Source organism: Desulfosporosinus hippei DSM 8344, assembly GCF_900100785.1.
Taxonomy (GTDB): Bacteria; Bacillota; Desulfitobacteriia; order Desulfitobacteriales; family Desulfitobacteriaceae; genus Desulfosporosinus; species Desulfosporosinus hippei.
Window position 1 is genome coordinate 1 of sequence record NZ_FNCP01000020.1, and the last position, 57089, is coordinate 57089.

64 protein-coding genes and 6 pseudogenes (1 of these 70 running past the window's edge) are annotated in these 57089 nt (G+C 40.3%); 19 read left to right on the top strand and 51 right to left on the bottom strand.

The window, feature by feature from the left end:
- The coding region (locus BLS16_RS15755) for a pyridoxamine 5'-phosphate oxidase family protein (RefSeq protein ID WP_242876314.1) at positions 1–415 on the top strand (415 nt) is incomplete at its 5' end.
- 131 nt (positions 416–546) lie between these two features.
- Positions 547–1233 (top strand): Crp/Fnr family transcriptional regulator, encoded by a 687-nt coding sequence (locus BLS16_RS15760; RefSeq protein ID WP_092334639.1) that lies wholly within the window; start codon positions 547–549, stop codon positions 1231–1233.
- 108 nt (positions 1234–1341) lie between these two features.
- On the opposite strand, the gene BLS16_RS24055 is transcribed toward BLS16_RS15760, so the two are convergent.
- The 7 genes from BLS16_RS24055 to BLS16_RS23730 form a co-directional block, all read right to left on the bottom strand.
- The gene (locus tag BLS16_RS24055; protein WP_207649765.1) at positions 1342–1500 is read right to left on the bottom strand and encodes a hypothetical protein; all 159 of its coding nucleotides are present in this window, start codon (positions 1498–1500) and stop codon (positions 1342–1344) included.
- Positions 1501–1515: 15 nt separating this feature from the next.
- A complete protein-coding gene (locus BLS16_RS15765) occupies positions 1516–1758 on the bottom strand; it encodes a 4Fe-4S dicluster domain-containing protein (RefSeq protein WP_092334640.1) in 243 nt (80 codons plus the stop codon).
- Positions 1759–1840: 82 nt separating this feature from the next.
- On the bottom strand, positions 1841–2527 hold the full coding sequence (locus BLS16_RS15770) for a response regulator transcription factor (protein ID WP_014902315.1): 687 nt from the start codon (positions 2525–2527) through the stop codon (positions 1841–1843).
- 25 nt (positions 2528–2552) lie between these two features.
- Entirely contained in the window at positions 2553–3710 is a 1158-nt protein-coding gene (locus BLS16_RS15775; RefSeq protein WP_092334641.1) for a HAMP domain-containing sensor histidine kinase, read from the bottom strand.
- 182 nt (positions 3711–3892) lie between these two features.
- Entirely contained in the window at positions 3893–4102 is a 210-nt protein-coding gene (locus BLS16_RS15780; protein ID WP_092334642.1) for a hypothetical protein, read from the bottom strand.
- A 208-nt stretch (positions 4103–4310) separates the two neighbouring features.
- On the bottom strand, positions 4311–4607 hold the full coding sequence (locus BLS16_RS15785; RefSeq protein WP_242876315.1) for a hypothetical protein: 297 nt from the start codon (positions 4605–4607) through the stop codon (positions 4311–4313).
- A 57-nt stretch (positions 4608–4664) separates the two neighbouring features.
- Complete coding sequence (locus BLS16_RS23730; protein ID WP_176786194.1) at positions 4665–4832, bottom strand: hypothetical protein; 168 nt, start codon at positions 4830–4832, stop codon at positions 4665–4667.
- A 725-nt stretch (positions 4833–5557) separates the two neighbouring features.
- Here BLS16_RS23730 and BLS16_RS15795 point away from each other — a divergent pair.
- The 4 genes from BLS16_RS15795 (at position 5558) to BLS16_RS15805 (ending at position 9339) form a co-directional block, all read left to right on the top strand.
- Complete coding sequence (locus tag BLS16_RS15795; protein ID WP_092334644.1) at positions 5558–6694, top strand: DNA cytosine methyltransferase; 1137 nt, start codon at positions 5558–5560, stop codon at positions 6692–6694.
- Positions 6645–7583, top strand: coding sequence for a DUF4928 family protein (locus BLS16_RS15800; protein WP_242876316.1), 939 nt, complete (start codon positions 6645–6647; stop codon positions 7581–7583). Before BLS16_RS15795 ends, BLS16_RS15800 begins: the two co-directional genes overlap by 50 nt.
- Positions 7584–7606: 23 nt before the next feature.
- Positions 7607–7732: a hypothetical protein gene (locus tag BLS16_RS24655; protein ID WP_282433758.1), complete on the top strand. Its 126-nt coding sequence runs from the start codon at positions 7607–7609 to the stop codon at positions 7730–7732.
- A 98-nt stretch (positions 7733–7830) separates the two neighbouring features.
- Complete coding sequence (locus BLS16_RS15805; RefSeq protein ID WP_092334646.1) at positions 7831–9339, top strand: AIPR family protein; 1509 nt, start codon at positions 7831–7833, stop codon at positions 9337–9339.
- 507 nt (positions 9340–9846) lie between these two features.
- Here BLS16_RS15805 and BLS16_RS15810 read toward each other — a convergent pair.
- From BLS16_RS15810 to BLS16_RS15890, 19 genes are all read right to left on the bottom strand, one after another.
- Complete coding sequence (locus BLS16_RS15810) at positions 9847–10737, bottom strand: hypothetical protein (protein ID WP_092334647.1); 891 nt, start codon at positions 10735–10737, stop codon at positions 9847–9849.
- Positions 10730–11263, bottom strand: a complete 534-nt coding sequence (locus tag BLS16_RS15815; protein ID WP_092334648.1) for a hypothetical protein — start codon at positions 11261–11263, stop codon at positions 10730–10732. Before BLS16_RS15815 ends, BLS16_RS15810 begins: the two co-directional genes overlap by 8 nt.
- A 511-nt stretch (positions 11264–11774) precedes the next feature.
- Complete coding sequence (locus tag BLS16_RS15820) at positions 11775–12518, bottom strand: M48 family metalloprotease (protein WP_092334649.1); 744 nt, start codon at positions 12516–12518, stop codon at positions 11775–11777.
- Positions 12519–13233: 715 nt separating this feature from the next.
- On the bottom strand, positions 13234–14127 hold the full coding sequence (locus BLS16_RS15825; RefSeq protein WP_092334650.1) for a GIY-YIG nuclease family protein: 894 nt from the start codon (positions 14125–14127) through the stop codon (positions 13234–13236).
- A 395-nt stretch (positions 14128–14522) separates the two neighbouring features.
- Positions 14523–16124 (bottom strand): protein NO VEIN domain-containing protein, encoded by a 1602-nt coding sequence (locus tag BLS16_RS15830; protein ID WP_092334651.1) that lies wholly within the window; start codon positions 16122–16124, stop codon positions 14523–14525.
- Positions 16125–16635: 511 nt separating this feature from the next.
- Positions 16636–16833 (bottom strand): hypothetical protein, encoded by a 198-nt coding sequence (locus tag BLS16_RS15835; protein ID WP_092334652.1) that lies wholly within the window; start codon positions 16831–16833, stop codon positions 16636–16638.
- A 448-nt stretch (positions 16834–17281) separates the two neighbouring features.
- Positions 17282–17554 carry a hypothetical protein gene (locus BLS16_RS15840; RefSeq protein WP_092334653.1) on the bottom strand — a complete coding sequence of 91 codons (273 nt, stop codon included), beginning with the start codon at positions 17552–17554 and terminating at the stop codon, positions 17282–17284.
- 103 nt (positions 17555–17657) lie between these two features.
- Positions 17658–17807: a hypothetical protein gene (locus BLS16_RS23735; protein WP_176786195.1), complete on the bottom strand. Its 150-nt coding sequence runs from the start codon at positions 17805–17807 to the stop codon at positions 17658–17660.
- Positions 17808–17854: 47 nt separating this feature from the next.
- The gene (locus tag BLS16_RS15845) at positions 17855–18061 is read right to left on the bottom strand and encodes a hypothetical protein (protein ID WP_092334654.1); all 207 of its coding nucleotides are present in this window, start codon (positions 18059–18061) and stop codon (positions 17855–17857) included.
- A 16-nt stretch (positions 18062–18077) separates the two neighbouring features.
- A complete protein-coding gene (locus BLS16_RS15850; RefSeq protein WP_092334655.1) occupies positions 18078–18716 on the bottom strand; it encodes a hypothetical protein in 639 nt (212 codons plus the stop codon).
- A gap of 198 nt (positions 18717–18914) precedes the next feature.
- Positions 18915–19067: a hypothetical protein gene (locus BLS16_RS23740; RefSeq protein WP_176786196.1), complete on the bottom strand. Its 153-nt coding sequence runs from the start codon at positions 19065–19067 to the stop codon at positions 18915–18917.
- Positions 19068–19286: 219 nt separating this feature from the next.
- On the bottom strand, positions 19287–19520 hold the full coding sequence (locus BLS16_RS15855; protein WP_143015543.1) for a type II toxin-antitoxin system RelE/ParE family toxin: 234 nt from the start codon (positions 19518–19520) through the stop codon (positions 19287–19289).
- Positions 19521–19536: 16 nt separating this feature from the next.
- Positions 19537–20784 carry an efflux RND transporter periplasmic adaptor subunit gene (locus tag BLS16_RS15860; RefSeq protein WP_092334656.1) on the bottom strand — a complete coding sequence of 416 codons (1248 nt, stop codon included), beginning with the start codon at positions 20782–20784 and terminating at the stop codon, positions 19537–19539.
- On the bottom strand, positions 20771–23878 hold the full coding sequence (locus BLS16_RS15865) for an efflux RND transporter permease subunit (protein WP_092334657.1): 3108 nt from the start codon (positions 23876–23878) through the stop codon (positions 20771–20773). The genes BLS16_RS15860 and BLS16_RS15865 overlap by 14 nt, the downstream gene beginning before the upstream one ends.
- Positions 23879–23998: 120 nt before the next feature.
- The gene (locus BLS16_RS15870) at positions 23999–25045 is read right to left on the bottom strand and encodes a sensor histidine kinase (RefSeq protein ID WP_092334658.1); all 1047 of its coding nucleotides are present in this window, start codon (positions 25043–25045) and stop codon (positions 23999–24001) included.
- Positions 25046–25053: 8 nt separating this feature from the next.
- Positions 25054–25755 (bottom strand): response regulator transcription factor, encoded by a 702-nt coding sequence (locus tag BLS16_RS15875; RefSeq protein WP_092334659.1) that lies wholly within the window; start codon positions 25753–25755, stop codon positions 25054–25056.
- Positions 25756–25996: 241 nt separating this feature from the next.
- Positions 25997–26401, bottom strand: coding sequence for an aspartyl protease family protein (locus BLS16_RS15880; RefSeq protein ID WP_092334660.1), 405 nt, complete (start codon positions 26399–26401; stop codon positions 25997–25999).
- Positions 26401–26646 (bottom strand): hypothetical protein, encoded by a 246-nt coding sequence (locus BLS16_RS15885; RefSeq protein WP_092334661.1) that lies wholly within the window; start codon positions 26644–26646, stop codon positions 26401–26403. Before BLS16_RS15885 ends, BLS16_RS15880 begins: the two co-directional genes overlap by 1 nt.
- A gap of 56 nt (positions 26647–26702) precedes the next feature.
- Complete coding sequence (locus tag BLS16_RS15890; RefSeq protein ID WP_242876318.1) at positions 26703–27560, bottom strand: aminotransferase-like domain-containing protein; 858 nt, start codon at positions 27558–27560, stop codon at positions 26703–26705.
- A gap of 316 nt (positions 27561–27876) precedes the next feature.
- Here BLS16_RS15890 and BLS16_RS15895 point away from each other — a divergent pair, with 316 nt between their 5' ends.
- The gene (locus tag BLS16_RS15895; protein WP_092334662.1) at positions 27877–28254 is read left to right on the top strand and encodes an FMN-binding protein; all 378 of its coding nucleotides are present in this window, start codon (positions 27877–27879) and stop codon (positions 28252–28254) included.
- 550 nt (positions 28255–28804) lie between these two features.
- Here the strand turns inward: BLS16_RS15895 and BLS16_RS24905 are convergent.
- Together BLS16_RS24905 and BLS16_RS15900 are read right to left on the bottom strand one after the other, a co-directional pair.
- Positions 28805–28903 (bottom strand): DUF6431 domain-containing protein, encoded by a 99-nt coding sequence (locus BLS16_RS24905; RefSeq protein WP_427846381.1) that lies wholly within the window; start codon positions 28901–28903, stop codon positions 28805–28807.
- A gap of 99 nt (positions 28904–29002) precedes the next feature.
- Positions 29003–29875, bottom strand: a complete 873-nt coding sequence (locus tag BLS16_RS15900; RefSeq protein WP_242876319.1) for a helix-turn-helix domain-containing protein — start codon at positions 29873–29875, stop codon at positions 29003–29005.
- Positions 29876–30026: 151 nt separating this feature from the next.
- Here BLS16_RS15900 and BLS16_RS24660 point away from each other — a divergent pair, with 151 nt between their 5' ends.
- From BLS16_RS24660 to BLS16_RS15930, 7 genes and pseudogenes are all read left to right on the top strand, one after another.
- Complete coding sequence (locus BLS16_RS24660) at positions 30027–30824, top strand: MFS transporter (protein ID WP_092334663.1); 798 nt, start codon at positions 30027–30029, stop codon at positions 30822–30824.
- Complete coding sequence (locus tag BLS16_RS24665; RefSeq protein WP_092334664.1) at positions 30821–31462, top strand: MFS transporter; 642 nt, start codon at positions 30821–30823, stop codon at positions 31460–31462. The genes BLS16_RS24660 and BLS16_RS24665 overlap by 4 nt, the downstream gene beginning before the upstream one ends.
- 232 nt (positions 31463–31694) lie before the next feature.
- Positions 31695–31931, top strand: a complete 237-nt coding sequence (locus tag BLS16_RS15915; protein ID WP_092334665.1) for a hypothetical protein — start codon at positions 31695–31697, stop codon at positions 31929–31931.
- A gap of 599 nt (positions 31932–32530) precedes the next feature.
- Positions 32531–32636, top strand: a pseudogene (locus tag BLS16_RS23240) (MerR family transcriptional regulator); the annotation flags it as partial.
- 27 nt (positions 32637–32663) lie between these two features.
- Positions 32664–33781, top strand: a pseudogene (locus BLS16_RS15920) (RNA-guided endonuclease InsQ/TnpB family protein).
- A 194-nt stretch (positions 33782–33975) separates the two neighbouring features.
- On the top strand, positions 33976–34920 hold the full coding sequence (locus BLS16_RS15925) for an MBL fold metallo-hydrolase (protein WP_242876320.1): 945 nt from the start codon (positions 33976–33978) through the stop codon (positions 34918–34920).
- 94 nt (positions 34921–35014) lie between these two features.
- A complete protein-coding gene (locus BLS16_RS15930; RefSeq protein WP_092334667.1) occupies positions 35015–35392 on the top strand; it encodes an FAS1-like dehydratase domain-containing protein in 378 nt (125 codons plus the stop codon).
- Positions 35393–35619: 227 nt separating this feature from the next.
- On the opposite strand, the gene BLS16_RS15935 is transcribed toward BLS16_RS15930, so the two are convergent.
- From BLS16_RS15935 to BLS16_RS15960, 6 genes and pseudogenes are all read right to left on the bottom strand, one after another.
- Positions 35620–35802, bottom strand: a complete 183-nt coding sequence (locus BLS16_RS15935) for a type II toxin-antitoxin system RelE/ParE family toxin (protein ID WP_092334668.1) — start codon at positions 35800–35802, stop codon at positions 35620–35622.
- Positions 35801–35932: pseudogene (locus BLS16_RS15940) on the bottom strand (NYN domain-containing protein); the annotation flags it as partial. The gene BLS16_RS15935 and the pseudogene BLS16_RS15940, both read right to left, overlap by 2 nt.
- A gap of 441 nt (positions 35933–36373) precedes the next feature.
- Positions 36374–36688 (bottom strand): RpnC/YadD family protein, encoded by a 315-nt coding sequence (locus BLS16_RS15945; RefSeq protein ID WP_242876321.1) that lies wholly within the window; start codon positions 36686–36688, stop codon positions 36374–36376.
- A gap of 199 nt (positions 36689–36887) precedes the next feature.
- Entirely contained in the window at positions 36888–37433 is a 546-nt protein-coding gene (locus BLS16_RS15950; protein ID WP_092334669.1) for a dihydrofolate reductase family protein, read from the bottom strand.
- Between the two features lie 152 nt (positions 37434–37585).
- On the bottom strand, positions 37586–38047 hold the full coding sequence (locus BLS16_RS15955) for a radical SAM protein (protein WP_242876322.1): 462 nt from the start codon (positions 38045–38047) through the stop codon (positions 37586–37588).
- 131 nt (positions 38048–38178) lie between these two features.
- Entirely contained in the window at positions 38179–39168 is a 990-nt protein-coding gene (locus BLS16_RS15960) for a nucleotidyltransferase family protein (RefSeq protein WP_092334712.1), read from the bottom strand.
- Positions 39169–39278: 110 nt separating this feature from the next.
- Here BLS16_RS15960 and BLS16_RS24670 point away from each other — a divergent pair, with 110 nt between their 5' ends.
- On the top strand, positions 39279–39404 hold the full coding sequence (locus BLS16_RS24670) for a hypothetical protein (protein WP_282433761.1): 126 nt from the start codon (positions 39279–39281) through the stop codon (positions 39402–39404).
- A gap of 327 nt (positions 39405–39731) precedes the next feature.
- Here the strand turns inward: BLS16_RS24670 and BLS16_RS15965 are convergent, their stop codons facing one another.
- The 7 genes and pseudogenes from BLS16_RS15965 to alr form a co-directional block, all read right to left on the bottom strand.
- The gene (locus BLS16_RS15965; protein ID WP_092334670.1) at positions 39732–40637 is read right to left on the bottom strand and encodes an Mph(B) family macrolide 2'-phosphotransferase; all 906 of its coding nucleotides are present in this window, start codon (positions 40635–40637) and stop codon (positions 39732–39734) included.
- A gap of 23 nt (positions 40638–40660) precedes the next feature.
- Positions 40661–41284 carry a TetR/AcrR family transcriptional regulator gene (locus tag BLS16_RS15970; RefSeq protein ID WP_092334671.1) on the bottom strand — a complete coding sequence of 208 codons (624 nt, stop codon included), beginning with the start codon at positions 41282–41284 and terminating at the stop codon, positions 40661–40663.
- 384 nt (positions 41285–41668) lie between these two features.
- On the bottom strand, positions 41669–42706 hold the full coding sequence (locus tag BLS16_RS15975; RefSeq protein WP_092334672.1) for a virulence RhuM family protein: 1038 nt from the start codon (positions 42704–42706) through the stop codon (positions 41669–41671).
- Positions 42707–43021: 315 nt separating this feature from the next.
- Positions 43022–43141 (bottom strand): DUF3102 domain-containing protein, encoded by a 120-nt coding sequence (locus tag BLS16_RS24675; protein WP_345788538.1) that lies wholly within the window; start codon positions 43139–43141, stop codon positions 43022–43024.
- A gap of 105 nt (positions 43142–43246) precedes the next feature.
- Positions 43247–43411 (bottom strand): annotated as a pseudogene (locus BLS16_RS15985) (hypothetical protein); the annotation flags it as partial.
- A gap of 315 nt (positions 43412–43726) precedes the next feature.
- Entirely contained in the window at positions 43727–44320 is a 594-nt protein-coding gene (locus BLS16_RS15990) for a DUF4829 domain-containing protein (protein ID WP_207649766.1), read from the bottom strand.
- A gap of 37 nt (positions 44321–44357) precedes the next feature.
- Positions 44358–45548 (bottom strand): alanine racemase, encoded by a 1191-nt coding sequence (alr, locus tag BLS16_RS15995; protein WP_092334674.1) that lies wholly within the window; start codon positions 45546–45548, stop codon positions 44358–44360.
- 240 nt (positions 45549–45788) lie between these two features.
- Between alr and BLS16_RS16000 the strand changes: the two genes are divergently transcribed.
- Positions 45789–46568, top strand: coding sequence for a methyltransferase domain-containing protein (locus tag BLS16_RS16000; protein WP_092334675.1), 780 nt, complete (start codon positions 45789–45791; stop codon positions 46566–46568).
- Between the two features lie 167 nt (positions 46569–46735).
- Positions 46736–46996, top strand: coding sequence for a hypothetical protein (locus BLS16_RS23745; protein ID WP_176786198.1), 261 nt, complete (start codon positions 46736–46738; stop codon positions 46994–46996).
- Here BLS16_RS23745 and BLS16_RS16005 read toward each other — a convergent pair.
- From BLS16_RS16005 to BLS16_RS16045, 9 genes and pseudogenes are all read right to left on the bottom strand, one after another.
- A complete protein-coding gene (locus tag BLS16_RS16005; RefSeq protein WP_092334713.1) occupies positions 46986–47630 on the bottom strand; it encodes a GNAT family N-acetyltransferase in 645 nt (214 codons plus the stop codon). The two genes, BLS16_RS23745 and BLS16_RS16005, sit on opposite strands and share 11 nt — an antisense overlap.
- 95 nt (positions 47631–47725) lie before the next feature.
- Positions 47726–50395, bottom strand: a complete 2670-nt coding sequence (locus BLS16_RS16010; RefSeq protein ID WP_092334676.1) for a winged helix-turn-helix domain-containing protein — start codon at positions 50393–50395, stop codon at positions 47726–47728.
- A 275-nt stretch (positions 50396–50670) separates the two neighbouring features.
- Positions 50671–50847 (bottom strand): annotated as a pseudogene (locus BLS16_RS16015) (hypothetical protein); the annotation flags it as partial.
- 386 nt (positions 50848–51233) lie between these two features.
- On the bottom strand, positions 51234–51440 hold the full coding sequence (locus BLS16_RS16020) for a hypothetical protein (protein ID WP_092334677.1): 207 nt from the start codon (positions 51438–51440) through the stop codon (positions 51234–51236).
- A gap of 31 nt (positions 51441–51471) precedes the next feature.
- A complete protein-coding gene (locus BLS16_RS16025) occupies positions 51472–51672 on the bottom strand; it encodes a hypothetical protein (protein ID WP_092334678.1) in 201 nt (66 codons plus the stop codon).
- An 89-nt stretch (positions 51673–51761) separates the two neighbouring features.
- Positions 51762–52670 (bottom strand): hypothetical protein, encoded by a 909-nt coding sequence (locus tag BLS16_RS16030; protein ID WP_143015544.1) that lies wholly within the window; start codon positions 52668–52670, stop codon positions 51762–51764.
- A 250-nt stretch (positions 52671–52920) separates the two neighbouring features.
- On the bottom strand, positions 52921–53622 hold the full coding sequence (locus BLS16_RS16035; protein ID WP_242876324.1) for a hypothetical protein: 702 nt from the start codon (positions 53620–53622) through the stop codon (positions 52921–52923).
- Positions 53623–53675: 53 nt separating this feature from the next.
- Positions 53676–54365 carry a hypothetical protein gene (locus tag BLS16_RS16040; RefSeq protein ID WP_092334680.1) on the bottom strand — a complete coding sequence of 230 codons (690 nt, stop codon included), beginning with the start codon at positions 54363–54365 and terminating at the stop codon, positions 53676–53678.
- A 277-nt stretch (positions 54366–54642) separates the two neighbouring features.
- On the bottom strand, positions 54643–55098 hold the full coding sequence (locus BLS16_RS16045; RefSeq protein ID WP_092334681.1) for a Uma2 family endonuclease: 456 nt from the start codon (positions 55096–55098) through the stop codon (positions 54643–54645).
- Between the two features lie 167 nt (positions 55099–55265).
- On the opposite strand from BLS16_RS16045, the gene BLS16_RS16050 reads away from it, so the two are divergent.
- Entirely contained in the window at positions 55266–55505 is a 240-nt protein-coding gene (locus BLS16_RS16050; protein ID WP_092334682.1) for a hypothetical protein, read from the top strand.
- Positions 55506–55520: 15 nt separating this feature from the next.
- Positions 55521–56408, top strand: a pseudogene (locus BLS16_RS16055) (acyltransferase family protein); the annotation flags it as partial.
- A gap of 115 nt (positions 56409–56523) precedes the next feature.
- Here the strand turns inward: BLS16_RS16055 and BLS16_RS16060 are convergent.
- Positions 56524–57089 carry the 3' portion of a uroporphyrinogen decarboxylase family protein gene (locus BLS16_RS16060; protein WP_092334684.1) on the bottom strand. 412 nt of this gene lie beyond the right edge of the window, so 566 of the gene's 978 nt are visible here — the last part of the coding sequence; its start codon lies beyond the right edge, outside the window — the gene reads right to left on this strand; its stop codon occupies positions 56524–56526.

The window sequence follows — 57089 nt, forward strand, 5'->3', positions numbered from 1 at the left end:
GTGTCAACTAATTCATCTGAACAATTTGGAGTCAATTATCAAGGAACGTTCGGGTTCGTTTTGTAACCTGAACCCTATATTTATCTTACAAGGAGTGAGTTTAATGGTTATAACTCAAGAAATTAAAGATGTAATATCAAAGGCTCCGTTTATTCCCATCACTACTGTTTCTGTCCATGGAGAACCGCACATGATCGTAGTAGGAAAAGTAGCAGAAATAAGAGAAGCTGATATACTAGGGTTTGGTATCTACAAGATGGAGGTCACTCAACAAAACATCAAAGATAACGGAATGATGCAGGTTGTAATAGCAACGATGGAAGGTGGCCCCAAAGGCTACAGGCTCACAGGCAAAGCATGTATAGAAGAGAAACTGGTTTTATTTAAGGCAGAAAAGGTAGAGGTGCTTCTGTAGAATCTCCTGAATGCACAATAATCCCGCTTATGACAGGCGGGATTATTGTGCATTTCAGGTTTTAGTATTGTTGGACATTTCTCTGATACACTCTATTTTAGCAACCCTTATTATGCATGAGGAGGAAAAGCATGAAGCATTGCATTATCTGTCTGCAGCAATTGGACCTATTTCAGGGACTAGAACGAGATCAATTTACTAACTTGTGTCAATGTACGAATAGAAAGAGATTGTCCAGAGGACACTACCTTTTTCGTCAAGGAGAGGCAACAAGTACCATATACCTAATAAAATCGGGTAAGCTGAAACTCGTACAAACTGCCGAGGATGGCCATGAAACAATACTGGATGTATGCGGCCCCGGTGAAGTCTTAGGTGAATTGTCCTTATATCAAGAACAAAATGCACACTCAAGCGCCATAGCTATGGAAGAGGTTTGCATATGCTGTTTCAGTAAACTCCAATTTGAAGGGTTAATCAAACAAGATCCTTCGTTTGCCCTGAGGATTATTGGCTACTTAGGGCAAAAACGTTATGAAACCATGTTGAAATTAAGAAAAGAATCTGGATTACCCGTTAAAGAGAGATTGTTGCAACTTTTTTATCGTTTAGCTGAACAATATGGACAAGAAAGGCCGACCTCGACTTTGATAGATCTAAAAATCACCCAGCAAGAATTAGCTGATATGATCGGTTCTTCGCGTATTATGGTTATTCAGGCACTTAAAGAGTTTAAAGCTGCTAATATAATTGACCGGGAAAAAAGATATTTCGTCTTGAAAAACGACCCTTGCATCAGTATTCATACCTTCGAATAATGTAACTACTCTTTAACTCAGGTATGTTACTGCAATTGCGAATCATTAAATCGAAAAAGAGCACCCTTATTTGAGCGCTCTTCGGTCTAAACTGTCAATGGATTGGTGTCATCTTAAATTCTCTATCTCCTCTTCAGACATACCTGTAATGTCGGAGATTGACTTAAAATCCATACCCTTCTTAAGCAGTTTTTTTGTAACTTTCTTTTTTTCTTCTGAGCATGTCACCAAACGTTTAAAACGTAGGAGCACATGCTCCTTTGACATTAGGGGTTAGGAGATTCACCCTATTTTAATCGCCCGCTCATGGCAGTTAATCTGACATTTTCTACACTGGGTGCAGGCCGATGCCTTAATGACATAAGCTCTTGAATTACCCTTGACTTTGATTTTCAATCTTCCAAACATACCAAGCCGGTCATAGTCCTCCTGCTTGATTTCTTTTAAGGCCAGTACCTTAGCCGGACATTTGCTGACACAGACACCGCAGCCATCGCAGCGATTCAAATTAACGTTTACACTCATAAATCAACACTCCTCTGACTACTTTGCACTTTTTCTTTTAATGCTCATTAGATGCACGATTGATAACTGAACTTATAAGTCTTCAGGAATTAAAGCGGTAACCGGTTCCCCAGAGGGTCTCTATATATTCCGGATTGGCCGGATCTTTTTCAATCTTCTTCCTGATCTTTTGGATATGAACGGCCACAGTTGCCAGATCACCATAGTATTCCGCACTCCAAAGCTTATCGAAAAGGTGCTCCTTACTGAACACCAGGTTGGGATTGGAGGCGAAAAAGAGCAAGAGTTCGTATTCCTTGGCCGTGAGCTGCACTTCTTTGCCGTTGACATAGACTTTATGGGCGGCTGTATTGATTTCCAGCCCGCGGTAATTGATGATTTCCAGAGCTGAATTCCTGCCCGTCAAGCGTTCATAGCGGTTTAAATGGGATTTGATGCGGGCCATCAGCTCCGCTGGACTGAAAGGCTTGGTCAGATAATCATCGGCCCCATAATCCAGTCCCCTGATTTTATCAATATCCTCACTCCTGGCCGACAGAACGATAATCGGAATCTCCAGCTTCCGCCGGACTTCTTTGATAATCGTAAAACCATCTTTTTGCGGCAGCATCAAATCCACAATCAGAATGTCATAGACCCCGGTGAGAGCTTTCTGTAGCCCTGCCTCCCCATCCATAACGATGTCCACCTTATAGCCGTTTAGCTGCAGGTAATCCCGCTCCATCTCCGCAATATTTAAATCATCCTCAACGATCAGGACACTTTTCATGATCTCCCACCCACTTTCATGACCTCTATTTCTGAACAGGCAGCTTGATTGTAAAACGGGACCCTTCCCCGCTGATACTGACAACCGTTATTTTTCCTCCCTGGGCCTCAATCAGCTCTTTGGCAATCGCCAGCCCCAGCCCTGTACTCACAAAATCCTTGGAACGTTCAAGGTCAATCCGGTAAAATCGGTCAAAGATGTGCGGGAGCCGGTCGGCCGGAATTCCCGGACCATTGTCTGCGATATTGATGCAAACATACTCCTCCTGCTCAGATAACTCCATGACCACTTTTAAATCCTGCTCCGGACCATATTTCACAGCATTGTCCACGATATTCCTGATTGCCTGATAGACCCGTTTCCCGTCAATCCTGACCGGATAATCCTGGTCTGTCTGATCCCGGTAGGAAAACTCAAGTTGCTTTTCTTCAAATTCAAACTTCAGTTCAATTGCCAAATCTTCTAGGTAGGCTTGGATGTTCAGGATTTCATAATTCATGTTTAATTTGTCCATATCCAGTTTAGAGAATAAAAACAGGTCATCAATCAGCTTGTTCATATACACGGTATTACTGTAAATGGTCTTCAGGTACGGATTCAGTTGCTCCGGCTGGGTAACATATCCCTCCATGATCATTTCCAGGTAGCCCTGAATCGACGTGATCGGCGTTTTTAAATCATGAGAAATGTTCGCGACCAAATTCTTTCTGTTTTCCTCATACTCCTGATTGATTCGTTCGCTTTCCTGGAGTTTAAGGGCCATCTCATTAAATGAATGAATTAACTGCGCAAACTCATTTTGAACCTCTGGCTGAATCGACACATTATAATTGCCTTGGCCGATTTCGGTGAATCCATTCTTCAGCTGTTCGATCGGCTTAAAGACCTTCTTTTCCAAGCGCTGGTAAAAGATAAAGTGGACCATTTCCTTGGTAATAAGAATAAGTGCAAAAATTACACCGATGGCCTTCAGTCCCATCCAATAGTACAGCAGGAATAAAAGAAACAGAGTTAAAAGGAAACCGATGGGGCGGAAAAACTTCATGGATCTGCGCATGCTGCGGAATTCCTCGTAATTCCAGTCCGGGAATTCCCCGTGCTTCAAATGACGATATTTCTCATGATGCAACTTTTCTTGATGAAGCCGATGATAAAACTTACGAAAATCATGGTTTGATCTCAACTTTGTTCACCTTCTTCCTTGATAATTTTTAACATTGTTTTTCCCTTTATCATAAACCGCTCTTGCTGTTCTCATGTGTTTATTTTAATTCATAGTTTTAAATATACTATAAAGCAATTTTAAAAACTTTATAAAAAATTTATGTTGGATAGGAATTTTATTTTCCTCCACACATATACGATTTAATCTATTTGATGGTCTATATCAAGGTATTTTTGAGGAACATTGAGCTGTTGGTTAACAGCTTCCCACCACTTAAAGCTTCTGTGCGGTTGAACTTGAAGCATAATGCTGCCAGGTGGAGGGTCATGGTTGTCCGACAGCCAGAGATTAAGATGAATCAATATCTTTTTTATGGCAACTTCATCCTCAATAAACGATATTATCCTCATTTAGCCGTTGCACTTCGGACATAATAGAGGATTAACATGGTAGATTTTCTGAATAAGCCGTGCCCTGTTTTTACGGAATTTCTTCCTTCCAATATTAGAGGAACCTGCGCGGAACGACAATATATGACAGCATGTTAGACGTTCCGCCGAGTAGAAAAAGAGCACCCTTAATTGAGCGCTCTTCGGTCTAAACTGTCATGGATTGGTGTCATCTTAAATTCTTTATCTCCTCTTCGGACATACCTGTAATGTCGGAGATTGCCTTAAAATCCATACCCTTCTCAAGAAGTCTTTTTGTTACTTTCTTTTTTACCTCTTCTCTGCCTTCTTTTTTGCCTTCTTCTCTGCCTTCTTCTCTACCTTCTTTTTTACTTTGCCTTATTGCCTCTCGTAACCTCAGTTCAGCTTCTCTAACCGCAGCCATTTCATCAAGAACTGCCTTGCGTCTATCATAATATTCTTCGCGTATCTTTGGATCATCGCTTGACTTTTCCCATTCGTCCATCGCTTGATTCAACACTGAGTCTTGCATCGCAATCTCCTCCAATATCTTTGAATTTCCCTATTCAGAATCACGGTTTTCATCTTTAATGGCAATGACTTTGAGCCCAGGAGACGGCTCTTCATCCATAAATTCTCCTTCTCCCTCCTGCTGTGCTTTTAAAAGGATATCCAGGGCATCTGCGACTCTAGCCGCAAGCTGAAAATACATGATTTTAAAATCCGGCATCCTAATTTATCCCCCCTATTTCAAGCAGCGCAAAGCTCCAGGTCATGACCCGAACCTGCCGTCTTGCTTTTTATAGGGGAAATTAAAAAGCGCATGCGAGGTTTTTTTCACCCTACACATGCGCTAAGCTTCGTTATTTGCTGAATCCTAAACACCCAACCCACATCAACCGGAAGCAAACCGACTGTGAACAGAAAAGCAGTCCGCATAACCGATACGCGAACAGTTCCTTGCTGCCTGGGTCAGGAATAGGCTGAATCTCCTGCTGCGTGAAGCCGCACAGTCTGCTCCCTGCCGACGTCCCATTACACTCGCTTCACCTGCAGCTCAAGCAGCTTGCTTGTGCATAAACGGGCAGCATTGTATAATGAAAATGTCGTCGTGGACAGTCTGTTACGTGTAGGTGCCAACTCACCTGCTCGTGCCTGGAAGTGCTGCAACACTTTCAGGTCACGGCGACTTTTCAATTTCCACCTATTTCTAATTATAGCTTTTTTGGCGGGGATTGCAAGGTATGGGAGAGGGGCAGAGGGAAAAAACCGTCGTGTCCACTTCGGATCTTTATGAGAAAACAGACAAATTAGCAAGAAAAAAATATTGTACCAAGAACATATGTTTGATACTATATGATTAACAAGTTGACATCTCCACCTTTGTGAAAATAAACAAATCACTTTGGTTGGTTATTATAATTATTTTACTTCAAATGAACGGAGGTAGACGTTATGCAATCAGGGAAAAAGGATCATAAAGTCAATTTAGCGTCTGCTCCATGGACAATGCATGAGTTTTTTGCAGGAAGCGGCTTAGTTGCTTATGGTTTAAAAGGTATGTTCCGCCCTGTTTGGGCAAATGATATTTGCTCTAAGAAAGCTGCCGTCTACAAGGAAAATTTCACAAGCAAGCACTTTGTACTGAATGACATCAAAAACATATCCGGGACTGGTTTGCCTTACGCTCATTTATCTTGGGCAAGTTTTCCTTGCCAGGATTTGTCCTTGGCAGGCTCCCTGGGTGGGATTGACGGGGAACGCAGCGGTCTGGTTTGGGAATGGCTGCGCATATTAGAGGAAATGCCGGAAAAACCGGCGCTTTTATTAATTGAGAACGTTACAGGCTTATTATCTTCAAATACCGGCGCAAACTACATAAAACTTCATTATGCCTTATTGCGATTGGGCTATAAGAGCGGTGCCATCTTGATTAACGCAGCGCTTTTCGTTCCGCAGTCCAGACCGAGGGTTTTTGTGATTGCGATCAGGCAGGACATGCCCATTCCCTCTGAATTATGTGACTCCGGGCCTAACTGGTTACATAATCAAGCTGCCGTTACTCTTGGCCGTACTTTGCCCCACTGGATATGGTGGCGCACCGACAAGCCGCCCAAGCGAAAAAAAAGCCTTGTTGACATGATTGACTTCAATCTGCCCTATGACAAAGACGATGCCTTGAAGCTTATACCACCCCATCATCAGAAAAAGCTGGAGGAGTTTGACGAGATTGTGGCAACGGGTTATCGTCGCACAAGGCACGGAAAACAGTGTTTAGAACTCCGTTTTGACGGAATAGCTGGTTGCCTGAGGACGCCGGAAGGCGGCAGCAGTAAACAGTTTTTGATTGTCAAAAAAGATGGAGATCTGCACGCGAGACTACTGTCCCCACGCGAGGCCGCCCGTCTGATGGGCGCACCGGATAGTTACATCCTTCCCGGTACTAACAACGACGGTTATAAAGCTATGGGAGACGCTGTCGCGCTTCCTGTCGCTTCATTTATCGGTAAATCTTTTTTGACAAAACTGGCGGAGGTTATCTATGATGAACAGCGCAACCAACCGATTGAAAGAATTTCAAGCGGAGCATAACGCTTACACAAAGGGGCCGCTTTCCTTATTAGTTCAGTTAACTCGAATGGTTCGGGCGAAGAATTTACCCCTTGACCCCAATGACTTTTTAACAGAAAACAAAGGCCAGGTCGCGGGCCTTGGCGGGGCAAACTTAAAGAAGATACTTGAAGAATATGGCATTAATCGTACTTTAGCTTCTGAAGGGGGTCGCACCAGCCGCGGAAATATGGGACTTATGATCAAGTACCTAGAGTTTCTTAATGCTTGGCATGCAGCCGAAGTCATCAATTTTGACGATGCAGAAAGTTTTTGGGCCGAGCAGGTCCGCGATTATTTTAACAACCTTCCCTTTACCTTGACTGCCGATCCATCTCGGACGATTGGAGCAAGTTTGGACGAACTGTTCGAACAAGCCAAAAAGCGCCAGAAAGAAAACCCAGGCACACAATACTTAGGCACGATGCTTCAACATCTTGTCGCTGCCAGGCTATCTCTGTTACTTCCGCCAGGCAAATTTGAAATTCATGGCGCTTCAGTTGCTGATTCCACGACTGACCGCAGCGGCGATTTTGTAATCAGCAATACAATTTTTCATTGCACCACCGCCCCCGGTGAGCCGTTAATACAGAAATGCAAAATGAATATCCACGCCGGTTGCCTTCCGGTAATCATTACTATCTTTAACCGTGTTCGTACAGCACTTGACCTTGCTACGGACGCTGATTTAAGCGGACGAATTGAAGTATGGGACATCCAGCAATTTCTTTCTACTAATGTTAACGAGCACAGCCTGTTTGACGGTACAGCACGAAACGCAAAACTTGCAGAGATTATTGGAAAATATAATGCTATTATTGACGAGAAGGAAACAGATCCCAGCCTGCGGATAGAATTTGAAGCGAAGTAACGTTAGATGGAGGTATTGCTGAAATGGCTAATGGGTTAACAAATACACAAGTTCTTCTAAATGCCTATATAAAGCAGGAGCATGAAGAAAATCCACAATACTTGCGCGAAGATGTTTTTTTGAATTTTTCGCAGCTTCACAAGTATTAAAGGAATACGATTTAAGCGATGAAGAAATTGAAAATGGATTATGCGACGCTTCTTTAGACGGAGGATGCGATGGCATCTTTTTATTTGCAGACGGATCTTTGATTGATGAGAATGTAACTACATTTGAACAAATAAAAAAAGGAGCAACTTTAGACTTTTATATATTTCAGGGCAAGAACACTACATCTTTTGGTGAAGATGCTTTAATGAAATGGAAAACTACTTGTTCTAATTTATTTGATATGGACAAGAATATTGACTTATTCAAAGATAGATATAATTCTAAAGTGCGAGCTTTATTTGATCATTTTCGCAATGTATATATTAGTCTCGTTAGGAAAAGTCCAAAAATTAATATTCGATTTTGCTATGTTACTAAGGGACATGAAGTACATCCAAATGTTCAAAAGCAAGCCGAGGAGTTGTGCTCGTTAGTCAAAGGACTTTTTCCGAACCCATTAACTTCTGTAGATGTAAGCTTTATTGGTGCAGATAAGTTATATGAACTTGCTAATAAAATTGCAAATAATGAATTTACTCTTTTATTATCTGAAAATCCTCTGACAAATGCTTCATCGAAAGTATTCGTAGCCTTAGTTAATCTTGCTGAATATTATAAATTTATGGTAAACGAAAACAAAGAGCTTGTTCGACACATATTTGAAGCAAATGTTCGGGATTACCAAGGTAATATAGCTGTCAATAAAGATATTCATGATACATTAGAAAATCCTGCTAGTGAAAATTTCTGGTGGCTGAATAATGGCGCAACAATTATCGCTTCAAATGCAACCCTTGTGACAGGAAAAACATTGGTTCTAAGCGATCCAGAAATTGTTAACGGCTTACAGACCTCCACAGAAATTTATAACTATTTCACAAAATATCAAGAACGTCTTGAAAATGAATATCGGGATCTACTAGTTAGGGTAATTGTACCAACAACAGAGGATTCGAGGGATAAAATAATATTTGCAACTAACAATCAAACACCTATTCAAAAATCCTCTTTACGGGCGACAGATACGATCCATAGACAAATAGAAATGTATTTTAAAGGAAAAGACCTGTATTATGACAGGCGGAAGAATCACTATAAAAACAATGGGAAAAAGGCTGCCAAAATAGTTAGCTTGCCATTTTTATCGCAATGTCTCATATCCGTTTTATTGCAAAGTCCTAATGACGCTAGGGCTAGACCATCAACCCTTTTAGCAGATGATACTCGCTATAATGCGTTATATAAGCCTGATCAAGATTTAGATGTATTCTACCACATAGCATATATTGGAAAGCGAATTGAAAGCGTTCTAAAAGCAAAATGTGATTATACAACAACACAATCATCTGATATAAAATTCTACGTGCTTTATGCTGTATTCGCAAAATTGCTAAAAAAAGTAAATGCGACTTCAAAAGACGTTGTTTCCTTATTCCCAGATTCCGTTTCAGAGGATTTTGTTATAGAAACCGCTTCAGAAATCTTTTCGCTATACACAAAATTAGGAGGAACTGATAGAGTAGCTAAGGGGCCGGACTTAATCGGCGCACTGAAAGATAAATTGAGATCAGATTTCTCTCTACAGAATGGCAGTGAAACTAAGTGAGAATTCTCCATTATCTAATTTGCGACGGTGTTCTAGAAATATGATACCATCGATTGTCGATTTTTCTATTTGTTTATAACGGAAAGAATTTCAAGCGGAGCACAACGCTTACACAAAGGGGACGCTTTCCTTATTAGTTCAGTTAACTCGAATGGTTCGGGAGAAGTCTTTACCGCTTAACACCAATAACTTTTTTTCACCGAAAACAAAGGCCCGGTCTTGGGCCTTGGCGGGTCAAACTTAAAGAAGATACTTAAGAATATGGCATTACTCGTACTTCTAACAGAGCCTTCTTTTCCTTTCGCAACTATATCGTCATGATCATTATATCCAGCTATTTATGGACAGACAATGCCGTCAGCTTTATGACTGTTAAACTCAGACCCTACAATTAATAACTCTTGAATTTTAAGAAGTGACTACAATCGCCCTATGCTGTATCTTTGGGTCATTATCTATGAGTTTATTTATGCTGGGTATCATACTTGATTTCCTAATACTGTCCTTTTAAATTTCAGCTTTTCTCTTAGAATTTGTCTGCAAGAGCTCGTCAGAAAATATTCCTTTATAAATCTCATCATCCAAGAATTTCAGTACATTCTTCAATTCCTTCTTATCACTTGGAAGGTTCAGTTTACCCTTTTTAACCGAAAGTGTCATTCCAATGCTCTTCGCCTTGTCATTGATTTGTTTTACAGTAAATTTATTGAAGATCCCAGAATCGTCAATTAATGCAATCTTTCTTCTGACCCAAGAATCTGCGTGTAATTTGAATGTAGAACTATCTTCAATCTTTATTTTAGGATTATTAATAAATGTCTCAACATCAGTGTTGGTAGCAACTCTGTAATATTCAGATAAATCAAATATCTGCCGCGCAAAATAATAAGAATCAAAAATTAAAAAATTGTCATCATAAACACAGTCCACAATATCATTTATTGTTATTCCGTATCTTTTATCCCTATCAAAAGTATCTTTATCATGGTAAAGATTGATGCCTTTTCTGCTGATATACTGGTCTCTTCGAAATCTCTGAAAAGCTATGGTAAATTTCTTACCTTTTTGATTGGAAATTGATTTTTCCCCCACAAATAAAGTTTTTATATCTGGAAGCTTTTTTAGATTAGGCTGAAATGCTGTAACTCCAATAGGATTTTTTATTGCATTGATTATATTTTCTTGCATTTCAAAATTTGAAATACTTAATATTTCTTCTTTGTCCGGTTTATATGTACCGGTAAAAGCGATTTGTGATTTGTTTTGCACTAAAGCATTATAAGAATCGCTAAATAGTTCACAAATATCCGATTGAGTATCTTTTGTAAGCTCAATTCTAGTGATTTGCTCTGTTCCATCCTGAGCAAGAATTGCAAACAATGATTTATTTTCAAACATCTTTACCCTCCTGCATAATCAGAAAGTATTCTGTCACTCGGTTGACAACGCCAACCTCATCCTTATTTCTGATTATTACCTTTGTCATGAGCAAATAATTTCCAATACCATTTTCACATTCAACATCATAGAAATGATAACCAATAATAAACAGCAAGGGATTCGCAGACATAGAATTTGAAAATATCATAGATAAATACACCAAGCTAGCAAATCCAAAAAATAGCAAAGGATTATATTTATCAAATGCAATGCTAGCAAAAGGAAAAATATAAGAAATCATATATAAAATTACAGGTCTATCATTTTGAGTTACTTTCTTGGCATGTATCTCTATTAATGATAACCTTTTAAGTGCATTTTTAAAAGACATTGTTAAAAATGCTATTAGTACAGAAGCTACTACGACCGCAATGACGCTTGGCATCCATGTCTTTTTCATTACCCACCATGAGATAGCAAACCCTAACCAAATTGGTGCAGAAATAGACAAAATCCATATACCTTTTTGCAATCTATTTATCATCCTATCACCATCCTTCAAGCAATGCTTTCTCTGAGTTTGCTTATGAAAAGAGAGGTTCCATGAACCTGACCGGAACAGAAACCAAGGGATCCATTCCGGCGAATACGGGTAGTGTCTTAATAACTATGTGCATGGAAAAACAGCTTTTGACATTAAAAACCGTGCTCATGGACTTCAAACGATGTAGCGCAAACCAAAAAAATTAAAGTCAGACCCACCGGGCTTGTACCAAGAATCTTATGCGTGTAAGATTTTTGGTACAAGCCGAGGAGAAGGCACCCACCTTGTCGGGATTGCCCGAAGTCTGAGTTTGCTATGGGGCGGAAAGATCGTAAGATTCTGATTACCTAGAGGGAAAAAGGGGGTTGATTAGTAAACCTTAATTAGCTTTTGCGGTCGTAGTCTATATGCCCTTCGTTGATATTGCATAGAATACCCGAATATCAGTTTGCAACTTAGAACGATTGGCTATTGTTTTTCTTTTAATATCCTTCATCAAATTACTTCAAAATTAACGTTTAAACATTTGTTTTACTACATTTATAAATTTAATGTCTGTAAATATTCGTATGACTTCTTGTGAAAAAGCAAATGGATCGTTAATTTCTAATTCATTACATATACGCATCATAATTTTATCGATTAATTCTGGGCAAAATTCTTCATATTCTTCAGGAAAAACTATTCTATCTTCATTTGAGGGATATCCGTCGAAATATGGATTGTTTTCTCCAAGCATTTTGTGAATATTTTCTAAATCGGAATATACAATTAAGCCCGTATCCCTTGCCGCCTTTACCCCAGTCACATCTGCACGAAGCTCTATAAGAACCGAAACCGCTTTAAGTACTTTTGAACTACTGCAATGCAATAACTTATTTATTATCATAGAATCACGATATTTTATATGAGCAATCTCATGGGCAAGGGACCAGTTCAAGAGTTTGGGGTATTGCTGAGAGACGAGAAATAAAGGTCCAGTACATGAAATTGTATTAAACATTTTGAACATCCGAGTAAAGACATTCAAATTAGTTGGGTTTCTATAAGACATAAAGGGACTTTCAATTAATATCCATATCTTTGCCTTGACTTCCATATATGATTTTAGACGATCACATATTTCATACAGATCGGAATTTTTTCGTTTACTTAATATTTTAAAACCATAGTAACCATTGAAAATAAACCCAAACAGAAGAAAAATAACAATGATTTGTATAATTACGACGTATAATAAACCAGTTATATCCATACCTCCCAGTAGTTTCGGTGATATTTTTAGAAGTAAATGCGTTAATTTAGCTTTTCTTTCTAAGTCCTCTTAGCCAAGATCTTCTCAATCAAATATCATCTTTTCTGATCGTAATTGATCATATTATGGGGTACACGACAAGCCCATCCAAAATATCTTTTCAATAAGTTCTTAGTCATGGAGGATTTTAACACTTGAATTTATATCTACTTATATCATTCCAAAGTACCTAAAAGCGTTTTTAATCCTCTTGTTTTTCTAACGAACAAGGCTGCACCCAGCAAGTCGGTGGATACCTTTTGGCAGATATCTTTGGATTTAGATCACATAATTCTTTCATAATAAGCAATCTAGTATGATTTTGGTATGAAGCCGTTATTAAGCTTTACTTAATCCTGAATTTTTATAGGCTGCCATAATAAATTCTCCTTTCGAAGACTGGTCACAATAAAGCCGCAAATAGTACACCACTTATCTAAATATTCTTCATAAGTACCTAAATCCCTCCACAGTATTAAATACAATATAAATAAGACGCATATTTCAGCGTCAAAACCGTTACTCAAACGCTAATGGTATAACTTGACTCTATTCTAGCGATTCACTCCACCCAAGCACATCGCCGAACTGTTTCAGTTCATCTTTACCAAGCCAGTTATCGTCCTTTAAAGATGCACCATGATTTGGTAGTTAGCCAGTGATTCTCTTTATTCAGTTATTTTATTCTTCCCCATTTTTTAAGCCATTTAATTCTAGCTTCGATTTCTTCAGGTGCACGCTGTAACAACCTTGTCATATCCTCTAGCGAAGCTTTTCTTGTAATCAAGAATGTCAAAATAGCATCTTCTTTGTAAATCCATTTAGAATAGGCAAATGTATGTAGTTGTCTAGCTATCTTTTTTTCTAATTTGGTGATCTTTTGTATCTTCTTGGGCATCTTCCATTCTATTCCTGCATTTACCCTTGAACCTAGATTCTGCAGCAAACCATGGGTAGTTTTGTCAACATTGGGGTAATTCAAAAATTCAAAAAACAAATTTGCATTCGACAAATTCTCAATCTTTCCTAACCAATTCATATCCGGCTTATTTATATGTGTTCCAATATTAAAGTACTTTGAAATAGCTTTTTGAATTTGTGATTCCAAAATAGTAGCTGATTCATAGTTAGAATCCATTCTACAAGCCCAAAGCATAATTCTTGGCATGAATTCTTCTACAACATAATCAAACCAGGAGTCATTGAAGTTGTCTTCTGGGTTTAAATCGTTTTTAGGGTTAAGTCTCAAAACGTTTGTAGATGCCCACAGTTTGTTTTCTAACGCTAATTTTCTATAGTATTTGAAGTAATCTTTAGAACCGCGGTGACTCATTAATTCATAGATATCCTGGTCAGGACGTACTCTCCATATCGCTCGGTTTCCTCGTTTCATACCTTCTGCATGCTCAAACCAGCGGTTTTCAAAATTGATAGTTGTACCAACATAAATAATTCGGTTTACCGAACCTGAATGGACAAGTAAATAAACACCTGGTCCATTTACATACTTATGTTTGATTAGACTTCCTCCAGAAATCCATTTTAGATTACATATTACTTGAACGGTCATAGATAAAGCCCCTTAGCTATAAATACTTAGCATCACCAATAGGAATAGAGTATACTCCAGAACTCCTCACCTTTATTGGTTCGCCTTTTCAAGTGCTACTACTAGTAAGCCATTCTGAGAATTTCATTTCAGAATCTGCTATTTATCCAAATGATTCTTCAAGCGTCCCCAAATTCCTCCATCGATTATGAAGGTAATAGATTAGACGCTTATTTCAGCGTCAAAGTCATTGTTCAACCAATAAAGGTTTTGCTCAACTCTTGTCTATATACTCCACTACCCAGAAAATCACTTAACTGCCTCATTGACTCTTTACCAATCCGGTACTCCCTTCCCTATCTTGGGAATGAGGCGGGCGAGTTATTAGGGGATGTTGTACTTGCGGCACGGAAACATCAGGCATTAGATTTTGTTGGATAAATAACAAAGTTTTGGGGTTTTCTCAATAATTCCAAAAAATCCTGGGCAGTTAATATGAACACTTTGGGGTCTCTTCTGAAATTGAATACTCTATAAATCAAGTAACAGCTAAGGTTATTGCATAATACGTCTAGTTCGTTATCAGATATATAAAAAGGCACTGATTTGCCACCGTTCGTTGTTTTAACTTCTATAAGTATTTGATTACCATTCTTGTCAAATGACAAAACGTCATATCCTAATCCGTCACCCTTATCCTTTGAAACCCATGTAACTGCTAAATCAGCCCTTCCAATTCCCACTAGTTTTCGTCTCTCTAAATTAACCACGAAATTTTCCCCTGCATTACCTAGGCATTTATTATTTCGTTCCTTCTCAGCAAAGTCAGGTTTTCCAGGAGAAACATTTCTTCTGCTATTTCTCCTTGCGGGTGAAGTTTCTGGTGCCTGTTCAATCAATTCATTAAAACTACGCCCTATTAAGCTCGAACTTTCATTTTTATTGACTTCAACTTCTCTATCTTGGTATGTGTCTAGTATTTCAACTTTAAACCTTTCTAGAACTACGTGTTTGAGAAGGTCTTGAGCATTGAATCTAGGCTTATATCCAACGATATAGGGTAGATCATTGTCAAGCAACACGCCACTAATATTTTGATGCTTTAATTCTATTGAACCGTCGCTCCTATTCTTTAGCTTCATTTTTAAAATCCTGCGATGCATTGTTTTACTATAAGTCTGTCCATTCATTTCTTTGACAAGCATATCGAAATAATCGCTGACAATACAGTTTACCTCCTCTTCAGTCCAGTTTTTTCGAGAATCGTCTGATGAGGATTGAAAAGGGTTTTTCTGAATTTTTGCAGGTGAAGTTATATCAACATCATCAAATGTTTCAATTTCTAACTTTTTGAGTATATCAGGAAGTAAAATATCTCGAAATTTTTCACTTAAGCCTTGTCTAAAGGACGAATTGGTTCGAAAACTGGACTTAACCTTATACAATTGATAAGTTTCTTCGTCATAATTGAATCCCAAATTCAACATTTCCTTCACTATTTCTTCGTCGAAATTGTTGCTATCCATTTTCGCCAGTAATTGGTGATAAATATTCGTATTGAGATCAATGTTCTTTCTTTTTATGTCATAAAAAAAAGTTTTGGCCTCATAATAAGAGGAAGACTTTTCTATAAGTAATCCATAATTTAATAATGAAAACTCAACATTTTCCTTTTTCATGTGATCTAGCACATTTTGAGCTTCAATCAGGTTGTTTGTAGCCGCTAAAAGATTTGCATATTCGTTAGAACCTAGAGAAATATTGTATTTTTCTCGTAACCCTAACATGTATATAACATCCGTATAATCTTCAACAACATAGAGTATCAGACAAAATATCCTTTTACTAATTTTAAACCCTAAGGAAATCAACTCATTTAATAACCATTCTACTTCAGCAAAATTGGTTGTTTTATGTATTAAGTATAAAATGAGTCCAGAATCATAAAACAAGGAATGCGTATTTATCTTGACTTTTCTTCGCTTTAAGATTTCAATTGCATATCTTAATTCATCCATTATAGACTCTCCTTCCCACCAAATTAGATAAACAAAGTCTTTTCAAGTTTTCCACTGGATACTGTAAAGAACCTATCAAGGGGCGTGAGGCAGGAGCATGCGGAGTGATTTGATTTCTATCAAATAGATTAAGATTTTCCACAATCATCAAAAACAGGTGTGATAATCATTTGGTCTTAATATATCCTTCCTTCCCGAATTAGTGTAACGAGAATGGCTACAAGCCCTGTAAACAATGGGTTCTCACCTCGTTACATTTTCCGGGAAGGCAGTATATATAGTTAAGGACATAAAACTGTTATCAGGCGCATAAAAGCATATCGTAGTGAACCAGAAATTTTATTTTCTCGATACTACATATCTCAAAAACCTGGTTAAGACAGCCACCCCGTGAAGCCACGCCAAGAACCGGAAGTACTATTTATGTAGGGTAGAGATACAAGCAACCTACACATATAAAAACGAACCTGTTTTAAGAGACTGCCGCCCCGGCGGGGCTTTGGCGGATTAATCAAGGTCGTCCGCCTTGGCAATTGGGACACTTTCGTTGCCAGATATCCGATCCATTGGCTTTATACTTGAAATTACATTTTTGACATTCTATCGAGTAAAACCATTGCCCATGATCTGTACCCTGTTCCTCTGTTCGCCCAATGTTCATTTGTTTATTTTTGTTAACATAGCCCGGTTTAGTTGTTTCTTTATTCATGTTTTTTCCGCCTGTCTCTTATCTGTTTATATATAAAAACGTACCGCTCACAGACAGCCACCCTGGCGAGTGACTATGCTATGGATCAGAATGCCAATGGTTACCGAGACTTAATCCTAGCGGGGGCCCTTTCGTTGTCAGATACCCGACCCATTCGCTTTGTACATGAAGTTACAGTTTTGACATTCAATTGAATAAATGCGCATGATCTGTTCCCTGTTCCTTTGTTCGCCCAATGTTGATTTGATTATTTTTGTTAATATATCCGGAATTAGTAGTTTCTTTATTCATATTTCATCCGCCTTTCTCTAATTTGTTAATAAAACATACCTGTCTCATTGACTGCCACTCTGGCAGGGTTCGCCCTGATAGGTGATCTTTGAGCATAAGGGTGGTACAAACGGACAGTTCGAAGGTTATAAGCGCGAGGGGTTTATAAATACTGTCATTAGGCCTTTTCAAGAACACTTAAAGCTAGTCTTCGTAATTCTAACTCTGAAAGTCCATGGTACTTATTATAGACTTGAAATGACTGTTTAGCGTAGTGAGAAAAGCCTCCCTGACCTTCAATTGCCTTGAAATTACCAATTCTGGCTCGCAAACTATTAACTCCCATGCCTAACTTTTCTCCAATCTCCTTGATTGAAAAGCCAATTTTAGAATCCCCATAATTGTATAAATACAAGGTCACAACATCATCATCAATTGTCCAACTATGCATGATCCGTTACTCCTAACAAATATGTTCCAACTATCTATGTAGATCTACCTTCTCGTTGTAGATGAATAAGTAAAACCCCGTTTGATAAACGGGGTCAGCTATGTTACTTCTTATCTCCTTCTTTTCTTATGGTACCAATCTTTTTGTCGCTTCGAGTATCTCTTCCATTTTCGTTTCTTATTGTACCAGGTGGCAGGCCTTCTTTCTTTTCGAAGGTTCCAACTGTACAATCACTTCTTGTTTTTCGAGTCATTCCATCTCCTCCTTCGTTCCATTAACACTAGTATCGGATATAAAAACTTAATCAACCTTGTCAGAGGATTCCTTACTATCCTTGTTTTTGGTGAAATACTCCAAACTAATTCCAAAACCTTCGTTTAACATTTCAATTCCCGACTGATTTGTGTTTGAGTTTGAATCGGATCTTTTTCCCGCATCAGATCGAATTGTTTCAATATCTAAAGAGATAAGTTCTAAGTCATCACTTAAGCTTTTATTCTTGCTCATTCTTTTGCCTCCTTTCTTACTTCAAGATCAAGTAAGCCATTATAAGTATTATAGAAATTATCATTGACCATTGACTACGTGCAAGCATTTTAGCTGTTTGTTCATTTCTCTTTCGATGTATGCGAACCAAGTTTAAATAAACTTCAAGTAGTTTGCTTCCAGATTGAATTTTTGCCATAGAAATAAACTGACTATCAATAATCTTAATATCAAAGTTTTCAAATGGCTTTACTGAAATGACATTAACTGCAAATACAAATGATGATATTAAGCTAAAATAAGCCATCAATCCTGTAACAATCTGGAGCAAGAGAACGAATGTAATAGGTTGAGACATACTATGAATAATATCTTTTACAGAAATAATATTATAAATTGCAATCCCAATTGCTGCGAAAACAGGAATTATTATGCCTGCTCTATTATCAAAACTCTGTTTTTTATTCCTTTCCAAATCATATTCATGCATAGCAATATTGAGGCACTCTGAAATGGAAGTTAAATCGAATAGTCTCTTATCTTCTTCCCTTATTTGTTTTATCTCATCTAGAGCATCATAATTCAATCTACTATCGGAAGAATTATTGTTCTGTTGTTCCGAATTGTTCTCACAATCTTCTATTACTGTGACTTTATATGTTTTGGTTTGATGCATTTTTCCAACCCCATTACATTATAAAAGCTAACTCTAATAGCAAAAGAGTGGACAACCACAATCTTGATTTCATACTTTTGCTTTTTTGTTTTCCAGCCAAAAGAGTGACTCCCGATTCCATTCTTTCATCCAGGCTACGATTGAATAGCAGTTGCAAAATATAGTTTCAAGTGGAGAGGTTCGAGAAATACCCCTAGATCATTTACCATCTTTTACTTTCCACATTCCTTCTTGAATTCCTCCTAAGATCGTAAAATATTCCATAAAGAAACAAAAATACCAGACAGTTATCACGATACTGCCTGTCTCCATATCCCCCGAACACTCTGTCACCATAAAAAGAACATACACTTCTCAAACCCGCTGATATCAAGGCTTGCAATCAACCCCGATATAGCACTATTATCGTCTCCACGTGCATTATCCGAGGAAACATATAGCTCTTATAATCTTACAATGAAGTAACGCTGCCCCCTGCAATCCTGCACATCACCCAGCTATCTTCCCAATAATTCCCGATAATAGGCAAAAAAATTGCCAGCCTACACGCTGACAATTCAAAGCTAAATTCTATTTTTCATTCTTCCGTAAATCATTGATCAATATCCGCATATAATCCCGCCGGAAGTACAAGATCCTCGACATGAAAACAATTCCATCTTCGCACCTGTAAAATATAAGGTGATTTGCACAGACAAGAAACCGATAGTCAGTCTGAATATCTCCTACGGAAGATAGCGGTGCACCAATTCCAGGATGCTCCGCTAGCCCTCGCACCCTTTTGATGATTTTAAAACACTCCACTAACCCCGCTCAACCCTTACTGACCACTCAACACGTTAACCTTCTCCCCTTCATTGAGAAAAATCTGTCCTTCAGTGATGACCTGATCACCGGCTTTCAAGCCATCGATAATCTCCGTAAACCTGTCATTAGCTAACCCGGTGGTCACTTGGACCTTTTTTACACTACCCTCGGCAACCAGATAAACAACTGACCCACTGTTTTCAATTTTGATGGCCTCATTAGGGACGGTCATGACATTTTCTTTTACGGCTTCAGGTAAGACAACTCTGGCGAACATACCTGATTTTAAGTCATCCGTAGTATTGAGCAGAATCTTGATCGTATAAGCCTTAGACTTGCTGTCCGCATTAGGGCTTATATAGTCAACCACCCCCTCTACAACCTTGTTTTCCAGAGCATTCATTTTCAGAGCAATGATTTCTCCTTTTTCAATCTTAGCCACCACTTTATCCGGCACACTGATTTCGGCCATCATGGTAGCTGTATCAATAATTGTCAAAGCAGCGGTGGAGCCTGAGATAATCTCCCCTTCATCCACATTCCGCCCGGAGACTATTCCTGAAATGGGTGCGGTAATCACCGTATTTTTCAGCTGCTCAGAAGCATAATTAACTCCGGCAGCAGCTTGATTGACTTGGGCTGAAGCCACGCTGACTGAATCCGGCCCGGATTTTTCTTTGAGGAGTTTCAGATTATCCTGGGCCGTTCTCAAATCCACCTCTGCACTGGCGTATTGTTTTTGGAAGTCATCCAGAGTCAGTTTGGCGATGACTCCGTTGTCATACAATTGTTGATTCAGATCATATTTTTTCTTGGCATCCTCATAAGTGATTTGTTTGTTTTCCACGGTTTGCTCGGCTTGCAGGACTTGCTGATCATAAGCGGAGCCTGCGGTCTTGGCCAAATTGGCCTGGCTTACCTCCAGATTGGCTTGCTGTTGCTGAAGCTGAGCCTGTAAGTCCCCCGAGTCTAAGGTAAACAGCACCTGACCTTTTTCCACTCTATCACCGGCCTCAACCTGAACTGTCGCAACCCTGCCCGCTATTTTGGAGGAAACGCTCACTTCTTGAACCGGCTTCAGAATACTGGCGTATTCCACTTCCGTTGTCAGGGTGGCTGCACTTGCTGTCACTGTTGTGACATTTTTTATTGATGGCACAACTTCTGCTTCTTTATTTCCGAAACCGGATATTAAGGCAACCAAGATTATTCCGGAGATCACTACCCCTAAACCTAGGCCCAGCCCTTTAATATGCTTCATAATCTTCTACCTCCCTGATCGTTAGAATTGGCTTCTTTCGTTTCACCAGATACTGCCGAGCATCATCCATCAAGGTATAAACTACCGGCAGAACAATGGGGGATAAAACTGTCGATGTAATCATGCCCCCGATAATTATGATGGCCATTCCGCTCCTCATTTCACTCCCGGCCCCGCTGGATAGCGCCGAGGGCAGCATACCGACAATCATGGTTGCTGAAGTCATCAGGATGGGTCTTAAGCGAGTGGTTCCCGATTCGATCAGGGCTTCTCGCAGGGGCATTCCTTGTTTCATCAAGGTTTGGGTATAGTCAATCAACAAGGTTCCGTTCTTGGATGCCAAGCCGTCCAGCAAAATCAGGCCGATCATGGACAGGATATTCAAGGATTGCCCGGATAAAGCCAGCAAGCCAAAGGCCCCGATAATTGCACAAGGCAAGGAAAGCATTCTGATGAAGGGAGTCAAAAAGGATTCATACAAAATGATCAGAATGGCATAGACCAGAACAATCGCCACAACCAGGGCCTGAATCAGGGCGCTGAAGCTCTCGGCCATGTTTTCCTGACTGCCGCCGAATTCTATCGTATAGCCATCAGGCAGGCTAAAACCCTCCAGTTGGTTTTCAATGAGCGTAGTTACATCTCCCAGGAGACTGTTTTGTAAATTTGCTGAGATGGTTACGATGTTCTCTCTATCCTCTCTGGATAGTTTTAAAGGACTTTCGGCATACTCAATGGCTGCTACCTGATTCAGAGCAATCTGTTCTCCTGCCGAATTTTGAACCTTGACGGCGCCCAAATCAGCGGGAGTTTGGATCTGGTTATCCATAAACCGGAGGACAATATCATATTCATTCCCGTTCTGCCGGTAGATGCCGGCCTTCGATCCCTGGAGTCCGGTTCTGAGAACCGTAGAAATATCCGGCGTATTTACTCCGTATTGAACAGCCGCCAGCCTGTCAACCTTCACCTGGATCTCGCTCTCACTGGTTCGCTCGGAATTAGTGACGTCCGCCGTCCCCGGGGTGGCTTTGACGATATCCTCTACTTTGTAGGACAACTCTTTTAAAACAGCCGGGTCCTCTCCACTGATGACTAGCTGAACGGGTTTGCCGTTTCCACCGGCAGATTGAGCTTCAGAAACGCTGAATTGAACACCCGCCAGAGTATTCCCCCACTGGCGCATTTCTGTGGCAATTTCAGTCTGGCTCTTTTGCCGTTCACTTTTGTCCACCAGCTTGACGATAATATTGGCTGAGGATTTATCCGAGTTATATCCCACAGTGGTGAGATAATCCTTCACTTCAGCCATAGTCTGCAATTGATTTTCAACCAAGCTGACCTTTTCCTCTGTTTGTTTTAAACCGGAACCCGAAGTAAGATTCAGCTCAATGGAGATCTGGCTTTGATCACTTTGGGGGGTAAACTCAGTTTTAATAAAACCCAGGGGCAGTAAGGAGACAGCCAGAATACAGCCGGCAATTAACAGACTGACAACTTTCCACCTGTGATCCAGGGACCAGATTAATAACTTCTTGTACATTTCATTTGCCCGGTCCAGGACAGGGGGAAATCTTCTTGATTTTTTGGTTTCCGGCTGAAGCTCTCCGGCTTCTTCAGGATTCTTCTTTTTTAGAAATAGGGAAGCCAGCATGGGGGTTACCGTAAAGGAGACTAAAAGGGAAAAGAGGGATGCCACGGCAACGGTGAGGCCAAATTCTTTAAAGAACTGGCCCACCATGCCCGACATAAAGGCTACGGGAATAAAGATGACCACATCACAGAGAGTTATGGCGATTGCTGCCATACCGATCTCCCTGCGCCCTTGGATGGCTGCCTGTTTCGGGTTTTTCCCCATGCCTAAATGTCTCTGGATATTCTCCAGAACCACAATGGAATCATCCACCAGAATACCGATACTCAAGGATAAAGCCATCAGGGTCATCATATTCAAGGTAAAATCAAAGGCATACATCATAAAGAAGGTGGAAACCAAGGAGGTGGGGATGGCCACCAGGACAACTAAGGATGACTGCCAGCTCCGCAGAAACAGCAAGAGTACAAGAGCTGTTGTAATGACTCCTTCCACAAGGCTGGATTTAACATCTTCCAGAGAATCGTTGATAAAAGTAGTACTATCCGTGGTTACTGTGACACTTACTCCCGTTGGCAGCTGTGCTTGAATCTTCAGCAATTCAGCTTTGACATTATTCACAGCCTCGACAACATTGGCATCACTTTGCTTTTGAATGCTGATGCCCAAGGCATTGGTTCCATTCAAGGTTAAGATTTGTTCTTGGTCGGGATATTCCAGCTGGATCTGGGCAATATCTGCCAGCCGAACTGTCCCTCCTTCCGAGTTGGGAATTAACAAATTCTTAATTTCATCGATATCTTTAAACTGTCCCACTACCTTAACGGCTTGGTCGCTGGTATCCAGACTTATCCGGCCGGCAGGGAGATTGCTGTTTTCCGTCTTTAGCTTTGTCAGCAAGGTATTGACATTAACTTGGTAATAATCCAGAGCCGTTTTGTCTAAGCGAATGGCCAGCTGCTTATCCTCGGCACCCTGAAGGCTGACCTGGCCAATGCCGGGTATCTTCGCCAAATCCTCTTTAATCTTTTCTGCTTCATTTTGGAGTTGATCATAGGGGACCGTCCCGGTGAGGCCCAGAGTCAGGACAGACTGGGCATCCATGTCAATCTTCGTGAGAATCGGGGAATTGACATCCTCAGGCAATTTGCCTGAGGCACCATCCACTGCCTTTTGCACGTCTAAAAAGGCTGAATTCATATCCGTTTCCATAGTGAAGGTTATAATTGTTTGTCCAATACCTTCTTTGGATATTGACTTCAGGGTATCAATTCCACTGATCCCGGAAACTGCATCTTCAATGGGTTTGACAACGTCCTCTTCTATCTCTTCGGCACCTGCACCGCTATAACCGGTAGTGACAGTGATGATGGGTACGTTGATCGAGGGGTATAAATCCGCGCCCAGACTCTTATAGCCGAAAATACCGATACCAATAAATAAGGCCAGCAAGACAAAGACTGCCGAGGGCCTCTTTACCGATAACTCAGTAATACTCATGATTATGTACCTCTTCCCTTGGTTTTAATGGAATTATACAAGGCAAAGGTAAACTCCGGCTAAAGAGAAAATAATTATCTGTAAAGCAAATCTAAAAAATAATGAAGTGACCTTTTTCGGTCACTTCACAAGGGGTAAGGCAAAGCGGATGCCCAATCCTCCGTAATTGGAGTGAAAGGCAGATATCTCACCGCCATGATGCTCGATAATGGATTTGCAGCTGGCCAGACCTAATCCCATCCCCCCATTTTGGTTCTGTCTGGATTTATCCACGGTAAAAAATTTCTGAAACAGCAGAGGCAGTTCCTTTTCCGGCACACCCGCACCATTATCCTCCACCTGGAAAAAGGCATACATGCCGCGGACATAGCCCCGCATATAGACCTTTAAGTCTTTTCTCTCCCCATACCTCACGGCATTGCTGAAGAGATTCCCGAAAACCCGGCGGATCATGTGTTCGTCAATCGTAATGTGCTGGTTGGCTTTGAAGCTGTTTTCCCAAGCCAGCTCAAAATCAAAACCGGCTAATTCCGTCTCATATTCAGTAGCAATGCTGGCAAATAGCTTCTGAGCGGGGACGGATTTCACATCCAGAGCATCCAATTCCACCTCGCCCTTAGTATAGGAAGAAAAGGTGTTAATCAGCTCGGCAATATGCTTTGTTTTCTTGAGGATCAGCTCATAATATTCCTGGGTTTCCTTTTCAGAAAGATTTTTCTGCAGGGCTAAGAGCTCCACAAAGCCATTGATGGTCGTCAAGGGAGTCTTTAAGTCATGAGCCATGGCGGCAATCATCCCGATCTGTTCCTTGTGGGCTTGATAAAGCCTGTCTTCCATCTCATTAAAGTGATTGTATAGTTCTCCGATTTCATCCCTTCGTTTTGAACTTAAGATCACGGGCCGACTTATGTTTACCCTTTTCAGCCGGGTATTGAGGAACTGAAGGGGTTTAGTTATGTTGAAATGTAAATAGACGGCTAAAATGACAAACACCATCCCGGTGAGAATCAGCAAATAAAAGGCCACTTCTAATTGCACGGGCATTAAGGGTAATCTTAAGATTTTTGGCTTTTCCGTCATGAAATTTCTGATAAATACTGCCCCCGGAAAGATGATCAGCACAAAAACCAACATGAACAGCAGCGGCAGCTTGATCTTTAACTTCATAGCCCTTCCTACCCTTCCGTATATTTGTAACCGATACCCCAGATTGTCTTAATAAAGTCATACTTGCTGCCAAGTTTTTTGCGAATGTTTTTGATATGCACCGTGACAGTATTTATCTCACCGTATTCCCCTGCCCAAACATTTTCATAGATTTGCTCCCGGGTCAGGACGTTATTGGGGTGATGCATGAGAAAGGATAAGATTTGAAATTCCTTGGTGGACAGCTCAATCTTCTCCTGGTCTAAGTAAGCCTCAAAGGTCTTTTGATTTAAAATCAGGGGAGAAGGAGAAGGGAATCTCTGTGGATCGGCCTCCTGCCTAAGTCCTTTCCATTCGTTGTACAATCGGTCAAACTTTCTGAAATGAGCTTTAATCCTTGAAGTAAGCTCTTGAACACTGAAGGGTTTGGTCATATAGTCGTCGGCACCGATTTCCAGGCCAATAATTTTGTCAATATCCCTATCCCGGGCGCTTAAAAACAGAATGGGAATACTGTAATTATTTCTGATGTTTCGGCAGACTTCCAGACCGTCCATTTGGGGCATCATAATGTCCAGGACAATAAAATCCACCGGATTTTCTTTAAGTAACGCTAACGCCTCAGGCCCGGAATGGGCAACGATCACTTCAAATTGTTCAAGTCGTAAACTTTTCGTGATCAGTTTGACAATGTCTGGATCGTCATCGACTACTAAAATTGTCTTTTCCACAGCTATTCACCAACTTCTTTACTTTGCTTTTCTTTATATCATAGCAAACATAAATAAAGCAAAAATAAAAAACTATAAAGATTTGTGATTAGAGTTCACTTTGTTGCACCGAATAAATACGTTCCTTTTTGCTATTGATTTTACAATGACTTTTTCTCTGTCTACGTACCTTATAAATCTCTAGAAGCTGCACGGAGTCTGGTGCCCTGTAAACCAGAAAACCGCCATGGACGGCGGCTCCTCAAATATCTCCTTCGCTATATGCATCTAATGTTAATGATAATTTTCTTAGATCTATTACAGCACCTAACTCCATAAGCAAATCTAGCCCTAAAAGCCCATTAATATTACCTTGTGGGTCAATAACTCCAAAATCCATTTTAACTTCTTCTAAACTTGCCTCACCCAATTTGACTTTCACGACATTTTTAGAGAAAAAGTTATGTAGACTTCCTCCAACACCATAAAATGAATTTACGCTGTCTTCTAATTCAGCAAAAATTCCTATATCTTCAACTGCGTCCGGGGATATTATTGTCTCTGCAGCTCCAGTATCAATTACAATATTTTCAATTACTTTTGTATTCCCACGAAAAGATATTTGGATAGAGGTAAACAAAAGCCCATCCTGAAACTTCATATTCATTAGATTGTTCCTCTAAATCCAAATATTTGTTTAATCTGTATTTCAAGCTTTTCTTTTCCGGTGTGATAAACTAGTTCATCGTCTTTTGTGCGTACTAACTCTCTTGTTGCTTCCCTCTTATCATCAAAAGCCTTTACTACTGCCAGATCATCAATGTACCGTACATTATCTTCAATATGAGCCTTTAGTATCTGGATTTTTACAAATCTGTTAGGATATATTTTTCTAACTTCCTCCCATTTCATTAAAATACATCACCTCGTTAATTCAATTTAATCCCATTATACCATGTTACTTACAATCAACGAATCATCTTGTAAAGCCAATCATAGTCGTCTTCAATGATGACTCCCCCGACAGATTCTGCCCAATCAATTAATTTTAATCGTTTTGTCACAGGCATAACATAGCCTAATGGAAATTGATGGGAAGGCGTGACATATACAACGGTACTCTTGGTGTTCTGTAAACACTCCAAGTCTAGACCATCCGAATTTACAGATACGGTTGTGATAGAAAACGAATGATTTCGGAAAACAGCTTTTGGAACGAAATAGCCAGGATCTTCTACAGCCAATTTCGAATGATCTTCTTTCAATATGGGCGCTAAGATAGAAAGACTATCTTGAAGTCCCGAGCAAACAACGATTTGTTCAGGATCACAAGAAACACCACGAGAGCGCGACAGATATCTTTGAATCTCGCAGCGCAAATCAAAATCACCTTGCTGATTACCATCGGAAGCAAGGTGATTTTGATCATCCTTTAAACAATCGATATAAAGTTTACGCCACAGGTTAACAGGGAAACTGCCTGGGGATAGACGAGCCGGATGAAAATCAAAGGCAAATGATTTTCCGTCTTCAGAGCCTTCTTTCAGCGACGTGCATACTTGACGAAGAGGCGATTGGCGAAATTCAGGGTCTATTGGTGAAACAAAGTATCCGCTTCTTGGCTTGCTGTGTATATACCCTTCTGCATATAACTGTTGATAGGCATACTCCACAGTATTACGGCTTACCGATAATTCACTAGATAAGTTTTTAATAGATGCAAGCTTGGTAGTTGGGGGCAATTCACCTGTTAATATTTGATTTTTAATCTGGTTACAAATTTTATTGTGCAACGGCTGACGACCCTGACCGTCCAATATAAACATTGCTCTCACCTAATCCTTTATATGTAGGATCTTAATTACCGCAATTATATATAGGGTAATACCTAGCGTCAAGGCTCAGGAAAATTGCGCCAAGGGAAACTGCCCCTGTACATAATTTGAAAATTGCCCCTGTGTTTAGGGGGAATTATATCTTATAATCTGGGTGTCCGGTGGCTAACACATCGATTGCTATGTGCAGATGTCAATTTGAAAATTACTGAGTGCATTGCAGTAATAGAGGACACAATAGTAGTGTCAACCAATGGCCAAGTATGAGTTATCTAACACTTCTTCAAAACAGAAAGGATGTATTCTTATGCTTAATGAAAAATTATTGGAGGTACTTTCTCATTCCACAGACGGAGCCATCTCTATCGTGACCAACGGTGACGACGGTCCGCATTTAGTAAATACCTGGAATAGCTATGTTGTAGTTACCCCTGAGGATAAACTATTGATTCCAGCTTACGGCTATAACAAAACGGAAAAAAATCTCAGCGTTCATAACGATGTTACTCTTTCCATTGCCAGCAAGGAAATCCAGGGTTACAAGGCTAAGGGTACAGGCTTTATCCTGAAAGGAACTACCCGTTTTCTAAAATCAGGTGAAGACTTTGAGCGTATGAAAGAAAAATTCTCTTGGGTTCGAGCAGTATTAGAGATAACTGTGTCATCTGCGAAACAAATGCTTTAAATTAGCTACACTATGTTGAGGTTTCCAATATTGTATTGATACCCTTGGTATAATAAAAATATACCTAAAATATCTCAAAATACACAAAACCAGCATATAAATCATTTTGATAATGCTGGTTTTTTTAACCCATCCAAATGGTCGCTCAAGAACATTTGGCTCAAAAACCTTCAATGATGTAACACCAACGTGCGTTGTCACGATGAAAGAGATATATTGCTATAGTCATATCACCGCTTACCGTGGAGTTTCCGAATCGATGATTAAGAATACACATAGTCACGGGTCATAGGCCACGAGTTATTTACTCCTTTGGTTAATAAGAATTGAAACGATATGATAAAAAATATGATCTTTACCCATAATGGTTAGTTTCGTTACGGTATCCGTTTGACTTTATTTCACACTGCACTTAGCATGGGCGGGTTTTCAGGCTTGACCTCGTTGGTCCAATCTGTTCAATAGCTAAACAGTATGCATTCGCATGCGATACAGGCTTGGATTATCTGCCGCGATGTCTGAAGGTTCGGAGCCATTCAAGACGACGCCTTCAATACAGTAGGACATATCGTTGGTTAGGAACCAGACAAAGAGGTAGTTCACGATGAATTCGCCTGCAATACTTACACCATAGGCTACGAATGATTATATATCTTGGTTTCTACAATAATGCCCACATTGTCATAGGAAAGCTAATAAATTTGTAAATGTTATTGGTATTCTAAATAGAATGAGGAATAGGTCTATATTACATACTTTTAGACTTATTCCTCATTTGCATAGGCGACATATCCTGGTATTTTTTAAATACCCTACTAAAGTAATTGGAATCAGAAAAACCACATTTCATCGCTATCTCAGTGATGCTGAGCTCATTTTCATTAAGAAGTTCAATAGCTTTATTTACTCTCAATGTATTTATATAGTCAATTGTAGACAATCCAGTAATTAACTTAAATTTCCTACAAAAATGCTCATCGCTCATGTTTGCGATTTTGGCAAGCTGATTAACGTTTATTTTTTCAGTAAAGTTTGAATCAATATGCTTGAATACATTGTGAAAATATTCCAAACGAGAAATTTTTGAATGAAGCTCATTCTCGGTATAAAATTTTTTTACATATCCTCTTAAAAGCAACACCATCAAATCGTATATTTGGGATTTGATGGCCAATTCAAACCCAAGCTCTTTTGTGAAATATTCACTAATAATACGATTTGAGCATTTTGATATATTATGGTCGTTTCTAACTACGTTTTCAAAAAGAATTAAATTTTGCGATAAGGGTGCAAGAAATTTAGTCTGGATAGAATCAACCATATGACTATATATAAATGAAAAATCAATTTTAATTATATAGAAAACCAGTTGCTTAGAAAGATTCTTAATATAATGCGGTTCATTAGTGTGTATGATTACAAAATCTTCAGCTTTAACAATAGTTTCCTTGAAATTGCAACAGATAATAGCCTCTCCTTGAGCAAAGTAATAAAACTGCATTTCTTCATGCCAATGATATTCAAAAATATAGTTAGGATTTTCATATTCAACTTTTATTATCTGTATAAAAGTGTTTTCGTTTAGTACATCATCATAAAAATCCGATAAAAAATTTATCACTTAAGACACCTCTATAAAATCAAAATAATGCTATTATCGATCAAAATCATTCATGTAATAGAAACTATATCTTGATATATTTATAACAATGAGCATGCCATTTAATAATATACTATTTTTTTAGAGATTCAAGCTTATAAGGAGGGTAACAATGGATATTAATCAAAAAAATCAAGATTGTACTAAAAAACCCAATTATGGTTTAACATTGTTGGGAATTTCGTTGGCTGTACTAATGGCTTCACTTGTTTCTACCATAGTGAATATTGCATTACCCACAATTGCAAAGGATTTGAATACAAGTTATACAAGTATTCAATGGATTGTCCTCAGCTATTTAATTATCGTTATCACTTGTTGTGTAGCAGTTGGTCGTATTGGAGATATGTTTGGCAAGAAAAAACTGTTTCTTAGCGGTATTGCTATTTTTACCGTTGCTTCATTTTTATGTGGGATAGCTCCATCTATTCAAGTATTAATCACTTTTCGAGTTATCCAGGGCTTTGGTGGTGCAGTGCTAATGGCTTTACCGTTTGCTATTGTTGGTGATATTATCCCTAAAGAAAAACTCCATAGTACTATGGGCCTTTTGACAGCTATGCTTACTTTAGGCATTGCACTTGGCCCATCCTTAGGAGGTATCCTCATCAGCGCATGGGGATGGCATAGTGTTTTTCTTATTATTGTGCCGATTGGAGTTATAACGTTTGTACTTGCTTCGGGATTACCGAAGACACCTATACATGAAAAAAGCAAAAGCTTTGACGGGTATGGAATGCTTACATTGGCGGCACTGCTCATATGTTATTTTATAGGGATTACTTTTGTGGAATCTCAAAGTATAATAACGACAATACTACTTTTCTTGGCTGCAATAATATTGACTATAATTTTTGTCAAGATTGAGAGCAAAGTTTCTTCGCCGCTAGTTGACTTAAAAATAGGATGATTAGTGGAAGCCTGAGTAGTTGTGTATTAATGTATACTGTAATGATGAGTTTATCTATAGTGCTACCGTTTTTTCTTTCAAATGCACAGAAACTCCCAACTCTTCATGTGGGTTTATTATTATCTGTTGGTCCTTTTGTCAGCACATTGTTTAGTCCTATAGGAGCAAAAGCTGCTGTACGTTTTGGAAATCGTCCTATTATGATTTTAGGAATGATTGTATTAGGTGTTGGTTCCCTATCAATGGTAACCCTCGCTCCGTCCTCTAGTATTTTGGGATTTGCAATACGAATTGCAATAGCGAGTGCAGGTTTTGCACTTTTCCAAGCCCCTAATAACGCTGCCGTCATGATTTCAGCAAGGCCCGAACAACGTGGCACAATTTCTGGGCTTTTGAATCTTGCTCGTACCCTAGGGCAAGCTACAGGAGCATCATTAATGGGGTCAATCTTTAACTACTTTACAATGGCATCAGGCGGAAAAGACATTTCAGTAAATTCAGCTTCTGCAGCTGCAATAACTTCAGGCGTACACGGTGCTTTTATCGCAGCAACAATATTGGTTATTATAGCAATAGTTATCGGTATGACTACCTTTCATTTTAATAATCACTTGAAAAGTATTAAACAAGGTAGTTGAAATATAGTTATTGCTAGAAACCTAAAACTTATTAATTTGGAGCATTGGACTCAAATCTTTGAAAAGGCTCGCCTATTAATCAGGTAGATGAAAGATGAAACCTTTGTTCGGATGTGGTGTCTCTATCTTAACTCTTGTGCTACTTCCTTCCATTGCGGTGACATAAGTGGTGATTAGTTATAGAATTAAATTATAAGGTACCTTGATATGAAAACACCGAAGGATGATTATTATGTTCAAAAATCGTTCACACATGAACTATCAGAAAAACAGGCAGAACCATCACCGTTTTGGTCAACATGGTTTTGATAAGCAGTATTTCCATTCCAAAGCAAATACTGAAGGTCAAGCAAGTCCTGCTTCTTCCTCTCAATGCCCGCTCTGTAAGAATTCTTGTCCACTTACAGCCCTTAGCTGCGAACGCGGAGAAGCCTATTCTCAAAGTCTTGTTAATGAAAGTAAAGGGTAATTATGAAGGAATTATCTCTTACCAGTAGCCTGTATACTTTGTTTCATCGATGCTTCAATCTCATTGGAAGAAGCCACCATCGTTAGGGCAGATGCATCCAGACCGAAGTTATTTACACTTTGATTATTGGCAATCTTTGCACTGTCCTGTCATATTGCATTGAAGCCCCCTTCCTTCCAACCGAATGAGGGGGGCAGTTACTTAACGTAACCGAAACTATAGGACTTAGAAGGTATTTTCTTCCACCTTTAACTCGCTCTTCAACTCAAAACCAAAATGCGTTGGTGTGAAACATCTCTACCAACGCATTAAATATTTCTTCAAAAATTCTTCAAGCAGTGATTCTCTGGAGTAAGGCCACGGGTTCACCCCCTTCTATAGAAAATTAGATACAGCTCAATTATAGTAATTTGTTCTGAATACTCAAACAAATTACTATAATTGCCTCAGTAGTACTGCTATAATGTGAATATGAATTATCTTCCAACAGCATTAAAGGAGGGATAAAACTGTAGCCGAAAATATACAAAACCCTATAAGATCCTATTGATAATTTATAATGCTGTTGGTGTACAGTTACCAATAGAGGTGCTTTTGAATTGTACTATTATTCAATTGGTGAATTTGCTAAACTTATTGGTAAGACGGAACAAACATTAAGAAACTGGGATAAAAAATAACACGCTAAAACCCCACCATATTGCTCGAAGATGATCAAGGAGTTGCTTGAGAATGATACTGGGGAAGAAAGTTAGACTCAAGCCCACCGAAGGACAGGAACATCAACTGTGGAAATCTTCAGGAACTGCAAGATGGGCGTATAACTGGGCATTGGATCAACAAGAAAAAAACTATGCTAAGGGTGGCAAGTTTCTTTCGGATCATGTTCTAAGAAAAGAATTAACCCAATTAAAGCAAACGGAAGAGTTTTCTTGGCTTTATGATGTTTCCAACAATATCACGAAACAAGCGATCAAAGATGCTTGTGATGCTTACAAGAAATTTTTTAAGAAACTTGCCAATAAACCAAAATTCAAGAGTCGAAAGAAATCAAAACCGTCTTTCTACAATGATGTTGTGAAATTGAAAGTTAAAGCTGGAATTGTTCTGATTGAGAAAGTTGGATGGATCAAAAGTTCAGAGCAGTTACCGATCGGTGTGAACTACACTAATCCTAGAGTTTCGTTTGACGGAAAGTATTGGTATCTATCCCTAGGAATTGAGCAGGAACAAAGCACAGACCCATTGACAAGTGAAGTCATTGGTATTGATGTTGGGGTGAAAGAACTTGCAGTTTGCTCTAACGGCATGATATTCAAGAATATTAATAAATCTGGAGTTGTCAAAAAGCTAGAGAAACGGCTTCGTAGGTTGCAACGTAAAGTTTCTCGTAAATATGAACTAAATAAGGAGGGAAGCCGTTTCGTCAAAACCTGCAACATTATAAAAGTGGAAAAGCAACTTCGTATACTCCATCGAAGGTTAAATGGGATAAGAAATAATCATATCCATCAAGCCACTAATGCAATTGTGAAAACCAAACCTTGCAAAGTGGTTATGGAAACTTTGAATATCAAGGTATGATGAAAAATCGACATCTATCGAAAGCCATTGCCAAGCAAAAACTGTATGACTTTAAGTCAAAGCTTCAATACAAATGTGAGATGCAGGGCATTGAACTCGTTGAGACAGACAAATGGTTTCCATCGAGTAAGCTGTGTTCCGGTTGTGGGGCTATAAAGCAAGACTTAAAATTGTCAGACAGAGTGTACAAGTGTAAGTGTGGTTTAGCGATTGATAGAGATTTTAATGCTTCCATTAATCTTTCGAGATATAAATTAGTAGTCTAGTCACCTAAAAAAGACACTACTAATGTGTACGATTCGTTGCATCGGAATTTAAGCCTGTGGAGTGTTATATCAAACGAAAGTAGTCTTCGGACAAAATCGGACACAATGAATCAGGAAGCAAACAAAGCTTTTTATATACTTTTATAAAGTTTTGGCAACGGGCATAACCCATGTGTCAAGAAATACGACCCAATTTGTTTAGAATAGAAATTCCACTGCCGAAAAATCCACTTAAGGCTCTAAATTCCTATGTGATCAAGGGGCCGGAACGTAATCTCATTATCGATACAGGGATGAACCGGGAAGAATGTCTTAAGGCAATGCAGGCTGGCTTAATTGAGCTGTCGGTGAATCTGAATGTCACTGACTTCTTTATTACCCACCTTCATGCAGATCATTTAGGTCTTGTGGCCAACTTGGCCTCTTCTACATCGAAAATATACTTTAACGGGCCCGATGCCGAGTTGATAAAATTCCCATCTTGGGAAGAAGAGAAACACTTCGCTAAGATATTCGGGTTTCCCGAAGATGAACTTGAAGCGGCCATTGCAATGCATCCTGGTTTTAAATACGGGAATACCAAAAAGGTAGACTTTGAAATCCTTAAGCAGGATGACGTTTTGAGCATCGGTGACTACAGCTTTAAGTGCATTGAGACTCCGGGACATTCTCCCGGACACATGTGCCTCTACGACTCAAGTAAAAAAATTCTTGTGTCAGGGGACCATATTCTTAGCAATATAACCCCAAACATTTCCCTTTGGGGCGATGATTGGGATCCCTTAGGTGTTTATTTAAAAAGTTTAGACAAAGTGAGTATCCTCGACGTGGAACTTGTTTTACCAGGTCACAGAGCGCTCATTACCTCCTGCAGGGAAAGAATTCAGGAACTTAAGCTGCACCATCAGGAACGGGTGGATGAGATTCTTGCTATATTAAGCAGAGGTAATTTGAATGGTTACCAAGTCGCTGCTCAGATGACTTGGGATATGACATATGAGTCATGGGAGATGTTTCCGGTTACGCAGAAATGGTTTGCAACAGGGGAAGCGATTGCTCATCTCAAATATTTGGAAGGTAAGGGCAAAGTTAGAAGAGAGACTCAGCAGGGGAAACTAGTTTATACCTTGGCAAAATAATATATTGTCGGGAACTTCATCTGGCCATTCGTTTAACGAGTTCTAAAAAGTCTGTCCGCTGTCAATATAAATAGTCGATTGGGAGATGGGTTTTATGAATTTAAAAGTAGGCGATGTTTTTGCTTATCAAAAAACGTTTACAGAACAAGAAATATTGCAGTTTGGAGAACTAACTGGAGATAAGGGAAGCCACCATATTGAGAGAGATGACCAAGGTAGACTCATGGCACAAGGGTTGCTCACTGCTTCTGTCGGAACAAAAATCGGCGGTGACTTAAATTATATCGCACGAGAGATGGTCAGTGAGTTCATTCGCCCTGTCTTTTCAGGAGACACAATTACATGTGAACTAACTATCACGAAAGCCGACCAAAAGGAAGGCTTCACTGAAGTTGCCATGAAATCCTTTTACAAAAATCAACACGGTAAAGAAGTGCTTGTTGGAAACAGTTACGGGATTATCCGTGATTAGTTTAGCCTTCAAACACTTGTGTTGAGCAGGTCTATTGAGTATCAATCATTAGGCCTCTTTTGTGTTCTCTTCGGTTAATGATCAATGACGAATTTTATTAAAAATTCACTGCTTGAAAGATACAATAATATTTTACTTAAAGGCCACAATTTGTTCCAACAAATGCTTAAATATCCATGCGGAAAACGCAAAAAGCCGATTTTCCTTACTTGCAGGAGAATCAGCTTTTATTTATATATGCCTCTACGATTATCAATAGTCAATATATATACGATTTGTTCCGTATGATTAATTTCGAAAATCACTCTGTATGTACCGACTCGCAAACGCATTAACTTTTCTTTACCCTTTAAAGGCTTAATATCACCAATCTGTGGCCGAATGACTAAACCGGCTAATGCTTTACGAATACGTTCCTGCCTCTCTTAACCGAGCGGCCAACTTTGTAAATTTACTATCACTTGAAACAATACAAAAACCGTCTACATTATTTGAAGATAGAATATCCATTGCAGGGATTATTAACGCTAAATCCGAAGCCGCTGCAAATGGCTTTTGAAAGGGAGGTTTGGAAATTCGGGCTATTCCGTCTTTCCGTAAGCTAGCTTAATCCCCGTTAAAAAGGGCAATTTCGCAAAACCTCGTCACCCACTTCCGCAACGACCTCCCGCCAGAGCTGCACAGGCTGCCGGGCCAATTCTGCCGGAACTATCTCCGTTAAACGGATTTGCCTGAATTCACTCCTCCTGATTTTGAGATGCTGGAATATCATATGCAATTTCCAGCAATCTGTCAGGGGGAATTCCCAGGAGGATAATTACCTGGCACGCAATTATCTTTTTTCCTCTTCAGTTATATTCAGAAATTCCGCAGAAAAGGTCCTCACCGTTTCGATGAGAGCCGAATGATTAGGACACAACAGTTCTTAACTAAATTACCCTGGGCTGCTTAGTTCAGCCCAGGGTAATTTAGTTTCTGTGGTCAATTCATGATTTTCCTAATTTCCTCTTCACTCAGTCCTGTAGCCTTTATAATCATATCGATTCCCATACCTAGCCTCAGCAAATTTTCTGCCACTTCCAGCTTACCCTTCTCCATGCCCTTTTCTATGCCTTTCTCTATACCCTTTTCCATGCCCTTTTCTATGCCTTTCTCTATACCCTTTTCCATGCCTTTTTCCATGCCTTCTGTGATTAGCTTTTCCGCAATAGTCATAACGACTTCACTCCTTTCCAAAGAAATCTCTTTAGCTAGCTCGTAGACCGTCCGAAACTCCAAATCATTCCTGGCATTCATGATGTAACGGATAAAAGTCTCAAAGTATTCCGGCCCATTGCCTTAGTTTTCCAGCTGATTAAAAGCCATGATAGATTCTTCTAAAGTCTTCAGAAATACCGTGTAGTCCTGTTCAAAGATGGCCGCCATTAACTCAGTATTAAGCACAACAAGGCTTCCCTGAAACCTCCTAAACCCGTGATTTTGTTTAGCATTATGACTATCCTCCGGAAAATTCATTCGTACCTTCCGCAGCCTGTTGCACCTCATATTCGAGGAGAAGCATCCCACTGGGATAGGCGCGGTGCCGGACGAGCGCCAAGCGCCGATGTCCCCCGTGCGGGGAGAGCAACTGCACCCCACCTCCCAGAAGGATCGGTATGATCGCCGGTTCGACCGTATCAACCAGATTCCAGGCGAGAAGTTGGGAGAAGAGATTTCCTCCGCCGTAGAGCCAGATATCTCGACCAGGTTGCGCACGAAGCTCTCGAACTCGTGCTTCAAGGCCCTCGCTCACGATCTCGACATCAGGATGATCCACTGGCCGAAGCGACCGCGAGACGACGATCACTTGCTTTCCGCGAAAACTCTCGCCCGATCCGCGTACGATCTCGTACGTGCGTCGCCCCATCAGCAACGTGTCGAATTGCGCATACAGCGCCTCAAAGTCGAACGAGGGCTCTGGCGTTATCCAGTTAAAATCATCGTTTGGTCCCGCGATGTAGCCATCCAGGCTACATGCGACCTGGTATCGCACCCGCCTCATACGATTATCACCTCCAACTTGATTCACTCTTGTCCAACTGAAAGGACCTATGTCGTCAACGTTTTAGGACTACCGGAGTGCACAATAATTCCGATATAGGTATTATTTACGAAATAGGTTCGCAAATACAGATGGATGTGAATACCACGTGATTACAAATAACGGGGATCAGCCCGCGTAAAACTGTCCTCTGAAACATTAAGCAACCGGTCGAGTTCGGCAAGCATGGTGGGTTTATCTGCCGGCAGCTCACCGTTGATCCAGGCAAAGTTGGAAACATGGTCACTCATAAGCTGACCAGGTGCCCGTAAGTTCTCGACAAGGAGGCGAGTCTCCCTGATTGCGGCATGGGGACTCAGCAGCCGGAATTTACCCTGCTGGTATTCTTCACCCAAAGGCGTTCCTTCAGCCGGATTATATGTGCGTAAACGTGTAAAATCCGGGGCGATGGCGTTTAGTACCCGGGCGCTTTCCAGGGCATGTTCCTGGGAACGCTCATTTCCGCCAATCCCAATTAGTATGTATTCACTCAATTCCATACCCGCTTCTTTCACTTTTCGCCCATTCTCAATCATCTCTGCCGCCGTAAAACCCTTTTGAATATTCGCCAGCACGATATCGTCTCCACTTTCTACGCCCGCAACCGTTGCAATTCCGCCAAAGTTTTCTTTCAGCAGTCTAACCGGCTGCTTTTTTATTGCCTAAAAACACTGATTTATCTAGTTTAAACTTGCTCAGCAATTAATTAATCTATAAGGTCATTTTGGAATTTTGAAAGATGCTCGTACGGAAGAATAAGTCTTCCACGGTAGAGGCCGCAACCATCGTTGATAAGGGAATTATTCATTGCCGAAAACATATTTACATCCAATTTTGACAATTCAAGCTGCTGCAACATGATACCTCTTTCATATGCATCATCAAAATAAATATTTTCTCCTTTGGGAATTGCATCTCGTTTAACTCTTTCACTTTCCTGTCGCTTTTCGTAACCTAAATGATTGGCAGGACCAATTTCAGCAAAATCGTCCATTTCTTTGGTACGAAGTTGTACTTCCACATAACAACGGGCAATGTTATCATAAAAAGTTATATGCAGCGAACGATAGCCGCTAGACTCTGGATTTGCAACGTAATCTCTATAGTATGGGCTTACGCTCTCTCTTAACAAGGGCGATTTTTTCTGACCTATAAATGAAGACAGTTCTGCGGTAAATCCGCGTTCCTCAAGGAAACCAAGCAACTTGTTGGCAACATCATATAGATATTTATTTTCTTCATCCGCGCAAATCTCACCTTCTTTTAAATGACATTTGGGAAGAGAAATCACGATTCGGTAGGCAATCAGGTCCCGAAAACAGCTTAAATAGTTTTTCAGTTCAGGAAGAGACGGATAATTGCCATGTTTAATATAATACTCGTAAATATATTCTACGATGTATCCGTTAAATTTTGCTTCCGCGCGTATCAGAGATTTAATTCGGCCCTTAAAAGTAAAGGCAAGAAAAGGATATTCATTTGCCATAAGTTTATAGAATTCCCGAATCCGCTGAGACTGGGAAGTCAGGAATTCGTTGTGCTGCAAAAGTTCCGCAATTTGAAGCAGAAAATTACAGTGCAAAAGATCAATCTGATTATGAGTTTCTTTCGCCGACTGTTTCAAATCCTCAGCATATCTCTGTAATATCTTTAGAACGGTATCGCCTGAGTATAAATAATCATTTAATTTTTTCACAGCTGCACTTTCCTTTCCTGTAAGGTTTTCCAAAACGATATTCCGATTTTCATAGCAATCAAAAGTCTAAATTATTAAAGCGATATTTCCTATTATAAACGAGTGAGTAAATGAATGAGAAGGGATCAAATACATTTATGCTGAATCAGCGCGAAGATTTTACTTATCGGCCTTTAAAGGATACAGATTCAAAAATGGTTCCGATACCGGATATAGCTGGGGTTCCAGAGATGTAACTTTATTGGTACCAGAAATTGTAGGCGATAAAAGTAGAGATCATTGCAGGCTTGAGCTAATTTGGAGATTTGGGCTTTTCCGTCTTTCAGTAAGCTAGCTTAATTTCCGTCAAAACGGGCAATATCGCCAAACCTTGAAATGGGCCTGTCGCAAAACGTTTATATATAAACGTTTTGCGACAGGCCCTAATTTTTAGGAAAAGAGCAAAATAAAGGAACTTCATCTTTTCTTGCATTTTAGCCTCATGGTTTTGGGTGGACTTCCAATTTGGTGCCATCAATAAACACGCTGTTCCTTCCGAAAAATTAGTGGAAATGAAATTGCTTTTAATTGTTTATTTCCAACGCTTTCTTTGCCATCTGTACATATTCTTCAACACCAGATACCATTGCAAACTCAGCAATTGAAACCGGATATGCCGCGACCAGTTCAATAATATGCTCTTTCATTTTAGGCCAGTAATAACCTCCAGCTTCTTTATAAGCAATTATTAAAGCTTCTAGTCCTTCTTCTCCAAAAGCCTTGTAGTTGAAAACAAAGTCATTTGAGATATCTGTAACTTTAGCTTCAGTCCAGTCGATCAATCCAGTCACATTAGCCTCTTTATCAATCATAGTATGGCCTGCATGAACATCTCCATGAATCAGTCCAGTTTTCTTTGGCCACATTTCATCATCATTAATCCATGACTGCCATCTGTTCCATAGTTTCTCACCTACACCGATTTTTATTTTCACATCATCCATACGCTGCTTCATTGATTTTCTCGCTTCTTCAGGTGTTTGCACTATTAGTCCAAATTCTGTAGCTTTATCACTAGGTATGCTATGAAGCTCTGCTAACACTCTTCCAAGAGACATGTGAAATGATTCCGGAACATTGTTAATATCTATCTCCCAAACATAGTTTCCTATATTATGATCAATCGTTCCTGCTGGCACACCATCTAACTTCTTGTATGCTATTAGCTCATCTGTGTAAATAATCCATTTTGGTGCCTGAAAAGATTTAACATACTGATTAACCAAATCTAATGCTTGTTTTTCTACCCTTGTTCTAGGCATAACATCTTCACGCCTAGGCAATCTAAGAACCCAATCCATTCCACTTTCATCTTGTGCAAATACAACTTGAAAATCAAGTCCGGATTCATTAAACTGCATTGTTTCTTCCTTTAGAATAAGATTATGTTTTTTAGCTATTTCAATAACTTGTTTCATATCTGCACTCATTCAAATCACTCCGGTCAAAAATTTTATTCATAAATTTGCTGCATGCTTTGATACTGAGTAATTTGATTAGTAACCGCTTCAAAAAGTAACTCTCTAATCTTTTCATAATTATATTGCTGTAAATCACCCTTTTGAGAGCCTATTAATAATGCTGATCTTAAAACTCCAGCTATAACACCTGGGTCTTCATAAATAATCTCCTTAGTGTCTTGGCGAGACTTTATAAACTCCATAAGAGGGACAATGCTTCTTAAATGTTCTGACCCAACATACTCTGGATTTAACTTTCTAGATACAAGTTTATACTCCTCAATGTCGTAAACCAGCCTTTGAGTTAAAATCTTAGATTCTAGTTCCAAAGCCATCATATTTAAGTACATTTTTATAGCTAAACGTATATCTTCAGTAGCTATAACCTTTGGCCAAACCTGCTTTTCAATTTGCTCCCCCTCATGTGCTAACAATTCCATATATAGCATTTCTTTTGATTCAAAAAAAATATAAAAAGAACTTTTTGCAATGCCAACTGATGAAGTAATATCCTCAAGAGAAGTACTTTTGAAGCCTTTAGCTATAAAAAAACGATAGGCAACTTTAAGCAATTCTTCTCGAATTTTTTCTCTTTCCAACTCTGTAAATTTTGCCATAACCTAAACTGCCTCCTTGCCCCACAAACATAAAAACAAATTATTTATTTGTTTTTATGTTAGCATAGAACATTTTGCAAATCAAGTACAGTTATTTATCATCCATCCTATCTCCGTAACCCAACGCATTCATCTATTCTTTCTCTACTCGACCCTACCCTAATTTTAGTTACATTTTTCACTAAAACTAAACCCTCGATATGTTCCCGCAGACACACATCAAGGGTTTAAGTTGAGTTGATATATTTACTTTTAACCCTTCCAATCAATTCCTACACATTAATTCCCAAGATTCTCAACTGTTCATTGAACTTAGCTTCAAGCTCGGCGATTTCTAGTTTATCTTGCTCTAATTGCTTATTTACTTCATCAAGATCTTATTTTTTACATTTTGCCTTTCTCGAAACTATCAACCAATCTATCGAAATCTGACTGAAAAAGCCTGTCCTGAGTGACACGGTATTTTTCAAATTCGCTCTCCGCAAATTCTTTGGCAATAGCAGCAGTCACCTTTCCCGCGTTCTCTAAAACGTCCTTTTCATTGAACTGGAGAAAAGCATTGAGCTTCTTGGCCCAGTCTTCCATAGTCATGGGAATATTTCTTTCCGCTTGGCTTTCAGCGTAATCGAGATACATCGTAACAAACCGGTCCAATGATTTGATTTCTTTTTCTGTGAGATAGTTTTTGGCAATAGAAACATCGCTTTTTACAATTTTGCCATACGGCGCATTTTTCCAGGTGGTCAGGCCCATATGATCTTTTGTGTTGTCCGCTCTGTTATAAATGACTTCTGCAGCTGTGCTTCCATGGATCGCATAATGCAGTTTGTTTTGAACGGTTTTAAAGAAATCCTTTGTTAACTTTGTATGCGGGTTATAATCGATTGCGGTAGCATAAATATCCGTGATCTTTTGATAGAACCTTCTTTCACTGGCCCGGATTTCTCTTATTTCCTCCAGTAAATGCTCGAAATATTCCTCGTTCAAGAAGGTCCCGTTTTTTAATCTTTCTTTATCCAAAACATATCCTCGGATGGCGAAAGTACGTAATACGCCGGTAGCCCATTGGCGAAACTGGGTTGCTCTGAGTGAATTCACGCGGTACCCGACTGAAATAATGGCGTCAAGGTTGTAAAACTTTGTATTATACTCTTTCCCATCAGCTCCAGTATGTCGGAATTCCCGACATACTGAATTTTTGTCAAGCTCTCCCTCATTGAAAATATTTTGCAAATGCTCAGTAATCGTATTTCTACTTTTATCAAAAAGCTCAGCAATCAATTTTTGGGTGAGCCAAACTGTTTCATCTTCAACTCGAACTTCTATTGTGTTTTCGTTTGCTTGTGAAGTGAATATTAAAAATTCTGCTGTACTATTTCTGATTTGCAGTTTATTCTGGGCTTTTTTCTTATTATCCTTCACAGCAACCCCTCCAAATATAGTAAATAATTATCATAACATAATAGTAAAACCAAACATATGTTCAAGTCAACTGCTAACATATATTTGGCCTCAAAAATTCACTCACACTCATAAATATTTTAATGAAATCCTAACCTTAAATTCAACATCACTTATCGTCAAAAAACAATATATTTCGCAGCGCACCGTTCACGGGAACATATCCACCGACACACCACAGCCACTCTAACTAAATAACATCTATCTTAATTCAAAATTACTTCAAGCATGTTTAAAACGGCTGACCAATCTGCCTGGTCAGCCATTTTCCTCAGTTTAAACCTTCTTGGCTTGGTCCCTGTCTTTCAGGACCTGCTTCAGCCCCTGTTTCGTCATGCCGACAGCATCGTTTTGAGCCAGAAACTCCTCCCGCTCCTCCTCTGGTAATACCAACAAGAGGACGACCTAGGTGTATGTCAAATTGGTCACCAGTGACCAATTTGAACTGCTCTGTCCGTCAAAGAAGTTTGGTCACAACTACAAACTCCGTTTTATTTAGGCCTAATCGCCGAAGTCCGCCCAGTTAGCCGGGATGGTTATGGCTTGGGGCGTGACTTGGGTTACTGTTCCTGAGATGCTGGCGTGGATGTTGGCTCCCAGGGCGCCTGCCGGGATTTCTCCGATCCGTTGGCCTGCTTCCACTACGTCCCCTTCTTTGATTACTGCCGCTGCCTCTTGATGTAGACCCCAGCCAGATTCTGACCTTTAAATGATTATATTGGAAAAGAAAAGAGCACTTTCACCATGGCAGCGGTGAAAGTGCTCTTTTTGTTTTCGACTCACTAAAATCGTCGTAGGAATTCCTATTTTGCAGCCAGTAATTAAATTACTTGAAAACGCTTTAAAGCCTCCTTGGTTACATCAACCTTTTCTAGTGTCGGGCATTTTATCGGCTGTTTTAATACCTCTACTGCATTGGGGTGCGTCATGCATTGACAATCCTAAACCCTTGCTGGATTTCACTTTCCTTCAAACAATTCCTTATTCAAAGTAATCCATTCCGGTACCGTCAATTTTCCAATTCCCCCCATTATTTTCCCTGATTAAATAATAGGCGAAATCATACTCCCCACTATCAATAGCTTCTATTGTTTGATCTTTGAATTCTACAGAATATCTAACCTTATATACAATTAAATTCTTTCTTTCTAGATCCTTAAATCCGGCGCGATAACTATAATTTCTCTCATCTTCAAGTAATTTTATTTCCAATAATTTAATGCTGGCTAAATTAAACAATCTGAAGTCTGAGTCAGCATATTTAGAAGAATACAATTCTCTTACTTTTTCCAGATTATGTTCATTTTCATAAAAAAATTTATCCCGGATAACATTTTCTGAATCTCTCAAATCTTTCTTGCTATATTGAATAATGCCGGAATCGTTTACTTGAGTTTTGTCAAGTTGCTGAACAACGAGAAATATGCTCAAGCCTATTAAGGCCAAAGCTAAAAATAAATATATAATTTTTTTACTCTTATGCATAATCACCCTTCTTCTCGCAACCAAAATTGACAGTATCCAATCAATACGTATTGTCTCTCCATCTACAATAGAATTAATACGAACATCCACATTGTATGATTTGATCTAAAGGGTATAATCCGGAAATTTAACCAAAAATCCGCTTAAATTCTTTTACCGTATAATCATTTACTTTTTTATTTTCTCTGCCCAAAGCTACAAGAATTTCATAACACCCAGCTTTATCAGCCAGAACCTTCAGGTCTACATTAGGCCCCACAACTTCCGCATACTTGGCATTTGCTAAAACATCCGCTGGGACATCGGTCACATCAATGGTTGAAGCATCCAGGGATATTTTTCCCATCACGGGAGTCCTGTAACCATCGATGCACATGTACACCCCTTTTGGATCGCTATCAAGCTCACTTAACGTTCTTAAGTAACCGTCCTTATACCCAATATGCACCAGAGCCATCTTCGTATCTCTTTTAGTTACAAATGCCCCTCCATATCCCACGGTTTGTCCTTTCGGAATCTTCTTGATCTGAGATATTTTGGCGTAAATTTCTATAGTGTGCTTTGCTTCAGGTGAGATAGGATGAGACGCATTGGGCGCTCCCCCCACCAATCCAATCCCTGGTCGGATCATATCAAAGTTTACTTGTTGATTGTCCAACAATATAACGCTATCAGTGCAGGCAAAGGTAATTGGCGCTTTGGGAAGTTTGGCCAGATAGTTTTTCAGGATCTCAATTTGCTTATGGCAATTAGTGAAATCATTTCCTTTGATATCATAAAAGTGACTCATGTAAAAATGCACTTCGAGATCGGAAAGGTATTCGTTATAATTATTGCTTAAAATTTCGATCTCATCATCAAGTAAGCCAAGGCGGTTCATATGAGTATCAAGATGGATGATTACTGAGCCTTTCCCATTGTCTCGGCAAAATTCATTCCATCTAGACAGTTGCTCTAAACAATTCACACAAGGAATAATGTTATATTCTTTGAAGTATTGTTCTTCATTGCTAAGAATTCCAGCCAGAGTATATATTTGGGCATCCTTTTGAGGCAAGATTTCTCTTAAGCTTATCGCCTCATAGAGTTCGGCAACAAAGAAATACCTCGCGCCGACATTGTATAAAGCCGGAGCCACATCAATCATTTGCAGTCCATGAACTTCTGCTTTTAAGACGGCGGCACAAATAGAATTGGTTTTCTCCGCCTTATTCTTAAATAACAGGTAATTCTGGACTACGGCATCAATGTCTCTGATGCGTACAATTGGCTTGAAACCAAATGCTTGATCCGGAATAGCTCTAAAGGAATCAGTCATTTTTCATATCTCTCTTCTCTTTTGGGTGGCTTTTTCTTAAAACTTGTTTTCACCCTGTCTATATACAGTACACCATTTCATAAGCAAGATATAGTACCCTTCAGTTTGGTAATGATGTTTTTATGTTTCATAATCCGTAACTACTCTTTCATCTCTTACCTTGGTAACGAATTCCGAAATCTTCAAATGGGCATTTGAATATTTAAGCAATATTTCTTATTATTATAAACGAGGGAGTAAATGAATGAGAAGGGATTGAAGGCATTTATGATAAATCAGCGCGAAGATTTTACTTATCGGCTTTTAATGGATGCAGGTATTAAAAAAGGGTTCCGGATACTGGATGTAGGCTGCGGTTCCGGAGATGTAACTTTATTGGCAGCAGAAATTGTGGGCGATGACGGTGAAGTAATTGGCTTTGATACAAACGAGGCAGCACTTGACATAGCTCGAAATGCCGCTGTCGAAAGGCGCATCATTAATGCTAAATTTATTAAGGCTGAAATTAGCGGGTTGCCGCAAGACATTGGGCGGTTTGATGCGATTATTGGACGCAGAGTTCTGATGTATCAACCAGATGCAACTCACAGTGTTAAGAGTCTTCTGCCCTATCTGAAAACAAATGGGTTAGTTGTTTTTCAGGAGAGCGATTCAATAGGATCATTTAAAAATATGTATTTACCGCTACATACACAAGCTCAAGCCTGGATTTGGGATACCGTGGCAAAAGAAGGCGGTAATGTTCATATTGGCTCAAATCTATATTGCGTATTTAAGCAGGCTGGATTAACGATTGCCCAGGTAAGGGCGGAAGCCGTTTTACAAACACCTGAAACAGGCAGCGATCTTGCGTGGGTCGTAAAGATGATGCTGCCCCGGATCATCCAATCCGGTACTGCTAATCAAAAGGAAATCGATATTGATTTATTGGAAGAAAGACTAAACGCTGAACGGCAAAATGCAGATGCAGTTTTTGTGAGGGATATGACCTTTGGTATCTGGGGAACAATGCAGGCTTGAGCTAATTCATGATTGGCGGCATCGATAACAGACTCTATAACATACCATCGGCAGAGATAGCGACATAAGCGGCTCCTTTGGCATTGTCCGTTCAGCGGAACAACCTGATCTGATGTAAGATCCCAATCCCTCAAATCCAGAACACCCTGCTGAGACGGTTCCCCTTTGTGGGCTTTTTTATCCGTGGTTTTGCAAGAGCCCAAAAAGCAAAAGAAAGCAGCCGAGACTCACTGCAACAACTCCCTATCCTGCCTTGGCGGGATGGTGCACCACCGTCCCGGTTCTTTCATTTTCTTAGTATTTTCGATGGCTACAAATACGGCTTTGGCAATGGCTTCCTCCAGGCAGGCGGTGACGATTTCTTTCTGGAACCTCCTTTTCGCCGGAGCAGCACTTACCCTTATACCACCAAAAAACTCACTGTATAATCGAATGGCTGTGAATAAAGAATTCTTCCTGACTTGGCTGGTATTTTTTCTCCAGGCTTTCCAAATCCTCGTCAAAGCGCCTTGCTTCTTGTTCATCTATTTCAAATACAGGACTTTGATAGTAAACCCATTTTCTTCCGTCCAAGACATCCGGTTTGAGTTCTTTTACCATCATTGCCGCGGGATATGTCCCATTTTCATGACAGACATTGTACTTTTTGCAACTCTTAAAACCACTGCTTACATAATTATTCGGATTTCCAAATATCACAATCACATCATAATCAAGTGCGGCCGCCTGTTCAAAGGAATACTCCATTAGTTTTTTTCCATATCCCTTTCTCTGATATTCTGGCAAAATGCAAACTGGACCGAAAGTAAGGATGTCTTTTTCTTCCCCAGACTCATCCATTAGTTTTGTTTTCGTATACATGATATTCCCGATGATCTGATTATCAACTTCAATCACCAGATCCAACTCCGTCAGAAAGTCTTTGTGGGATCGCATAACATGAACCAAATAGTGTTCATTGCACCCAGGGATATATAAATTCCAAAAAGATTTCCTTGTTATTTCTTCTACTCTCTCATAATCTGCTTCTTCTTCATTCCTAATCTCAATCATTTTATTCACCTCTGCTAATTTACCTAAGACCAATTTTCTGTGCTTTTTGTTACGCTATCTGCTCAGCAAATTCCTGTTTGTAGCTGCAAAATAGGGAAAGATGATCAGAGATCACCTTGTTTTAAAAGCCCCCAACGCCGAGCCTGAGCCGCTGCCTGAGTGCGGCTCCCCACCCCCAGTTTGCCGAAGATGTTTTTAACATGCCACTTCACAGTCCCCAGAGAGATATATAATTGCGTTGCGATCTCTTCATTGGATAGTCCCTCCGCCACCAGCCGTAAAACCTCCAACTCACGCTGGGTCAACGCCTCAATCATCACCGAAGCAGGTAGGGAGGAAATAAGCTTAGGGTCTGAGTGCTTGGACTGATCGCTAAAATACCCTAAGAGCGGGGTAAGGAACTCCGGCTTGGCAGCCTGAACAGCGAGCAATAGTTCTCTGACCTCTGATCCTTCCCCCAGAAAAGGACGGAGGTATCCTTCCGGGGCGGCAAAGTCTACCGCTTCTTTCATCAAGCTGATTGCTTCCTCTTGGCGGCCCCAAGCCTGTAAAACTACAGAGGAGAGAACATTTACATAAACTAGTCTGCCCTTTCTTCCTTTTGCCAGGTCAAACTGCCGGAGGTTATTTAATAACTCCCAGGCCTGCTCTAAGCGCCCTATTCTGAATAATATTCTGGCCAAAACCAGATAGAGTATTTCTTTAAAAGAGGTGATGCTGTCTGCCGGAGTCAAGGTTGAAGATTCCAGCCAGGTCATTGCCCCGGTCAAATCTCCCTGTTTTAATAATAGATGTGCCTCAAAGGCCTTATATCTATCCCAAATAATCGGGAAAGCTTGGGCATCCGTATCGGCCTTCGCTTCCTTCAGGAGATCCCAGGCAGTCTGAATATCTCCCAAAGTCCAGTAAATGAGGGCCAGGGTCTGTTCGGCATCACCGCCCAATATTCTGTTTAAGCCTAAGGGGCGGCTCGCCCTGATTCCCTGTTCCAGCAAGTCTCGGGCTTCCTCCAGGTTGTTGCCTTCGTACTGAAGAATTCCCAGGGGAATATATAACAATTCTGCCATGGGCAAAGGTTTGCCCTGACTGTCTGCATATTCCTGCAAGCCCAGCTTACACAGTTTCATGGACTCCCTGCGCTCACCCTGAATCACTAAATTCATAGTGATATCCAGCAAAGCCCCCAGACCGGTAAACATATGCCCGGCCCGGCGCGCAGTGTCATAAGCCCTGTACAGAGTCGCGGTGGACTCCGGCATAGGGTCATTTTTCCTTTGGGCGTGACCTAGGGACAGGAGGGCTATTTCCAGGAAAAAAGGGTCTGAACCACCTAGCTTCTCGATAGCTGATAAGGCAATTTCCTTGGTCCGGGGGTCTTCCCGATAATTAGCGATCCAACCTCTCAGGGCCAATAGTCTTCCTGCCGTCAGGGGATCACTGTTTTCCTGATTTATCCCTTCCGTCCTTTGCAAGTAGTGGACTGCCTCTTCGCTTTTACCCAGTAAGAATAAAGACCAAGCTTTGTAACCCACAAATTCCGGATTAGTCTCCACCTGTTCAGCCGGCAGCAAGTTGAGCCATTCGAGAAGAGTGACCATTTCTCCCCTTTGAAAGACCTGAGCAGCTTGGGATCTTAGTAAATCGCCGGCCAAATCGTAACTCCCGGCGGCCAGAGCATATTTAATACCCTCTTCCCCTAGGCCATTGTCAGCAAACCAATGGACCGCTTGCTGCTGAAGGCAGATTTGTTCGGATTTCCTTAGCTCCGTACGGAGAAACTGGGCAAACAAGTGATGATACCTGTACCAGCGGCCTTCACTGTCCAAAGGGATCAGAAACAAGTTAGCCTGTTCTAACTGAGCAATGATGGTTTTGGCGTTACTCTCACCGGTTAATACATCTCCCAATTCCGCATTGAATCGATCCAGGACTGCCGTGCGGGTGAGAAAGTTCTGTATGCGAGGGTCAGTACGCTTAATAACTTCTTCCATGAGAAAATCGATAATATAACGGTGATGACCGCTAAAGCCCTTAATGAATTGGCCTGCCTGTTCCGCAGCCAATCCCCTGAGAGAGAGCGCAGCCAGTTGCAAGCCGGCAATCCAGCCTTCGGTACGAGCTTCAAGGGCTGCAACTTCTTCATCTTTCAGCTTGACACCGGCAGAAGCTGTGAAGAAGTCCATGGACTCGTTCAGATCAAAGCGCAGATCATTCAGGCGAATTTCAGTCAGCTGGTTGCGAACCCGTAAACGCGGCAGGGAGAGTGCAGGATCTTCTCTGGTTATCATTACCAGATGCAAGCCGTAGGGATGATGATCCAATAAAGTTTGGACTGCTTGGAAAATAGTTTCGTTCTTTATCTCCTGAAAATCATCCAAAACAAGAACAAAGGGCTGGGAGGCCGCCAGGATCTCATTGAGGAGGGTAACCGCCACAGCGGGGGCCGGCAGCAGGCCTGATCCGGATAACAGCCGAGCAGTCTCTTGTCCGATTTTTAAATCAATAGTTTGCAAAGCGGCAATTAGATACGAAAAAAACCTCACCGGGTCATTGTCCAGTTCATCCAGGGAAAGCCAGGCCTTAGCCCGGTCAAGTCCCGCAAGCCAATTTGTGACCAAGGTAGTTTTTCCATACCCCGCGGGGGCTGAGATCAAGGCAAAGGGTCTGCCCGTTAAAAGCCCTTCATCAAGTCGCTCTAATAGCCTCTTCCGCCCAATTAACCCCGGGCAGGGTTTGGGCACATGAATTTTGGTTTTTAGCAATAGATTTGCCAAATTAGTAGCCCCTTTACCATTCTCAATTTACCATTCCTTCTATTCTAATATTTCTTACCAACAACCGCTTTTCCTTCACTGACTTATGATAAGGGTGAAATTTTTTCTTCCCAAAGAACCCTTGGCCGGCACCAAGGCTGGTCCAGCCAAAGCCGGGATATTTTTCTGACTAAGCAATTTAAGCCCCTAACATACTTAAAAGCGAGTAGATATCCTAGCTAAAAGATGATCTACTCGGCTTTTTATCCATAAGTAATTAGTTCTTCAGCGAAAAGTCAGATTTTAAACAGCGAAATATTCCGCGACCCGCTCATCTCCCGGAATTCCCGGAGGAAAAGGGCCTGGCAGCAGGTCAAATTCGCCTGCGCCGGCGAATTTGACCTGCTGCCGTCATCACCGGAAGTAAACTGTTGAGCTCCATATTCTTCGAAGATCTGAATCAGCCTGCCGGTTGTGCGCCGGGATCAAATGGTGCACCGGTGCACCATTTGGTCTCTCGGTTTGGACAAAGATGCTTCCCTACATCACCCTTGCGGGATTGCTCAAAGTCCGAGTTGGATATTAAAGCGAAAAAATCCTGAGATTCCGGTTGCCTGAAAGGAAAAAGGGGAGTTGGGCAATCCCTAATTATAGTATACGCAAAGGGGCTTCGGATGGAACAGGCAGCAAATCTATACTTTCCTAAATATTAAAGAAAACTTGGCTGGTGCCCGGAGACACTGTCTTCGCAGGTATTAGCCTTTCTTGCAGTATGCAACGAAAAGTTATACTTTCTGACTGTACAAAAAAGCTGTCCAGCAGGACAGCCCAAACTTGTTAGCATAACTAATTTACAGTTTCAACTCCGCATAGCCTTGAAGTAAAGCAGACCTATGGTCAAAAGCGTAATTACTACGGTGGCCACCCCCAGATTAATGTGAAAGTTAATCGCCTCATCAGGTACTGCCAGAGTAGCTTTCTGAGTTTTTATCCAGAGACCGCAAATTAAGACAGCCAGTAATAATAACCCCGATAATGAAGACATTATGATAGTAATAATTCTCATTTTTTCACCCTCAATAATATATAGTTGTATGTCAATCCTGCCGTTTTACCGCCAGCAACTGTAAGCCCATATCTCTAACTCTATTTAAAATGCCGTGTAAAGCGGCTTGATCTGCAACTTCCCCTGCCAGACGGCTTTTCCCTCCGGAAAGTTGGGTGATCTCAAGTCCCGCAAACCAATCTGCCCGACGCGGATCTAGGTGTCCATTGACTATTATCTCGTAATATTCCATCTGCTCATCCCCACCTCCTCAGCACCCTTTCCAAACCTTTCCACTCAGAAGAGTAATCCAGTTATGAACTCCAAATTTTATCTTCCTATTTAAATGGCATTTTTATTTTGTTTATATCTTTTCGTCAAAAAGTCCCGCAGATTAAAGAGAGTCCAGAATACCAAAACTTCCAAGCAAACTCCCACCCAAATCGGCAAAGGTAAAAACCAAGTGACCAGCCAGACTACCCCTGCGGCTAATCCTGTCAGCCAGCGCTTCAAGGTTAGTCGGCGAATGAGCAAGGATAATGAAGTGACCAGAAAGGTCAGAGCAGTCAGCACATAGATTGCAACTTCGATGTTTTGCCTGGCCATTGGTTCGCCTTGCTTTTCTACCCTGCCCTTTACCCCCTGCAAAATTTCCCGGACTGCCAGATAGTCGGTGAATTCTGTGAATAAATCCAGAGCAAGTAAGCCCGGCTCTGTCCAATGAAATGACCAACGAATACGGCTGATTAAGCGAGTCTGCTTTTCATCTATAGGATATAATGCCCAGAGGAAACTACCCTTTTGATTCGTTCCCGTCCAAATCAGGTATTGGTTGGGTTCAATAGCATAAAAGACCATACGGGCTACCGAACTAATTGGCACCTCATCTCCAATTTTAAATTCTTGAAACTCAGGCAAGATGCTGTCGGCACTGCGAATCCCTCGCGGACTTCCGAGGTTTTCCACAATATCATAGCCATAATACCCGGCCCTGCCATAACCCATCTGCAGCAGCCAAGGCCAGATTTCCTCCGGCGTACCTGAGATGGTAATCCCCCGAGTCGCGAAGAATTCCGGCTGGGGGTCTAAGTGATCTCCCGGCATGGCCTGATTCAATTCTAATTCCGTTGCACCCCAATTAAGCTGATAAGGGCGTGCCCAAAGCATATACGCAGACATTACCAGGGCAATCAGAACTAAGACTGCCAGAACCTTCTTCAATAGTTTGGCTAAAGAAAACACTAATTTCACCTCATATCCCCATTTTTATTTATACACTTTTTAAACCCTTAAGAACCCTCTCGAAAGTAGGGTTTGCGATGATCCGAGAGTAGGGATTGGCAGGGGTCAGGGGGCAACTCCGGTTATAAAACTGTTAAAATGCCGGAGCCAAGATTTCTCTTGGCTCCGGCATTTCAACACAACAGCGTTCACTGCTTAAGGCTTCGCTTCTATCCTTTTTATTTTCAACGACAACCGCAATATATGGAATAAAATCCCCTTAAATCTTACTCCATATATTTTCATAGAGATTCGTAACGGTCAACTGCAGCGTACCTTTTTCATTTAATGAGATTTCCTTGTTTTCATAAGCTTCAGAGGGGAATACATAGAAACTAAAGTGATCTCCGTCTTGATAGTGTAATCCACTTGTTGCCTTTTCTGAACAATTGTAGACTTTGCCATTGTATTCTGCGGTCATTTTTGCAGTCATATGACTGGCAAAGGTATTATTATCAATTGTGGCATGCCTAACCCCTGAAATTAATGTAGCCTTGTTTAAGGAATACTGGCCACTAGCCCTGAAACCTATGCTGTAACCTCCGGAATTTATGTTGCCTACATTAATTACATTACTGACGTATATCCTGTGGGTGCCGTCATTGTATAAATCTTTGCCAACATTACTCTCTAAATCTGAAAGATCAACGGAGATCGAATGGTTTCCCTCAATAAGATGACCGTTGGAATTGGTATAGTCATTTGCACTATAGGCAATGTAAGAAATACCATTCCTCCATAGTCCCATTAAGCCTGTTGACCATAGAGTTGTTAAAACTATGACGATGGCTAAAACGGTGGTGTAAAGTATAATTTCAAGTTTGCGATTCGTTCTCAAATACCTTGATACCTTCAACGATAGCTCTAACCAGATAATGAATATCAGACATGCTGCTATCACAAACAGAGTTGTTTTAAGCATTTCAGCCTCCTCATATTAACCTTACATTCAATAACACTTTGGATCCATATCTATCAAATCCCATGGTAAGTTAGTTCGGTGGAGCTTGAGTCATTATATAGTTCATACTTGAAAGTGTCCCAATCCCAATCAGTATCATTTATGTCGTTAATAGTTGTACCCTTTGCTAATTGTACCTTAAGCTTTTTATCAATGTTTAATTCATGTTGATGACCATAAGTTTTGTATAATTCCTCAAATTCGAGAAAGTCTTCATTAAAATAATTCGCTAAGGAATCCGGCAAATACATTCTTACCTTAAACTTACTCATATCTCGCCCGTAATCAGTTAATGAAAGCCTCACATTTATTGTGGCTTCATTTGCTTTTATCTCACTAATATTGATGTCTGTATTTTTGAAATCGATTGACCTTAGTTCATTCTCCATCCCTCTAAAATAAGTGGTTTTCCCAAAATCTACTGAGCTTCGCATAATCGGTAATACAAAAGCAATTACCATGATGAATATCAGTAATTTACTCTTTCCTGCAAACCATTTTAATTTATTCAATCCTTTTATCCCTATAAAAAGCATTGCTAATGGAATTCCCCCCGAAAGGTAGAGAACAGAATGTTCAAATCTTATCGGCCTAATAATGTATTGGATGACTGAATAAGAATCACGGGGTAGTTTAGAGGTAAACAAAACTGATATGAAAATAAGACCTGCGTATTTTAACAATCCTTTGTAATCTTTGTCCATATCATATTCCTCCTCAACAGTCTCTAAGAAAAACCCATCAATATGCTTTCAATTCTATATCTTATTCTACAATTCTTGGTAATTACCCTTCAACTACCTCGGCAAATTCGTCAGCGCTGACGAATTTACCCTAAAACAAAACGGCCGTATTAACATCGGCCGTTTTAGTCCTCACTATGTCGTTAGCTTTCTAAACTAAATTCACCTAAGACATCATACCTAATGGTTTTCTTAATTGAGAAAGAATCCTACAATCAGGTAATAAGTCTAAGAAAATTCACCCCCCAACGGGTCGAAAAAATACCCTGTCCAGATCCAAGTCCAAACCCGGAAAATCAGGATGGGTGAATTCATCCCCCGGTCCCCCGGCAAAGACCAGAGTATAACTTCCATCATTAAATCTAAACGTTTCCAAGGTGTTCTCCTCGGGATCCACAATCCAGTAGTGAGGGATCTCTGCCTTGCGATAAATCCCCATCTTCTGTAAGCGATCTTTCCGCCGATTTGTCGGGGACATTATTTCCACCACCAAATCGCAAGCACCGTCGATCCGTTCCTGGCGCATAATCTCCCTGCGGGTTCCGGAGATAAATAATATATCCGGCTGTACTACATTACTGTTGCTCAAAGTGACATCCAAGGGAGCAAAAAAGAGTTCACCCTCCGGATCATATTCCTCAAAAAACGTCATCAACCGACGTCCCAGCTCTCGTGATAATCGCTGATGTTGCAGCGAAGGTGATGAAAAGGATTATTGGTTACTAAAAATTGAACTTAACGAGATTTGAAATTGCCTTTTAGCCCGTGTGTGCCTATAATAACTTAAGAAGTGAAGATTCTGTCAAAGAATGTTAGACTCGATAGTGAAGAATATTACAAGATAAAAAAGGAGGTTCTAGAATGGAGGCGACTGGGAAGCGGTTTCTATATATTGATAACTTGCGTTTATTAGTGATAATGCTAGTCATTATCATGCATCTCTCAGGAACTTACAGTGGCTTTGGCAGCTGGTATGTAACAGGGGGAAAGCCCGTAGGACTAATTTCAACAGTTATATTTGGCTTTTATCAATCATTTACCCAGGGATACTTCATGGGTCTTTTATTTTTGCTTTCTGGTTTTTTTATTCCCGGGGCTTAAGATCGAAAAGGATTTTCTAAATTTATCCGAGATCGTTTTATCCGTCTTGGCATTCCAACACTCATCTATATGCTGGCGATAACTCCCATTATTTTATATGTCCAACTGGATCTCAATTGGGCCAGACCGAAACCGAGTTTTACTTCCTATTACATTGATTACCTAGGCAGCCTACAATTTATCAGAAATTCCGGGCCAATGTGGTTTGCCTTTGCCCTCTTAATATTCTCGGTAATTTATGGTCTTGTCCGTGTTTCTGGGAAAGGTCAAAACACTTCTAAAGAAGAATTAAAACCTGAATTCAAGCACGAAATTATTCTGATTTTAATCATATCCCTTTGTGCCTTTCTGATCAGATTGATACAACCCATTGGAACAAGTATCTTAGGAATGCAGCTTTGCCATTTCTCTCAGTATGTGATTCTTTTTATCGTGGGTACGCTGGCCTACAGAAATAATCTTTTCTCCAAGCTTGATCCTAAGTCCGGGAAAATGTGGTTATTTTCCGGACTAATACCTGGAACTGTCGTCTGGCTCGCAATCATGATTCTTGGCGGCGCAATTCATGGCGATCAAAGTTTTAACGGCGGACTTTCCTGGCAGGCGACAGCCTACGCTTTATGGGAGTCTTTTGTAGCAGTTTCTATGTCAATCGGACTACTTACCCTCTTTAAGGAAAAATTCAATCACCAAACTAAGCTGGTTAAAATTTTAGCGGATAATTCCTTTGCAGTCTACGTCTTTCATCCTCCAATAATCATTGCCGCCGCACAACTAATTAAACCACTGGCCTGGCTGCCTATTCTTAAATTTGCGCTACTGTGTCTGATTTGCATACCTATTTGCTTTGCCTTTACCTATTTTATTGTGAGAAGAATTCCCTTGTTAAAAAAAGTAATGTAAAGTTATAATCTCCAGTGTCAAAACCTGATTTTAAGAAACAGGGGTTCAGCCTTTTTACGCTGAACCCCTTTGTTTCTTCCGGAGGACTACCGTCCTCTCCCCAAAAATCTTCAGTTTAGAACATTTCTTTAGTCATTTTTTCAATCGCTTCATTGGTAGAGTCATATACTCCCGGGAATGAACTCCAATTCCCTCCCTGGGTTAAACAAGGGATAAAGTATAACTTTCCGCAATTCCTGCAGGCCCGCTCTACTTCTTTGGCAACTATCTCCGGGGTCCAGGCGGGAAAATCAACGACACCGCTGTCGATATCCCCCATAAAGCTGATTTGACTGCCGTATTGCTTGACAAGTTCCGGGGTGTTGTTCGTGGTCATGACTCCTTGCCAGATATCTACTCCCATCTCGATCATAAAGGGAACCAGGTTAGCCGCATAGGAATCACTGTGGTGCACGATCAGCTCCACCCCATTCGCCTTATAAAAAGCGTATATTTTCTTGTAAGCCGGGAGAAAGAACTCTTCGAACATTGCGGGAGAAATGAAGGAAGATTTTTGGCTGCCCCAATCGTCGTGATGGAAAATGCAATCCGGATGGATATGATCAATCAAGGCTTTGGCATAAGCCAACTCATGTTCAGTAAGGTAATCAATGAGCTCATGCATAGCTTCCGGCTCCTCAT

What these genes read in the sequence shown, in the direction of transcription:
- BLS16_RS15760 (WP_092334639.1), top strand. Translation starts at nt 547, where the DNA reads ATGAAGCATTGCATTATCTGTCTGCAGCAATTGGACCTATTTCAGGGA.
- BLS16_RS24055 (WP_207649765.1), bottom strand. Translation starts at nt 1,500, where the DNA reads ATGTCAAAGGAGCATGTGCTCCTACGTTTTAAACGTTTGGTGACATGC.
- BLS16_RS15765 (WP_092334640.1), bottom strand. Translation starts at nt 1,758, where the DNA reads ATGAGTGTAAACGTTAATTTGAATCGCTGCGATGGCTGCGGTGTCTGT.
- BLS16_RS15770 (WP_014902315.1), bottom strand. Translation starts at nt 2,527, where the DNA reads ATGAAAAGTGTCCTGATCGTTGAGGATGATTTAAATATTGCGGAGATG.
- BLS16_RS15780 (WP_092334642.1), bottom strand. Translation starts at nt 4,102, where the DNA reads ATGAGGATAATATCGTTTATTGAGGATGAAGTTGCCATAAAAAAGATA.
- BLS16_RS15785 (WP_242876315.1), bottom strand. Translation starts at nt 4,607, where the DNA reads ATGGACGAATGGGAAAAGTCAAGCGATGATCCAAAGATACGCGAAGAA.
- BLS16_RS23730 (WP_176786194.1), bottom strand. Translation starts at nt 4,832, where the DNA reads ATGCCGGATTTTAAAATCATGTATTTTCAGCTTGCGGCTAGAGTCGCA.
- BLS16_RS15795 (WP_092334644.1), top strand. Translation starts at nt 5,558, where the DNA reads ATGCAATCAGGGAAAAAGGATCATAAAGTCAATTTAGCGTCTGCTCCA.
- BLS16_RS15800 (WP_242876316.1), top strand. Translation starts at nt 6,645, where the DNA reads ATGATGAACAGCGCAACCAACCGATTGAAAGAATTTCAAGCGGAGCAT.
- BLS16_RS24655 (WP_282433758.1), top strand. Translation starts at nt 7,607, where the DNA reads ATGGCTAATGGGTTAACAAATACACAAGTTCTTCTAAATGCCTATATA.
- BLS16_RS15810 (WP_092334647.1), bottom strand. Translation starts at nt 10,737, where the DNA reads ATGTTTGAAAATAAATCATTGTTTGCAATTCTTGCTCAGGATGGAACA.
- BLS16_RS15815 (WP_092334648.1), bottom strand. Translation starts at nt 11,263, where the DNA reads ATGATAAATAGATTGCAAAAAGGTATATGGATTTTGTCTATTTCTGCA.
- BLS16_RS15820 (WP_092334649.1), bottom strand. Translation starts at nt 12,518, where the DNA reads ATGGATATAACTGGTTTATTATACGTCGTAATTATACAAATCATTGTT.
- BLS16_RS15825 (WP_092334650.1), bottom strand. Translation starts at nt 14,127, where the DNA reads ATGACCGTTCAAGTAATATGTAATCTAAAATGGATTTCTGGAGGAAGT.
- BLS16_RS15830 (WP_092334651.1), bottom strand. Translation starts at nt 16,124, where the DNA reads ATGGATGAATTAAGATATGCAATTGAAATCTTAAAGCGAAGAAAAGTC.
- BLS16_RS15835 (WP_092334652.1), bottom strand. Translation starts at nt 16,833, where the DNA reads ATGAATAAAGAAACAACTAAACCGGGCTATGTTAACAAAAATAAACAA.
- BLS16_RS15840 (WP_092334653.1), bottom strand. Translation starts at nt 17,554, where the DNA reads ATGCATAGTTGGACAATTGATGATGATGTTGTGACCTTGTATTTATAC.
- BLS16_RS23735 (WP_176786195.1), bottom strand. Translation starts at nt 17,807, where the DNA reads ATGACTCGAAAAACAAGAAGTGATTGTACAGTTGGAACCTTCGAAAAG.
- BLS16_RS15845 (WP_092334654.1), bottom strand. Translation starts at nt 18,061, where the DNA reads ATGAGCAAGAATAAAAGCTTAAGTGATGACTTAGAACTTATCTCTTTA.
- BLS16_RS15850 (WP_092334655.1), bottom strand. Translation starts at nt 18,716, where the DNA reads ATGCATCAAACCAAAACATATAAAGTCACAGTAATAGAAGATTGTGAG.
- BLS16_RS15860 (WP_092334656.1), bottom strand. Translation starts at nt 20,784, where the DNA reads ATGAAGCATATTAAAGGGCTGGGCCTAGGTTTAGGGGTAGTGATCTCC.
- BLS16_RS15865 (WP_092334657.1), bottom strand. Translation starts at nt 23,878, where the DNA reads ATGAGTATTACTGAGTTATCGGTAAAGAGGCCCTCGGCAGTCTTTGTC.
- BLS16_RS15870 (WP_092334658.1), bottom strand. Translation starts at nt 25,045, where the DNA reads ATGAAGTTAAAGATCAAGCTGCCGCTGCTGTTCATGTTGGTTTTTGTG.
- BLS16_RS15880 (WP_092334660.1), bottom strand. Translation starts at nt 26,401, where the DNA reads ATGAATATGAAGTTTCAGGATGGGCTTTTGTTTACCTCTATCCAAATA.
- BLS16_RS15885 (WP_092334661.1), bottom strand. Translation starts at nt 26,646, where the DNA reads ATGAAATGGGAGGAAGTTAGAAAAATATATCCTAACAGATTTGTAAAA.
- BLS16_RS15890 (WP_242876318.1), bottom strand. Translation starts at nt 27,560, where the DNA reads ATGTTTATATTGGACGGTCAGGGTCGTCAGCCGTTGCACAATAAAATT.
- BLS16_RS15895 (WP_092334662.1), top strand. Translation starts at nt 27,877, where the DNA reads ATGCTTAATGAAAAATTATTGGAGGTACTTTCTCATTCCACAGACGGA.
- BLS16_RS24660 (WP_092334663.1), top strand. Translation starts at nt 30,027, where the DNA reads ATGGATATTAATCAAAAAAATCAAGATTGTACTAAAAAACCCAATTAT.
- BLS16_RS24665 (WP_092334664.1), top strand. Translation starts at nt 30,821, where the DNA reads ATGATTAGTGGAAGCCTGAGTAGTTGTGTATTAATGTATACTGTAATG.
- BLS16_RS15915 (WP_092334665.1), top strand. Translation starts at nt 31,695, where the DNA reads ATGTTCAAAAATCGTTCACACATGAACTATCAGAAAAACAGGCAGAAC.
- BLS16_RS15930 (WP_092334667.1), top strand. Translation starts at nt 35,015, where the DNA reads ATGAATTTAAAAGTAGGCGATGTTTTTGCTTATCAAAAAACGTTTACA.
- BLS16_RS15945 (WP_242876321.1), bottom strand. Translation starts at nt 36,688, where the DNA reads ATGAATGCCAGGAATGATTTGGAGTTTCGGACGGTCTACGAGCTAGCT.
- BLS16_RS15950 (WP_092334669.1), bottom strand. Translation starts at nt 37,433, where the DNA reads ATGAGGCGGGTGCGATACCAGGTCGCATGTAGCCTGGATGGCTACATC.
- BLS16_RS24670 (WP_282433761.1), top strand. Translation starts at nt 39,279, where the DNA reads ATGAATGAGAAGGGATCAAATACATTTATGCTGAATCAGCGCGAAGAT.
- BLS16_RS15965 (WP_092334670.1), bottom strand. Translation starts at nt 40,637, where the DNA reads ATGAGTGCAGATATGAAACAAGTTATTGAAATAGCTAAAAAACATAAT.
- BLS16_RS15970 (WP_092334671.1), bottom strand. Translation starts at nt 41,284, where the DNA reads ATGGCAAAATTTACAGAGTTGGAAAGAGAAAAAATTCGAGAAGAATTG.
- alr (WP_092334674.1), bottom strand. Translation starts at nt 45,548, where the DNA reads ATGACTGATTCCTTTAGAGCTATTCCGGATCAAGCATTTGGTTTCAAG.
- BLS16_RS16000 (WP_092334675.1), top strand. Translation starts at nt 45,789, where the DNA reads ATGAATGAGAAGGGATTGAAGGCATTTATGATAAATCAGCGCGAAGAT.
- BLS16_RS16020 (WP_092334677.1), bottom strand. Translation starts at nt 51,440, where the DNA reads ATGAGAATTATTACTATCATAATGTCTTCATTATCGGGGTTATTATTA.
- BLS16_RS16025 (WP_092334678.1), bottom strand. Translation starts at nt 51,672, where the DNA reads ATGGAATATTACGAGATAATAGTCAATGGACACCTAGATCCGCGTCGG.
- BLS16_RS16035 (WP_242876324.1), bottom strand. Translation starts at nt 53,622, where the DNA reads ATGCTTAAAACAACTCTGTTTGTGATAGCAGCATGTCTGATATTCATT.
- BLS16_RS16040 (WP_092334680.1), bottom strand. Translation starts at nt 54,365, where the DNA reads ATGGACAAAGATTACAAAGGATTGTTAAAATACGCAGGTCTTATTTTC.
- BLS16_RS16050 (WP_092334682.1), top strand. Translation starts at nt 55,266, where the DNA reads ATGGAGGCGACTGGGAAGCGGTTTCTATATATTGATAACTTGCGTTTA.